Source organism: Chitinophagales bacterium, assembly GCA_041392475.1.
In the GTDB taxonomy this organism is placed as follows: domain Bacteria; phylum Bacteroidota; class Bacteroidia; order Chitinophagales; family UBA2359; genus JAUHXA01.
In genome coordinates this window covers 115343-173013 of record JAWKLZ010000003.1, presented here as the reverse complement: position 1 = coordinate 173013, position 57671 = coordinate 115343, and the positions used below count along the sequence as shown (strand labels likewise).

Here is a 57671-nt window from a genome sequence, read left to right as displayed (position 1 = left end):
GACAAAAAAATACTTATATTTGTAGCAAAAAAATAAATTTTAGTATGAAAAACATAAGTATTTTAGTTCCAGAAAATTCGGTCATGCAAGCCATAGCCGACCCGCAATATCTGTTTTCGACCGTAAATCAAATATTAACCTCCTTCCAAAAAAAACCTTTTTTCCAAGTTCAATTGGTAGGAGTCAAAAAAAACATTCAACTCAATGGAGGTATATTTTCAGTACATACAGATAAGCAGCTACATGAAGTTGAACAAACAGATTTGGTGATTATTCCAGCATTATTTGGTGATATGCAGACGGCAATCGAAAACAACCAAGGACTGATACCTTGGATTACTCAACAATATGAGAATGGAGCAGAAGTAGCATCTCTTTGTGTTGGAGCCTTTTTATTGGCTTCCACAGGCTTGTTGAATGGCAAAAAATGTTCGACACATTGGGGATTTCAGAATGAATTTAGAGCCATGTTTCCCGAAGTTGAGGTATTGGATGGGAGCATTGTTACAGAAGAAAATCGGATTTATTCAAGTGGAGGTGCCAATTCTTATTGGAATTTATTGTTGCATTTGGTTGAAAAATATACAGATAGACAAACTGCTATCCTCGCATCCAAATATTTTGCAGTAGATATAGATAGAGAGAGTCAAGCTACTTTTTCCATGTTCAAAGGACAAAAAAATCATCCTGATGAAGCTATTAAAAAGGCTCAAAAGTTCATTGAGAAAAACGTTCATGAAAAAATCTCGGTAGATGAATTGACTGCAATGGCGACTTTGGGTAGAAGAAGTTTTGAACGTAGATTTAAAAAAGCCACCAACAATACCGTCCAAGAATACATTCATCGAATCAAAATGGAAGCTGCCAAACGAAGTTTTGAAACCAGTCGAAAAAACATCAATGAGGTAATGTTTGAGGTGGGTTATACGGATACCAAATCCTTCAGAACCATCTTCAAAAAAATAACTGGACTTACACCTGTTGCCTATCGAAATAAATACAACAAAATGACTCTGCCCGAAAACTACTAACGCCAATCAAATAAATATTGATTGGCGTTAGAGTCTTTTTAGAACTTCAATTGTGGTTCTAAAACTATTTTGATTCACTAATCATTGATTACTTTCACCTCTACTGCAACAGGGCCTTTCGGTCCATTGGCAATTTCAAAGGTTACTTTGTCATTGGTTCCGATTTCACCTGTCACATTCTCAATGTGAACAAACAAACTATCTTGTGTATCTCGGTCTGTGATGAAACCATAACCTTTTTCATCGTTAAAGAATTTTACTATTCCAAATCTGATAATTTCCATTGGATCTTCTGCTTCCCTTTTTGGCGTACTTACTTCAATATCTTCAGCCCTTATCACCCTTCTTCTTGAAGGATCTGGTGGAGTTGAAGTTAAATTTCCAAATTCATCTACATACACATATTCTACCTCTTTGCTGCCTTCCTCTTTTCTCTGCTGCATTTTCTCTGCTTTTTCCTGTTTTCTCTTTCTTCTTTTTTTCTCTCTATCTTTCTTGTTATAACTATCTGCCATGTAATTCTATTTTTTGTTATATAAATATGGAACTTCTTTTCATTGCTAACTCAAAGAAATATAAACGTTAATCAAGCCAAAACTATTATCTAATCAATTAAAAATCGGCTGGTTATTGGCTGGTAGGCGTATGTTCAGTCGAATGAAACTGGATAAGTTGAAAGGATAATCTTTTATACATTCAGTGGGGTTGGTGTAAATATAGCACTAATATTATTATTCCAGAATTAATTTCCTGATTTAGCATTGGAGCAGACTATCGTTTTGGGATAGTCACAATAGCAAACAAGATACTTTAGTATGACCAAATGAGAATGTCATTCCTTTAGAATCTTGTTTGCAATGCCCCATCATTTTCAATATGCCGCAACTTTACTAAGCCACTAACTCTCTTTTAGACGACTTGAGTTGTCCATTAATTATTTTTGACCACTTCTCAATAAATTGAAGTTCCCCACTTAATTCCATTGTTTCTTCTGAATTATAAAACTCCAACACAAAAGGAGCTTTGTTTTTACTAATTGGTAAAAAACTCAACTCCAACCTTTCTATCACCCTGCTATTACCTCCAATATTATTAACAGACCTGCTGGTATTGACAACCGTACAGTTTTTAATTTCATCAAGGTCAATATGTTGCGCTGTCTGGTTACTCTTTCCTTCTTTGAAAAAGAGAAAAGTATGAGCGTTCTCATCCAAACCAACGGCAATCTTTCCGCAAAGTTCATGCTGAGTAATCTTACAATTTTGTTGTGCTGCAATATCTGAAAGTGATTGTAGCAATTGTTTTTCTATCTTTTTGCTATTTCTGCTCATCCATACAAATGGTATGAAGCATAGGGCTGTTAAAAAAGTCCCTAATAGGATGGTTGTTAAATCCATTTTTAAAGTTTTTTAAATTGATATGAAATAAGACAACAGGTCTTGTAGGAATGCAATACCTGCAAAAATTATTTTAAACATCTCTGAAACTTAGTAATGGTCAAAAATTAAGCTGCCGTTTAGAAACTTCAAAAAGCTTCTTTACCAAGCAGTTAATTACACTCATTACTTAAAATGGATTACCAAAAATAGTTGAAGGGAAAAATCAGGTCGGCTTTCCGAAACTTAATCAATAAGTTTCTCCAACTGAAAGTGTATTGAGAGAACTCATTAAAAAAAAGTGCTTCAGTAACCTTTACAAAAGCAGAAAATTCATCTGAGGTGTCCTTAACGGTAGTCGGTGAGGTGCTGTTAAAAAGAGTTTCCAAACTGCCTGCCTGAGAAGAGGCATGTAACAAATTTGGCGAAACAGCGGAGGCATGGCGTTCTTTATGGATAGTTAATTGAGGTACAGCCGTTAAGCTTATCTCATTGCAGTTCACTACGCCTACTGTAAAACAATAGAGCATGATAACCAACAAAGCACTCAATATGATAACGACTTTTTTCACTTTACAAAGATATCTGCTTTGCAGTAATAACGATGGCTTAATTTAAAAATTATTTTTAGGGATACAAAACGAAAATAGCCCTATTGATTTTTAAAAAACAATAGGGCTACATTTAATGAAAACCAAGTATAAACGGGTTTTTATACTTTTTTTAAAACACCATCAATTTCTTGGTAATCAACTGACTACCATCTTGAATCTGCACAAAATACATTCCCGCAGGCAATTTATCCAGCGAAATGGTATGTTGATTTCTACCACTTTGCACAGTTTTGTTTTGGCTGCTAATTGTACGACCCGTTTTGTCCATCAAATCAATTTGCAGGTTAGCAACATCTTTGGCTTCAAACTGCAATTGTACCAATTGACGGGCAGGATTTGGAAACATTTTTATATCGGCAGCAGCATTGATAACTGGATCAATATCTGTTGTTTCAGACAGTAAATCTACATTGTCAATGTATAGATTATTTCCAGAACCACGAGTTTGGCGGAATTTCATCTCAATGTGATTCGTCGTATTTATATAGCTCGACAAATCAATGGACGCATTTTGCCACTCTCCTTCTTTAGGGATATATGGACCTGCAACTGGTGGAGCAGTAATCAAGTTTTCACCATACAATTCTGCAACTGGTATAAAAGTATTGCCGCAATCATCCGAGATCATAATAGATAAAGTATCCGAAATATTACTTTCATCTGTGTAAGCATAGGCATAGTAGAAGTTTAACGAAATTTTACCCAAGTCACCCACAAAATCTAATGGTGGTAAAATCAACTCGTCTATTTCACCAACAGCATCATACGCAAAATTATCCATCAATGCTGCTTGCGTATCATCAAAACCTATTTCCAATGAAGCATCTTTAGTGCCTTTGAATCTCCAATGCGGGCTATTGTCACCATTGAAGATAGACCAACCAATAGGAGGAAAAACGATAAACTGAAAATCCTCATTGAAGTAAGGAAATATACCAGGATTAACCGATTTAAAATTGACAGACAAGGTGTTGTCAGTTTCATTGAATTCAGAGGTACTGCCATTTGGACGACTCACTACTACTTCAAGTGTATGGTTAATATCGTCATTGCTGAGGGTAACTTCTGGAAGCGTAAGGGTTAATTTTTTAGGCAAATCATTGTTCAAACTGTTCCATGGAGCAAGGTTTTCACCTGCGCTGATCCATTGATATTCATACGCTTCGCCATCAACTGTATAATCCACTTCAAAATACAGCATTTCGGAAGTACCAAAATTGACTACTTCAATCACAGGCTCAAAAGTCGAGCAACTTCTGCCTACACTCGTAGGGCTGAGAATCTTCGTAATCATCACATCGTCTTTGCCACGCTCACGCAAACCTGCTGAAGTAGTTATTTGAGAGCGGGTTGTATTCAAAATGGCTCTTGCTTTATCCTTTTGTCCGTGTGTGAATAGACCTTGACAACTCGAATTGGCATAGTCCATATAGTTTTCAATCATGTCTGGAAAATCTGGATTCTCCATGGTACATTGGTTTCGGTTAAAATTGCATCCAAAATTGGCATCCAAAGTATAAGGTGTGTCTGCAACTTCATCATCTTCTCCCAAGCAACTCGGCGTTTGGTCGCCAGAGTTAAAAGCCCCCCATATATGGTGCAAGCTCAGCCAATGCCCAACCTCGTGTGTACCTGTTCTACCAAAGTCGTTGGGATTAGCAGTCCCAGTTTGACCAAAATGATTGTGGACAATCACTACTCCGTCAATACGTGCATTGGAGGGAAAATTTCCACCAGGTTGAGCATATCCAGCAATAGCATTTTCAGTTAGTCGAGTGATGATCCAAATATTCAAGTAATCTCTTGAGGGCCAAGGGTCTTTTCCACCATTCATATCATACTTCATATCACTAGCATTGTCAATATTCCATGCCGTCACATCGGTTTCAGTGCGGGTAATACCTGTAGTCAAATTTCCATCAGGATCAAACTCGGCAAGTCTAAACTCAATTTCCATATCCGCAATCCTATCCTTAAAAATATCCCGAACAATGCTAAGGTCATTCTGGGCGCGAAAGTCACGGTTCAATGCCTCAATTTGAGAATAAATTTGCTCATCACTTACATTGGATTGAGGGGTGTCACTGGACCATACCACATGAAACACAACGGGAATGGTGATAACTTCAGCTTTCTTTTGCAGATTGTTTTTATTTGCTGCAATCCAATTCTGGATTTGCTCACGAGAGTATGCTTGTGCAGCTAAATATTCAGCTGGATTTTGTTCGTATAATTGCTGAGAATAAGCGTCTATACCACATGGGGCAACATGCTCATGGTTATCGTCTTGTGCATTGCTAATAGCATTAAAACAGAGGAAAATAAGAATAAAGGAGAACAGATTTTTCATTCGACTTGTGATATTTTACATCCCGACTATTCGGGACAAATTTTAAAATTTTCTTTTTGATTGATAAGTAATAGTCAAAAAATAACTCCCCGATTTAGACGAACTGTATTAAAAAGCAAGCAAAAATCGGATTATTTTTTAAATTGGTTATTTTATTCAATATGTTCTTTGAATTTATTGTGATAATCATCTTGAAATTTGACACCTGATTTAACGACGGCAAAAGTTTGCCTAAGCAGCTTGTTGATAACAGCAACTTTAGCTACCTTGTATGGCTTTCCTTTTGATCGGAGTCTATTGAAAAGTTCTTTACATTCTTTATTGAATCGTATAGCTGCTCTTGTAGCATTGAAAAGAACTGTCCTAATTTGAGCTGGACCAGCTTTTGAAATGCGTCCTTTTCGATACACAGAAGAACCCGATTGATGAGTCAAAGGCACGGTGCCTACAAACTTAACCAATTGTTTAGAATTTGTAAATAATTCAAAGCCATTAGTATATGTGTATAGTAATTGGGCTGATTTTTCGCCAATACCCTTAACAGAACAGGCAAGTTCTTTGAATTTATCGAAACCAATGTCAGTCAAGGCATCCAATTCTTGTTTGATTTTTCGAATATTGTCTTGTATCGTATTCAATACGTCTTGAAAAGCTTCTAAGACAACATCTGGTGTGTAAAGACACTGCATAAGGCTATGAATTTGATTTTTAGTCTGTCGTTCCTGCTTTTCAAAGGCATTAAGAGCCATTTGCATTTTTTTTCTCTTTTGAATATCCTCATTAGGCATTTGAAAATCAGGCAAATCAAGTGTCTTTCCAGCTATTGCTAAAGCTCTTGCTGCTTGCTTATCATCTTTTGCAGTAATGCCTAAGACTTTCATAAAAGCACTGCTTTTTTGTGGATTAATCAATTTAATAGAGCAGTTGGATTTGTCTAAAGAATGAAGCAACTTATCACTGTAAGTGCCAGTAGGTTCTAAAACAAAAGTAATATGTTGTTCATCAAAACCTTGTAAGAATACCTCTATGGATTTCATTGTATTTTCGATTTGATAATCAACCCAGTGGTTATCTTCTTGATAAGCAATGTCTAAAGTCTTGTTACTTACATCTATACCGATAATTAGAGAATTCATAAAGTAATAAATTGAATGTTAAACTAATAATGATGAAATATATCCTATGAAATCTGCGTCGTGACTCAGGCTTTATGCCTACTGAACTGTCCGATTTTTATGGGATATAAAGAACGAGGGGCTAACGTCTAATACGGTCTCTAAGGACTACTTTTGAATCAGTTTACCCTCGTTCTTAATTTTAATCAATATATTATTTTTTATTACAACTTTTGTACTTTTTCCTCTTGGGCCAATGTACGACTTTTGAAGTTTTGTTTTAAAGATTTTCGATTGTAATGAAAATCAAACTTTTTCAAAGAGTAAACTTCAAAAGTTTCTACTTCAAATATAGAATTTATTTTTTATATAAAAATTGATAGCCAATAGTTTTTTAAAACTAATCACCAGTTACTAATCACTGTACTAGTGCGCCACCACAATTTTGGTATGCGAACGCTGCTCTTGACTCTGCAAGCTAAGCACATACATTCCATTGCTGAGATTTTCTACAGGTATTTCTAAGGTTTTTTGGGTCGACAGCGAACGAATCGTTTGTTGATACACCACCTGACCTGCATTATTGCTAATGCTTAACTCAACGTTTTGGTTGGGGATTAAATGATTCAATTCAATAATTGTCTTTCCTCTTACAGGATTGGGATAAGCGTGTATCGAAACTTGGTTTTGCAGTGAATATCCTTCAATGGCAGTCAATCCACTCAATAAGTTGATGTCATCCACATATAGGTCATTACCCGTTCCACGAATTTGACGAATTTTGAGCTTCACGTTGCGGTAATCTTTGAAGGGCAAAAAATTCACCAAGCCTTCTTTCCATTGTCCTTCCATCGGCACAAAAGCCTCATCAACAGGGTCGCTTGTAATCAACTCTTCTCCAAAAAACTTGCGGACGGTGAAGTAACTACTGCCACAATCTACGGACAACAATATTTCCAAAGTATCAGAAATCGTTCCTTCGCCCATACCCGTGTAGGCATAGAAAAATTGCAGGTAAAGACTGTCGTAAACTCCTTCAAAATTGATGGCAGGACTGATGATTTCATCTATTGTGCCAATATAACTTGCATCTGCTTCAAAGTTAGGCATATATCCTGATTCTGTATCACTGTAACCTGTCAAATTGCTTTTTTTGAATCTAAAGTTGAAATCATTGTCACCATTGAAGATTCCCCATCCTATAGGAGGAAACGGAAAACCTGGAGGGGATTGAAAAGACTCTGAAAATGCAATAGTTTGAGTGGCAGGGGCAACAGACTGAAAACTCACTGCAATGTAGTTGTTTTCGATATTGAAGTCTTCTCTTCCATTTGGTGCTACAATCGAAATATTCAATACATGCTGAGTGGTATTGGCTGCAATTTGCAGCGCAGGTAGCGTAATGGTTCCGCTTTTAAGTGGTTCAATCAAGCCCATCCACTCATAACTATACGTCTCTCCATCCAAATCATAATTGACCGTAAAGGACTCAAGTGGTTCTGTACCAAAGTTTTCTACATTCAATTCTGGTTCAAAAACCGAACAAATCACCTCTGTATCATTGGGATAACTGACGAACACTACCCTTACATCGTCCATACCCTGTTCTACTGGCACACATCCCATTGAATTCAAAAGACTGTGCCTAAAACCTCCTTCATCTAATGTAGCCCTCATTCGTAGCTTTTGCCCTGTGGTGAACATGGTCAAACACGCATCATTGCCATAGTCCATATAGTTTTCAGTCATATCGGGCAAGTCAAGTTCCTCCTCTATACAAGAGTTGGCATGATTAGCAGCACATCCAAAGGTGGGACCATCAGTAAGAGGTGTATCTGCCACTAAGTCATCTTTGGTACAATTGGCATTGTCCTCCCCATTTCCCCATGTATGCAGCAAACTAAGCCAATGCCCTACTTCATGCACTGCTGTTCGCCCCTCATTGAAGGTAGGATTGACGGGTGCGGTTGTTCCAAAATAATTGTATTGAATCACTACTCCATCCGTTTCGGGTGTACTGAAGCTAGGAGGAACTGCATAACCCAAAATACCGCATCCACCAAAAGTGCTGCATATATTGTAGCATACCCAAATATTCAAATATTGATCGAAGGGCCAAGGGTCTTTTCCACCTGTTTCGGATGATTTTATTTCATCGGTTTCTACAAAAAAACGATCCAATGATGTGGCAGTTCGGGTAATACCCGTAGTAGGATAGCCATTTGGATCTCGTGTTGCCAAACAGAATTCTACTTCAATGTCTGCCATAAAAGGTTTGAAGTCCGCTAAAATGTTAGCGGTGTCAGCGTTCAAACGTCGAAAATCACGGTTTAGGGCTTCTAACTGCGAATAAATTTTTGCTTCACTAATGTTGCTTGCAGGTCGATTGGAAGTATAAACCACATGAAAAACTACAGGAATGGTAATCACTTCTGCAATTTTCTCAGATTGTTTTTGGTGTTTTTCAACATACTTTTTGGTATAGGCTTCCATCAGTTTCAAAGTTTCCAAACCTTGTGGATTTTTTTCGGATTGGTATTGCCAGTAATGGTCAAAACCACAAGTATTTGTATCTTGTGAGAACAGAGTAGTAGAAAAAAGTAATGTGAATAGAAACAGTAACCGATTGTTCATATTGATGGATTTTTTACAAAATTACAAAAAATCAATTGTGAGTATAATAGAATTGAAATGAATGTCAATTGGGAGACCGCTAGCATCATGATTGGTGGATAGTTATTTGTTTTTCAAAACTTCAAAATAAAATTTGAGAGGAGATGGATAAAGTCTTGGATTTCATATATGAACAAGAAACAGAGCAAAGAGAAATTCTCTTGTTTATTCACCAATTAATGCTTTCTTATCCTGCAATGATAGTCAAAATTCGCTATCAAATTCCGTTCTATTACCGTAAAAGTTGGATTTGTTATTTGAATCCTATAAAAAACAAAGCAGTAGATTTTTGTTTTGTAAGGGGAAATGAATTGTCCAATGAACAGGGTATTTTGGAAGCAAAAGATAGAAAACAAGTTCGTAGTTTGACTTTTTCCAGTGTCGACGAAATTCCTGTGGAAGCATTGCAGCAAATTATTCAAGAAGCTATATTGCTGGATGATACCGTAAAATATACTTCAAAACGCACAAAAACAAAGGAATAAACAAAAGATTTAATATGCAAAAAGTAACTTTAGGTAATAGCGATTTACAGATTTCTCGAATCGGATTTGGTTGTATGGGAATGTCTGAATTTTATGGCGATACAGGCACAGAGGCAAAAAACATTGCTTTGATTCACAAAGCCATTGAGTTGGGAGTCAATTTTTTGGATACCGCAGATATTTATGGGCCGTTTCACAACGAACGATTGGTCGGCAAGGCTATCAAAGATCGTCGGGAGGAATTGGTAATCGCTACCAAATTTGGAATTATGAGGAGCGAAGAAGGTGGCTTTTTGGGTATCAATGGTCGCCCTGAATATGTCCGCAAAGCTTGTGAAGATAGTTTGAAGAGATTGGATATTGAAGTGATTGACCTCTATTATCAACACCGAAAAGATCCACAAGTAGCTATTGAAGAAACGGTTGGGGCAATGGCGGATTTGGTAAAAGAAGGAAAGGTGCGGTATTTGGGGCTTTCAGAAATTGGAACAACAAACTTGCGAAAAGCGCACTTAGTTCACCCCATTTCAGCCGTACAATCGGAGTATTCTATTTGGAGTACTGACATTGAAGCAGAAGTAATTCCAGCTTGCGATGACTTAGGGATTACTTTGGTAGCGTACAGTCCTTTGGGTAGGGGATTTTTGACAGGACAAATCAAAAAAGTTGAGGATTTGGCTGCAGATGATTACCGCCGATACAGCCCTCGTTTTCTGGGTGAAAATTTTCAGAAAAACCTCGACTTAGTGGCAGAGGTAGAAGCCATTGCAGCCAATAAAGGTGTAAAAACAGCTCAAATTGCAATTGCCTGGGTCTTATCGAAAGGGGAAAACATTGTTCCTATTCCTGGTACAAAAAAAGAAAAATACTTGATAGACAATGTAAATTCGGTTAATGTGGTACTCAGTGAATCGGAATTGGAAAAATTAAACCAGTTGAGCAGAGAAGTGAAAGGTGGAAGATATGATGACCGTGGTATGGGCTTGATAAATGCTTCGTGACATATTGTATATACAACTATACAATACTTGCAAATAATCTCATTGTTGTTTGTTGAATAACCACAAAAAATAGTATTTTCGGCAGTTATCATACATTCTAAATAGGAGGACAAGATAAAGAAGGGAGGAATTAGACTTGAATATTTTGATTACAAGAATATTGAAACTTAATTTTTGTCTAAGTTAATCCTGTCCTATTACTTAGACCTCGGGCAACTAAACTATATTTGTTTTGATTTTTAACCTACATTTCGGTCATATTTCATAGAGTATTGAAAACCAATTTAATAATAATTAAAAATTTATCAATTTAAATAAAAATAATTTTTTATTTATTTGATTTTTATCTTCTTGTAAAAAAGTTACCGAAACGTAGGTTTTAAAGTTCCCTTATTCAATAGCCCAAATCATTATTGCATTTCACCATATCATGCTGACAAAAACACATTATCCCGAAAACTTACTGCCCAATCAACTCGATGAATACTTAGCCAAAGGGTGGTTTCGTATGGGACAGATGATTTTTACTTGCCATTTTTTGTGCTTACAAGGTGATGTGTATTCTCCTATTTGGATGCGTTTGTCACTTGCCCAACATACATTCAGCAAGCGAATGCGGAAGAGAATGCGTCAAATCGAAACTCGGTTTCGCATTGAAGTGAAACCTGCTGAAATCAATGAAACAAAAGAACAACTGTACCAACACCACCGAAGTCGCTTTGCTGGTTTTATTTCCGAAACGTTAGCAGAATCTTTGCTGGATTTTTCTACCAAAAATATTTATCAAACCCATGAAATCAATGTATTTGATGGAGAAAAACTCATAGCGGTAAGTTTTTTCGATATGGGACAAAAGAGTATTGCCAGCATTTTAGGAATGTTTCATCCTGATTATGCCCAATACAGTTTGGGATTTTATACCATGATGGCAGAGGTCAAATATGGGCAAGAACTGGGATTAGACTATTATTATCCAGGATATGTTGTACACAACTATCCTAAGTTTGACTACAAATTGCGGATTGGAGAAATGGAATATTTTGATTTTGACAGTCAAGATTGGTTACCATTTGCCGATATGGATAGCAACAGACTACCTGCCGTTGCGCTCAAAGCCCGACTACAAAAGATGCAAACCCTTTTGGATGCTTTCGATATTGACAACCATAGATTGATGTATCCCTTGTATGACAAAGTTACTGACCACGACCACCAAGAAGCATTTATGAACTACCCATTATTTGTGGCCTGTCACTACCATTACCTCAACGACCGAATAATTGCTATTGAATACGATTTGACGTTAGAGACCTACCGTTTGAGTGTTTATAGTCGCCTCGACAATCTATTTTACTTTTTCCCTTTTATGATAGATGAGAACTATGATATGGGCAATACATACTTTGACTATTTGATTCGAGATTATATCATTGTGGAAAGCGATTTGCCAGAAATGATTCTGTATGCATTGGAGAGTATTCACCATGAGAAGGTGAATCAAAAGGATACATAGAAGCACTTTAAAAATACAAAAATTTTATATTCTCTCTATAAAGAAATTGAAGAGGTTTATTCCTCATTATGCAACAAGTTGAACCCGTTGCACAATGAGTTTGACAGGTGTAGCAGAAGTCACCTTCAAGGAATGATTGGTATAAGTAGGGATTCCCAAAAAATCGCCTGCCTTCAATGGATGACTGGCTTTCCCTACTTGACAAACGCATGAACCTTCGAGTATCAAGAAACTTTCAGACTCCATTTCGTGCTGTTCATCAGGCACTCCCTTATCAATCCAAACTACAACCATTTGTACTTTTTCGTCTATGCGAATGGGGAAAACAGGAAAACCTTCTTGAATAGCAACAGGTTGTAAGTCTTGAACAGCCTTCAACCATTGCTGATGATTGGAATTCTGATGAATCAAAGGAGGGTTTTGCAGATTGATTTTTTCGTTTGGTTGTTTGATGGGCTGTTCTACAAAATCTAACTCATCAATCGCATACAAGATGTTATTTTTCAGTTGCGATTTTGGCAACATAGCATGGTTATTGGCATAATTTCCCAATGTCTGTTGAACCGAATCCAACTCCTTTTGAAGTTTTTTATGCTTCAAACACAGAGTTTGCAGCTCTTTGTTCTCCGCTTCCGAAGTCAAACCCAAGCAATATTGCTCCAAAATACCTGATAATATATATTCTTCAATGTTCACATTCACCCCATTTAGTAGTTCAGTATATACAAAGATAAAAAAACCGTCCAAAATTCTGTCTTAACAGACAAAACTATTTTCCTTCCTCCGAAGCCTTCAGAGCAATTACTATCTTCAAAAATCTATCCATATTTCTGAATGGACCAATGATACACTTTTATCTGCAAATAGAAAGCGGTAATGATGTCGTATTATATGCTTTTCAATCATAAATATTTTCAAAAGTGCATTGAATCTATTAAAAATCTTCAATGACCCCATATTTTGTTTTGATTGGCTACACTCAATTGCAGAATTAATCTTATATTGCTTTATCAAAACCAAACAATATGCAATCAAAACAACAACTAATCCTCACTTATATCTTCATTTCTACCCTCTTTTTTTCCTGCAATAGCGAAACGCAACAAAAAGAAAACTCATCTGCGGAAAACATTGAAGAAACAGAAAAAACCACCGATTCTACCCAAAAAACAGCAGACTTCAATGAGCAAAAAAACGCTTATTTTGGCGACTTACACGTTCATACAAGCTGGTCGTTTGATGCCTTTATCTACAATGTACGCACTACGCCCGACGATGCCTATCGCTTTGGTAAAGGTGATTCCATTGCCCATTTTACCGCAGGAAGCGTACAATTGCAGCGACCATTGGATTTCATGGCAGTATCAGACCACTCTGAATACATGGGCATTATGAAACAAATGATTGACCCAAATAGTCCTTTGGCAGCATTGGAGATTGCGAAAGAAATTCGCAGTGAAGACAAAGCGATTTCAATGGGAGCCTTTGCAAAAGTTGGTCAAAGCATTGCACGAAACCAACCCATGTCGGAACTCGTCGAAAAAGAAATCATCCAAAATACTTGGGAACGATTGGTAGAAGCCGCCAACAAACACAATGAGCCAGGCAAATTCACCACATTTCCCGCTTATGAGTGGACCTCCTCCCCTGTTGGTCCCAACTCCAATGAAAAAATGGTCTATGCTGCCAATATGCACCGTAATGTCATTTACAAAAGCGAAAAAGTATCAGAAGTACCTTTTTCTTCCTTCAATTCTCAAAATCCCGAAGACCTTTGGGCATGGATGGACAAAGAACGCTCAAAAGGCATTGAACTATTGGCCATTCCACACAATGGCAACATGAGCGATGGATTGATGTATGACCTTCAAACATCTGACAAAAAGCCATTTACCAAAGAATACGCCGAAACCCGCAGCCGAAACGAACCCGTCAATGAAGTTGTCCAAATTAAAGGTCAATCTATGGCCCATCCCGTTTTAGCCCCCAATGATGAGTTTGCCAATTTTGAAATATTTGCTTTCACCTTCTCTACCTCTGTTCCTCCTCCGAGCAAACCCGAAGGCAGCTATGTCCGAAATGCGCTGCAAAACGGTTTAGCATTGGAGAAAGAACTCGGTGCCAATCCCTTCAAATTTGGTTTGATAGGCAGTTCAGATGGACACAATTCGGCAGGAGCAACGGAAGAAAACAACTATTTCGGTAAATTTGGTTCATTGGACGGTGACCCCAAATCTCGAATTATAGGCGATGACAAAAAATTCCTTCGAGCCAAATTCATGAGCGCAGCAGGTTTGGCGGGTGTTTGGGCGGAAGAAAATACACGAGAAGCTATTTTTGAAGCATTGGAGCGAAAGGAAACCTTTGCTACTTCTGGCCCTCGTATCAAGGTGCGCTTTTTTGGAGGATGGGAATACGATGAAAATGCCCTTTCGGGTGACGATTGGGTAAAAAATGCCTATCAAAAAGGGGTAAGCATGGGTAGAGATTTACCCAAATCTGCTCAAACAGAAAGTCCCAACTTTTTGATATGGGCAGTAAAAGATGCCGAAGGTGCAAATCTTGACCGAATTCAAGTCGTAAAAGGTTGGGTTGATGCAGAAGGAAAAACACACGAAAAAATATTTGATGTCGTTTGGTCGGATAACCGTCAATTGGATGACAAGGGAAAATTGCCAGAAGTTGGCAATACCGTAAACATCAAGGAAGCCAGTTATACGAATGATATTGGAGCCGTCACACTGCAATCGGTTTGGAAAGACCCCGAATTTGATTCTACTCAATCTGCTGTGTATTACCTTCGGGTTTTAGAAATTCCCACACCTCGATGGAGTACCTTCGATGCCAAAACAATGGGTATTGCTCCTCCCAAAGATGTTGACAAAACTATTCAAGAACGTGCATGGTCGTCGCCTATTTGGTACACACCTAAGTAATATGCTATTCCACTCTTGTAAGAAATCTTACATTTCATTGCAACAAAAATAGGTATCTTTGTTGCCTTATTTGGTTTTTCTCTATCTTCTAAATACTCCAATGATGAAATCATATCCAACGCCTGTCCAATCATTTGTTGCCATTTTTTCTTTTGTTCTGCTTTTTTTCATGAGTGCTTGTGAGGAAATTCCACCACTCATTGATTTTAGTGAGCCAGCACCAATTGATTTAACCTGTGGTGACAAGTCAAAACTCGAACTTAGTGAGTATTCTCGAATCAATACCAGTTTTGTTTCCAGCGAATTGCCAGAAACTCAATGCAAAATGGTATTGATTGAAGAGTTTAGTGGTGTACGCTGTGTAAACTGTCCTGCTGGCCACCAAACAACTGCCGAAATTTTGCAAAGTCATCCAGATGAAGTTGCTGCTATTACAATACATGCAGGCTTCTTATCAACACCTTATAACGAAAATAAGGAAGATTATGTCATTCCAGAAGGCACAACACTCTATGATTTATTCCAAACCATTGCAGTTCCTGCGGCAGCTGTTGATCGAGTAAAATATGAAGGAGAAGACTTTGTATCCTTGATTAACCGAAATGTATGGGCGGGTAAGGTCAATGAGCGATTGCAGCTTGACCCACCAATGAACGTTTACACCAATTTTGAATACAATCCTTCCAATAGAAACCTTCAAGTTTTTGTGAGGGTGCATTACCTTCAAGCTTTTGACGCAGCATCTACCCACCTATTGAGTGTCAGCCTTTCGGAAAGTGACATAGTTGATTATCAGCTAACTCCAACTGATAATGGTTCAAGTATTGTACTACCAGATTATATTCACGATCATGTACTGAGAGCCATGCTTACACCTGCGTCAGGTCTTACATTGGGTGTAGATAAAATAGAAGGAACAGTTGTTGAGCGGGTCTTCAATATTACTTTACCCGATAACTGGAAAGTAGAAGATATGGAAATCATTGCTTTTGTCCACGATGGCACGACTAATAACGTACTTCAAGCTGCTAAAAAACATATTGAGTAACCTCTAAAATTCTGTTTCTCAAAGTATGAAATCACTAAACAAAGCTATCAATATTTGTGCTTACATCTTACTGTATGCCGTTTTATTCTTCACCACTTCTTGTGAAGAATTACCTCCATACATTGCCTTCAATGAACCCATACCCATTGATTTGACTTGTAAAGAGAAAGCAAATATTGACGAAAATGAATTCTCAAAAACCAATACCAGTTTTGTTTCTAGTGAATTGCCAGAGGCGCAATGCAAAATGGTATTGATTGAAGAATTTAGTGGCGTTAGATGTGTTAGATGCCCTGAAGGACATCAAAAAGTTGCGGATCTTCTTGAATCTCACCCCAATGAGGTCGCCGCAATCACCATGCACGCAGGTTATTTATCGGAGCCGTATCCTGAAAACAGGGAAAATTATGTGTTGGAAGAAGGCGTTTTTCTATACGAACTTTTTCAAGGTATTGCCCTTCCAGCTGCTGCAATTGACAGAACAAAATATAAGGAAGAAGAATATGTAGCGATTGTGAATAAAAATGCATGGGCGGGGAAAGTGAATGAACGGCTGCAAATTACTGCCCCAATGAACCTTTATACACACTATGAATACAATCCGCTAAATAGAGAACTTCAAATATTTGTGAGAGCGTATTACCTCGAAAATTTTGATGCTTCATCTACACATTTATTGAGTGTGAGCCTTTCGGAAAGCAATATCATTGATTACCAATTGGTTCCATTAGGTGAAACTTCCAGCAAAATCCAACCAGACTATCAGCACAACCATGTATTACGTACAATGCTTACACCACCTACAGGTATTACTTTGGATGTAGATAAGGTAAAGGGAATGGTTGTAGAGCGAATCTTCAATGCGATTTTACCCAATCACTGGAAAGTAGAAGATATGGAAATCATTGCTTTTGTCCATGATGGTACGACTAACAATGTACTTCAAACTGCAAAAAAACATATTGAGTAACGCCTAAGAAATTCTTTGAAGAATATTGATTTTCACTACAATAGCTTTGAGACAAAACTTAAAATCGGAAAATTATTTTTTTGGCGTTTCTTAGCTGTTTCAATTTAATGACCTTGAGCAGCTAATAACCAATTACAAGTTATTTCTCTAATTTCCTTTCGTTCGGCTACTTGGCGTTACACCACTTCGGCTATTAGACCTTTGTGGATTATTGTATCTATCACTTGCAGAAGAATTAGGCACTGACCGTGCAGGAACAGCATTTTCTTTATCCTTCCCTACAGAGATACTGCTAATTTTCTTGTATTTAGGTTTATTTGCAGGATCAATTTTTATCATTGCATTGTAGGCACCAGATTTTTCAGGCGGGCCAACTTCATCAGATGCAAAAATATCCAATATTTCATTCGACTTTGCTTGCACAAAAATATCGACTGCCATTGAATTCGGGGTATTTTGATTCACTTGTTGAATTAACTTCAATGCATTGTTGATTGCTGTCCGTGCATTTTTTTGGTTGGAAGACAACATATCTAAGCCATTGAGGTGATAGTCAAAATAAGCTTTTCGGAGATTTTTGAACTTGTTGCTCATCAAATTTTCTATCAACCAATACCGATTCTGATTGCCGTCAAAAGCTGTCCAACCTTTACTTTTATTCCTTGCATTTTGGGCATTGTTCACTATGGATTGAGCTCTCAAAAAATAAGGATTACCTCCTTCTGGTGAAAAACTATCATAATCCAGTCCTATAATAATGTAGGTATAATAGGCCAACACTGCGGTAAGTTCTGAAAGGTAGGCATTGTCGTTGTACTCCAATGGCTGAAACTCAGTGTATTCAAACGTCCAATTCTTATCTTGGTAATTCAACATCACCGTATTGTAACTCGAACTATACACAGGTCTATCGGATTGAACAATGATTTGGGCATTAAAACGATTAGCTGCCAACTCTTCTGAAATAGTAATCAAAAAGCTGCAATCAATTCGCTCTTGTGTTTGGTAACTATCATTTGTCCATTTTCGTGTATTTAAAAACTCTGCGATATCATTCTCCAAAGTTTTAAAGATTTTTGGATCAGCCAATTGCAGTTTGGGTGTTTGTACGACTACTTTTGCATTGAGTTCTTGTGCCACAATTTTTCCTGTAGTGAAGAGAATCAGTAAGAAAAATATGCCTATGTTACGTTTCATGTGTTACGATTTTTTGACAATAAATAAAAATTGCAATTGGGTCTTATATCGAGCTTTTCAATTCTAAGACTTTCTGAATAATGTCTTGTGCTGCCTCATGCTTTGATTTTAACTCAAATTTCTGCAGTCTATTGTATTTATCTAAGATAGTAATTTTATTGGTATTGTGCTTAAATCCTGCCCCTTTATCACGCAAAGAATTGAGAACTATGCCATCTAAATTCTTTTTTTGCAGTTTTTTTTGAGCATTTTCTAACTCATTGTCAGTTTCCAAGGCAAAACCAATCAATAATTGGTGAGCCTTTTTGTTTTCCCCCAAAGTAGCTAAAATATCTTTGGTACGTTTGAGCGAAAGGTGCATACCCGTATCTTCACCTTTCTTTTTTATTTTAGAATCGCTTACTTCAATTGGTGTAAAATCGGCAACTGCTGCTGATAAAATAGCAATATCAGTTTCTTCAAAACGTGAGGTTGTAGCGTCAAACATTTCTTGCGCCGTTTTCACTGCAATCACCTCAATACCTTGATAGCGAGGCAAAAAATTGGTTGGACCTAAAACCAAACAAACCGTTGCACCTTGCTCAAAAGCCGTTTCGGCTAAAGCAATCCCCATTTTACCGCTTGAATGATTCCCAATAAAACGGACGGGATCAATAGCTTCATAAGTAGGTCCTGCGGTAATCAATATTTTTTGCCCCTTCAATGGTTGTGGTGAACAACTTATCAGGTATTCTTCAATTTGTAAAACTATGTTTTCTGGTTCTGCCAAACGTCCCTTTCCGACCAAACCACTTGCTAACTCCCCATGTTCTACCGAAATGAGGTGATTACCATAACTGGTAAGCCTATCTATATTTGTTTGTATAGCTGGATGCAACCACATATCTAAGTCCATTGCAGGTGCAACAAAAACGGGGCATTTTGCAGATAAATAAGTAGCTAAAAGTACGTTGTCACAAATTCCATTTGCCATTTTTGCAAGCGTGTTGGCAGATGTTGGCGCAATAAGCATAAGGTCTGCCCAAAGTCCTAATTCGACATGATTGTTCCAAACTTGTTCTTGGCTGCTAAAAAACTGGGTGACAACAGGATGTTTAGAGAGGGTAGAAAAGGTAAGCGGTGAGATGAAATCGGTTGCGGCTTGGGTCATGATAACCCTTACTTCTGCCCCTTCTTTAATAAATAACCTAGTAAGTATTGCCGCTTTGTAGGCGGCAATACTTCCTGTTATTCCTAATAGAATTTTTTTTCCTTTTAAATGCACAATTTTAAAGAAAATTACTTTTTGTAGGAGGGTCTTTTTTCTTTGTCTGCTTTGCGGAAATAAACTTCATCGTTCATAAATTCTTCCATTGCCAACAATGTAGGATGCGGCATACGCTCATAGAATTTAGAAATTTCGATTTGCTCTTTGTTTTCGTGTATTTCCTCCAATGAATCTGTATTAGATGCAAATTCATTCAGTTTTCCGTGCAATTCTTCCTTTAGAGCTTGAGCGATTTGGCTAGACCTTCTTGCTATAATCACAATAGACTCATAGACATTACCTGTTTTTTTTGCCATTGCATCAATGTTCCGTGCCTGCGCATAAGGAGAAATAGCTTGTCCTTTTTTCTTTTTTGAGTTTGCCATATTATTTATTGTAAGGTTTTAACTTTTTTTAATGATGTTTCATACATGCGTTCCGCCTCTTGTAAATCATTACTTTCGGGAAAACGGTCGATAAAATGGAAGTAGGCATCTATTGCCGCTTCGTATCTCTCCTTTTGTTTGGTCTTAATACTATTCTCAGCTAAAAGGAAAAATGATTTTAATATTAGAAAACGCAAATTTTCCTGTCTTCGTGTGTCAGGAAAATCCTCCAAGATATTCTCGAAGGCTGTTGCCGCTGCTTTATAACTTTTTATTTTGAAATAAAGTTCTGCACTAAGAAAAGCTTTGGTTTCGAGCTTCAATCGAATCTGCTCCATAAGTTGATTGGCTCTCTTCACCTTATCACTATTTGGATACGCATTTGCAAACAACTGAAAATACTCAATGGCTTTCCCTGTATAGGTTTGTTCTAAAGAAGGTTTTGGTGACAGTTTGTAATAGCAATAAGCCGTCATAAACTGTGCATCTTCCGCATAAACGCTTCTTGGATAAGTATCTGCAAAGGTTTTGAAATAATGCGCTGCCAACAAATAATCATCCTGACCATAGTGACTATAGGCATAGAAATAGTAAATCTTTTCTACGTCTTGCGTACCCTTAAATACACTCATCAACTCTTCAAATAAAGGTATGGCTTTGTAATAAGCACCCTCATTGTAGTACTTTTTCGACATTTTCCTTTTGTATTCAAAGTCGGTGCTGCGAAGTACCTTCTGATAAGAATCGCAAGAAGTGTTAAAAATAAGCAGCATCAATACTGCTATTAAACCAAATGTGTGTTTTTTACCCATGACGTGCAAAGATACAGTTTTAGACTCAAAAGTAATTACCCAAACGCATCTTTTACTACTTTCGTTGTCTTGCTTAGTCACTTAACTTCCTTCAATACGATTTGTGCAACACGCTTTCCGCCGAGCATCATAACAGCGGCAGCTACTTCAATAGCGATTACTTTGCCATTGTATTTTACTACTCTAAATCGAGCCACTCCATCTGGGAAGTTATCATTGAAGCCTCTTTTCAGTTTATCTTTGGCAATGGCTTTGTCATTTTTGTGAATAAAGTCATAGCCTCTTCTATTATTCAATTGATTGAAGTCTTCTATTCCAAGTAGCAACATTGCAGCAGGATTGATATCAATAAAAATACTATCTTTATCTAATACTATAATGGGTGCAGGGCTTCGCTTAATCAGATTCTGATAGTACAACATACTTTTTTGAAGCAACTCCTCCCCTCTTTTTTGTTTGGTAATATCTCTTATCATACACAGCGCTTCAAAATTATTGATAGGAGAAAACCGCATTTCATAATACATCAAACCTTCCTCCAATTCCCATTCAAAAGAATATGCCCTTACCTTTGCAGTTTCCAAAGAAAGTTGCAATTCATTCGTCGCTGCCTGAGCATGTTCTTCGGGTAGAATATCCATCATGTTGTTTCCAATGAAAGCAGCTGCGGGTATTGAGTCTTCATCTTTTGCAGGAATATACTCTAAATAATCTCCTTCTTTATTTACCCGAAACATTGCATCAGGAACTGCTTCAAGTAAGGCCTTCTTAGTTTGTTCACTTTCCTTGAGTTTTATCATAGAAAGCGTCAAGTCGTTCATCGTTTTTATCCATTCCAATCCTTGTTTTTCGGCTTCTCTCAACAACATCTCCAAACGTTCATTCACTTTTTGTTGGTGCTGTTCTGTGTCTATTTCTTCTATTTCGGTTACTTCTGCCTGTTCTAAAAAATCCCATAATTCCTGCTTGCTTGTAGGTGATAGGGGCTGAATTAATCTTTTTTCTTTGAATAAATCCCCCATATCTCCTATCAAATTGCTATTGCTTTGCTGAATAGATAATAGAAGCGTCTTCTTATTGATTGAAGAAAGGGGTAAAAGTTTTGTAGTAATTGTCAAAAAAGTAAATGCATCATTTGTTTTGGCAAGTAACTTTTCAGCAGATGCATTTTTATTTGTCGCCAAGGATTGATGTACCAAACGACCTACGATTCTTGTGATATGACTCGAAACTTTGTCAAAAATATTGATAGTTATTTGCGGTGAGACTTTGGATAATATTTCAGAGTCAATAGCTTCTACTATCTGAAAATGCTCATCAATGTGTATGGAAACTTTCATCTTATAAAATATGTATGAAAATGATGGGCTGTATGATCCTGTTCCTTCAAAAAACCAAAAAACAGTATCTACCAAAATACATACCATTTTGACTTGTTTAGTACTATGGCATACAGAAAAGCCTCTGTTGATAACGGACAGAGGCTTTTAATTTTTTTTTGATATACTATTAGTCATGTCGCTTTACCACACCTGACTTGATGTTGGCAATATAATCTTCGATTTCCTTTTTGACCGTTTTTCTCATAATGAACAATCCAAATATGTTGGGAAAACACATCGCAAAAATCATCATATCAGAGAAATCTGTTACTGCTCCAAGGGTTGCAGCAGAACCTACTACTACAAATACGCAAAACAATACTTTGTAGGTAATATCTGCCGTTTGGCTTCTACCAAACAAATAAGTCCATGCTTGAAGTCCATAATAAGACCAGGTAATCATTGTAGAAAAAGCGAAAAGAATCACTGCAATGGACAAAACAAATGGAAACCAACTGATTACGCCCGCAAAGGCATTGGAGGTAAGGGCAACTCCGTCAGCAGCAGTTGAATCGTGATAGTTGTCGGTAATGATAATCACCAACGCTGTCATCGTACATACGACTACTGTATCAATAAACGGCTCTAATAATGCTACCAAACCTTCGCTTGCAGGATTATTGGTTTTCACCGCAGCGTGAGCAATTGAAGCAGAGCCTACACCAGCTTCATTGGAAAATGCTGCCCGTCTAAATCCTTGTATTAGAACACCTATAAATCCACCTGCAACAGCTTCATTAGAAAAAGCCAAAGTAAAGATTTTACCAATTGCACTTGGCAACTCTCCTATATGCATGCCAATAATTACTATGGCTGCTGCCATATAAATACCGACCATAAAGGGTACTATTTTTTCTGTTACATTCGCAATACTCTTGATACCTCCAATAATAACCACTGCTACTAACACTGCCATTAATAGACCAAACACCCAGCCAGAGCCTTCTAAAAGTCCAAATGTACTGGAAAACTGCTTGAATGCTTGATTGACTTGAAACATATTTCCACCTCCAAAGGAACCTCCAATGCACATAATGGCAAAAAATATAGATAATATTTTGCCCAAACCTCCCATACCTCTCTCCGCCAATCCTTGACTTAGATAATACATTGGTCCGCCATATACTTTGCCTTTAGCATCCATCTGTCGGTATTTGACACCCATAGTACATTCTACCATTTTGGTGGACATACCTAAGAGTCCTGCCACAATCATCCAAAAAGTAGCTCCTGGTCCTCCAACAGAAATTGCAATCGCCACACCTGCTATATTTCCTAATCCAACTGTTCCTGATAAGGCTGCTGTCAATGCCTGAAAATGCGACACTTCTCCTTTATCATCAGGATCTGTATATTTTCCTCTCACTATATCTATCGCCAATCTAAAGAATCTAATATTGGTGAACTTCATATAGACCGTAAAAAATATCGCTCCCGCAACCAACCATAGAAGCACCAAGGGTACATCCTGTCCACTAAGTTGAGCTATCGGAAAAAAGACGATTGCTACGACTACATCTGTAATCGGCTGAAAAATATCGTTTATCCTTTCGTCTATGGATTTGTCTTGCGCCCACATCAACTGAGGCAAGAGTAAAGTTGTAATTAAGTAAATGATTCTTCTCATAATAATAAAGGGATTTTTTTAAAAACCAAAATAACAAAAAAATATTCAATATCCGTAATTATATGGATATTGAATAGACACAAAAGAAAAAAAATAGCTTTTAGTGCAAGTTTTGCCTATCCGCTCATTTCAAAAGTTGTTATTTATTCAGTTCAATGGCCGCCAAAATGAATGGCCCTGTTGCCTTTGGATCATTGTCTTTTTTTCTTTCATTCACATAATATTCAAATGAGCCATCTCGATAAGGATCTCCGCCAAGACCGGCAACTGCACAAGCTTGTGTAATGGTAATTTCCCCTGCATCATTAACTTTTACCAAATCTCTTATCAAGCCATCAAACGCTTTATTTGCTACTTCTTTATATGTTGAAGGAAGGTAGCCTTTGTTTACTCCTTTTGCAAAAGCATAGGCAAACATAGATGTACCAGATGCCTCCAAATAGTTTCCACCTGTTGCACCTCTGTCAGTCACTTGATACCAAAGTCCTGAAGAATCTTGAAACTTCGTCAATGCCGTTGCCAATTGATTCAAGTATGTCATCAATTCTTTTTGTTTGGGGTGATTATCAGGGAAGTAATCCAATACATCTACCAATGCCATAGCATACCAACCCAATGAGCGTGACCAGAAATTGGGCGAAGTCCCTGTTTCTTTATTCGCCCACTCCATTTGTTTACTTTCGTCCCAACCGTGGTAAAGCAAGCCTGTGTTTTCATCCCGTGCATATTTTTGAATCAATTCAAATTGAAGTGCAATATCATCGAGTTTATCGCCATTCTCATAAGTAGTATTGTACCGAATATAAAATGGTTCTCCCATGTACAAACCATCTAGCCACATTTGGTTTGTATATCTTTTTTTATGCCAAAAACCTCCACTTTCTGTTCTAGGTTGCTCAGCTAATTGTCCTCTAAGAGATTGCATGGCTTTAAGGTATTTTTCTTCTTTTGATTTATCATATAGTTCAAAAAGAATTCGTCCAGCCGCAATCATGTCAATATTGTAACTATCAAAATCTAAGCTAGGAATTGCACCCGAATCCTCTATCGTCACATCTGCATATTCCTTTACATAGTTGTAATATTTTTCGTCCTTCGTATTATTGTATAATTCTAAGAATGAAGTCAAAACCAAGCCATGAACATAATCCCATTTAGGCTTCTCCTTATCATCAATTTGATAAGCCATAGGATGTTTTTTCATGAGTGTGAGTGCCATTCTTTCTGACCATTTTAGGTCATTAGGAATAACCACAGTAGTTATTTGCTTTTTTTCAGTATTCTCTTTACTGTCATTTTTGCAACTTGTAAATAAAATTATAAAAATGAGTATCATAAACATCGCAAAGGAGAATCTTCTTGGTGAGACCATATTGATTTATTTTCTTAATTTTATAGATTAATTAATAATTATGTGTCAAATAACATAAAGAATCATCATACTTTATATACATCCTTCAAGCCTATTGACTTAGCATTCAGATATTCAAAAATTTACCTTTAGGCTCAGCTTTAATTTGGTTTGAGCTTTAAACATAAGCATTTTCATCGGTTTTTTTAGTTTCACTGCAAAAGGTTATCATCAATATTTTTTTATATCTCCACACATAAGCCTCCAAATTTATTATTTGGAAGGGCTTGCACGATTACACTAATATTTGACAAATTCCGTGTAGGATGTAAAGTCTATGGTAGTCTGATTTCACAACAAAATAATTATCAGCAAAATAGCCATCTAATTTTCAAACGAATAGATTCTCGTAGTCTCAAAAATGCAAATTCAGATCCCCCATTGAAGACAAGTAAATTGAATCTCATGAATAACCATCAGATACTTTGGTTTTTTTTACCAAAAAGCCCTTCCAAATTTATTATTTGGAAGGGCTTTCATGACTACACCAATAAAATACATTTTCTAAGAAACATTTGAAGTTAGTCTTACCAGTTAATGGTAAATAACCACTTTTTCTTGCTGCATTTCATTATTGAAGGTAATCCTAATAAGGTAAACGCCTTGCTGTAAATCAGATGTATTCAGTTGATAGTTTTTCAGTTGTACTCCTTTAGTTTCAAATACTTGCTTTCCTGCAAGATCAAACAAAACAATGCTTGCCTCTCCTTCTCCAAGATATGTATTCACAATGTTCAGCACCTCAGTAGCTGGATTTGGATATATTTTCACCAAATTATCTACCAATTTGATATCATTAATTCCCACTTCTTCATCTGCAAGATCATACACCACAATATCATCTACACCCGCTTCAACAATACTCCCTCCATCAAATTGTAATCCAGCATTTAAAATCAAGGGATCGGATGCGACAAAACGGAGTTGTACCGTATTCTGAACATTCCCATAATCCTTCAATCGAATGGAAGAAAATCGCCAGCTAGCATCTGCAATATTTGCCTCTTCAATTTGCTGCCAACTACCTCCATCAACAGAAACATAGACTTCCCAAAAATCATTGCCAGGATTTGCCCCTTGATCATTGCTGTACCAACGATAGTAAGATACTGCAGTAGCAGTATAGCCTTTTACATTGTAAACAGGTGACAATAAGGTGGTTTTTCCATCATCAATGTCATTGCCTCCCACTCCATTACCGCCATTCGCATTGCCCGTAAAAGCACAACGATTGTCATTAGTAGGTGAGTTATCATTCGCCATTTGCACCTCTCTTCCTGCATCATTGAAGGTTGGATTCGGTGTACCAATTTCCCAAATTCCTGTGCTTGCATCATCATCAGCTTCACCAATTGTCCAGCCATGTTCCAACTCCGAAAAATCATCTCTTATTTTTTCTTCATAACCTACCAATATTTGATAAGTCAAATTTGGAAACTCCAAATTCGTCACCCCAATTGGATTAACCGCAGGAACTGCATCTATATTACTTTGTACTTCAATATAATAATCAATAATCGTTCCCTTAGACTTTGGTACAATCCAAGTAGTATAATTGTTATCATTATTGAAGTTGTAAGCATCAGCTACAGTATAGTGACTATCTCCACGCTCTTTATGCTTCACCACTGTCCCTTTCACAAAAGGTTCATAATTAAAATCAACATTGACCGTAAAATCTATCTGAACCACATTTTCAGCAGCCGCTAAAGGAATGTTCTCATGCTCTACCTCCGCTGCCAACTGCAATTTGATACCATGCAAAGCAAATGCTTCTATAATCGCCTCGCTATTAGGCGTGCCATCCGCCAAATTTCCATTGTCATCGTCTGCAATTAGTGCCTGAAACAACACATCACTGTACAGCAAACCTTCCTGCCCATCCCCCCTCATTGGAGTTCCATAATGTGAATTGATAAAAATTTCAAACATTTCGTTCATGCCAATCCTTTGTCCCAAATCCCACCAAGCACCTGCAATGATTTCACCATCATCGTGTACCTCACCCGTTAAATCTTCAGGATACACTTTCGGATCAATATCATACCTACGAATAAAAGAATTACCCGACCCCATTAAATATCCTCTTGAAAGAATCGGCTCATTGGTAATTGACAATCCCCAAACATCTGCATATCCTTCACCCAATGCACCATTGAAGAAGTTAGAACCCAAAAAGTCATAAAATGCCGAATTGATATTGTGTCCATATTCATGGTAAATCACATCTGCCATCAATGCCAATGTCCAACAGCCGCCTCCCTGTCTAAAAAAATTGATACTATATCCGTCAGCAAACGCATTGCATGTTCCATCGGTCAAATCTATGTGTGCAGGCATACTATAATCCAAACTCGTCATACCCGCTGGCAACCAAAATTTCATCCAATCATGCACTGTATTAACCGATTTGTAGGCAGATACCGCCACTAAGTCCGCATCATCTGGCAATAAAACCTGCTGAACATCATTAGAGATACCGACTTCATAACGTGGAATATTCGCACTGTTTCGATTCGGTCCCTCATAAACCGTACAATAATCTCCCTGAATATACACAGTAGCAGTAGTAGGTTCATCTAACTCTACTCCCAACCTTCCATCTTTATCCGTTTTATACTCTTCCCCATTTACCACTACACGCATATTCGGTAAGAATCCCAACTCAGCAGGATTGTTCGCATTTGTTGTAGCATTTCCCATAATCGTCCATTCTCCCTGAACAGGAGGCTCATACCTATGAATTTGATTTTGACGATAATAAACCGTACCATTATTCGCATCCACCAATGTATAAAGACGCTCAGGAGAACTATCTTCATCTATCAAACTAACCATACCTTCATAAACCAACCGATACGCATATCCATTTGCAGCAGGAATGGGCAAAATCTTCAATCCTTCAATAGTTACATTATCAATAGTTCCCTTTACAGAAGTTGACATAAAATTGCCAATCAAATCTTGGGCAATTAACGGATAAACCTCTATTTCTTCATGATTGTAAACATCCATCGTAAAACTCACTACTTCAAATTGCTTTGTCATCACCACTTGCACCGAAGCATTCCAAAAGTCGATATTTTGGTATTGCTGAACGAATTTGACATAGTAATACTTATCCGTTTCATTCGTTTGTTCAAACTTCAAATTTTGCAATGGAATATCAAAACCCTTCAATTCAGTAGCCATAAAAAATCTGGCTTTGTCTTCAAGTGTTCCTTCTATATCCACTTCAATCGGCGTTCCTGCGGCTCTCAATGGCAATTGATTGATGGTATTGAAAGAAACATACCAGTGTCCATTTCTCTTTTGGAATTGTTTCCAAGCAGACTGATTTCTAAGCGATTGTTGCTGCCCTACTTCTTCAATATTCACAGTTCTATGAAATACAGAATACTCATTTGAATGTTCATTGGCATAAATAATGCTGCTTGCCAAAAAACAAAAAATCAGTAGGAAAAATAAATTGTTAAAATGCTTCATTGTGATGGATTTAAAAGCGTAAAAAAATCAGCTAGGTTTAAAATTAGCTACGTGTAAAACACCAATATACTTATTTGAACAAAGATGCAATCATAGCACAAAAAAAAATGCTATTCAACGGACATTACACTTCATTTTGAGACTCACAGATATTTTTAGCGAAACCGTCAAATATTATTGAAGTTACTTTTGAAAGCATACTAATTTTCAAACATTCTATATCTTCAAAATTAAGCGTCAATAGTCTCATTCTACTAAAATTTTCGATAAACCTATTTTGATTTCTACAAAATAAAAAATCCCCAGCAGCCTAAGCCACTGGGGATTCTTATTATTTTATCCAGATATATACCACTATTACTTAGTGATGTATAATCTTTCGTGATATACTGCGCCCAAATCGGTTGTTAATTGAAGTAAATAAACACCAGATGGAAGGCTTTCACTATTGAATGGCAATTTGTAAACAACGCCACCTTCAGCTTGACCGTCATATACTTTTGCTACTTCACGGCTGTCTAATGTGTAGATAGTCGCTTCAACATAAGTACCCTCAAGTACACTGAACTCAATAGTTGTCTCATTTGTAAACGGATTAGGATAAACTTTCACCGTTTCTAACAATTGAGCATCCAAATCAGCTTTACCAGGTTTAGGACGGCAACCGCCTCTACGCCCGATTATTCCACTTCGGCCTACATAAATATCTTGAACAGTAGTAGTACCAGCACAATCTGTAACTGTTACTCCATAAGTACCAGATGCTAAGTCAGCCAAGATAAATGAGCTTGTTCCGTCTGCATCAACATCTGGAGCTGTGAATGTACCTGATTCAGAGAATCCATTTGTAGAAGCAGCATCATAACTGTATGTTCCACAGCTATCATCACCACCTGATACAAATACGGTAATTGCTCCGTCAAAGTCAGCAGGACAAGTTTCTGGATTCACCTCAGTACTCACAATTTGTGGTAGAGGTTCTGGATTTCCATCACTACTAAATACAACAGCAGCATCAGAACAACCATTAGAATCCGTGATAGTCAATGTCCACTCAGCTTCATCGGTATAAACTACTTGGTAGTTGATACATCCAGGAGTAGCAGAAGGATATGTATTTACAGTTGCAAATCCACCAGAAGAAGTGAAATCAATACTGTAAGGCATGATACCTCCACAAGCCTCAGCAATATAGACATTTTGACCAGTAGCATTGTCTTCTGAAGCTTGACCTGTACCTGCAAGAGGTTCAAATGGCTCAGGAACAGTAATAGATGCACAAACATAGTCGTAACATCCATCTTGTATGCTTCCTGTATCACCGATATTATCCAAACCTGCTCCAATTGGAGATGGGTTAGGATCACAGTCCGTACATTCGTTGTAAGCACATACTAGGTAATCACCAGGTTCTACATCTTCAAATGTACCTGTAGAAGAGCTAGCTTCTTGTTCCGCAACGAAGGTTGTGTTTCCTAAGTTATCTTCTGAGTACAAGAAGAAGTAGTTGCTATACGTTTCATCTTGGTTTTCACCAACAGTTGTAGCAATGATAGGCTCACCTGGACAGATAGCATCTGTATTAAGTGTCAATTCACCAGCAGCAGCCAAACAAGGAGTTGCACTTACCTCAGCAGTTGCAGTTCCTGAACAACCATCAGCAGTAGTAACAGTCACTGTATAAACACCTACTACTGTTGTAGCAATTGTTTGTGTCGTTTCACTGTTAGACCAAAGGTATGTGTTAGGCATTGTTGGATATCCACCTGCATCCAAGAACGCTTCTCTACCACGGCAGAACTCAAATGTTCCTGTGATGGTTGGAGCTGGAGTTGGGTAAAGTGTCAATGCAACGGTTGCAGTTGTTGTACAACCTGTATCGTTCGTTACAGTTACAGTGTAAACATCGCCATCTACGGCATCGGCACCAGCTACAGTTGCTTCTGATGTAGTTCCTGTTGCAGGGCTACTCCATGCATACGTTTCACCAACACCACCTTCTACTGTTGCAGTTAATGTAACGTCAGCACCATCACATACAGCTTCTGTTGCTGCTGTTGCAGTTGGAGATGGGTTCAATGTGATTGCTACGGTTGCAGTTGTAGAACAACCTGTATCATTCGTTACGGTTACAGTGTAAACATCGCCATCTACTGCATCAGCAGCAGCTACGGTTCCTACTGAAGTTGTACCTGTTGCTGGGCTGCTCCACGCATAAGTTGCATTGCTACCACCTTCTACTGTTGCTTCTAAAGTAACATCTTCACCTGAACATACAGCAGTACTTGCTGCAGTTGCACTTGGTAATGGATTTACAGTAATTGCTACGGTACCTGTTGAAGAACAACCTGTATCATTTGTAACAGTTACAGTGTAAACATCGCCATCTACTGCGTCAGCAGAAGCTACAGTGATTGCAGAATCTGTGCTTCCTGCATCATCACTCCATACATAGGTAAAGGTAGTTCCACCTGTTGCCATAACAGATACAGAAACATCTTCACCAGCACATACAGCAGTTGTCATTGCTGCGGCAGTTGGTAATGGATAGATAGTCAATGCTACAGTTGCGGTTGTAGAACAACCTGTATCATTCGTTACAGTCACAGTATAAACATCGCCATCTACTGCATCAGCAGAAGCTACGGTTGCTACTGAAGTTGTACCTGTTGCAGGACTACTCCATGCATAAGAAGTACCAGCACTTCCACCACTTACAGAGACTACATTTGCAGTCAATGTAGCGTCAACACCAGCACATACAGCAGTTGTTACAGCAGTTGCACTTGGAAGTGGATTAACAGTGATTGTTACTTCAGCAGTTGTAGAACAACCTGTATCATTCGTTACAGTTACAGTGTAAACATCACCATCTACTGCATCGGCACCAGCTACAGTTGCTACTGATGTAGTTCCTGTTGCAGGGCTGCTCCATGCATACGTTGGATTGCTACCACCATCTACAGTTGCTTCTAAGCTAACATCTTCACCAGCACATACAGCAGTTGTTGCAGCCGTTGCAGTTGGTAATGAATTGACAGTAATGGTTACTTCTGCAGTTGAACTACATCCTGTGTCGTTGGTAATGGTTACAGTATAAACGTCGCCATCTACTGCATCAGCAGAAGCTACAGTTGCTACTGAAGTCATACCTGTTGCAGGGCTACTCCATGCATAGGTTGCATTGCTAACGTCCATTCCACTTACAGACAAGCTAACATCTTCACCAACACATGCAGCAGTACTCATTGCGATTGCTGTTGGTAATGGATTGATGATCACTTCTACTGTAGCAGTTGCAGAACATCCTGTAGCATTGGTAGCGGTTACGGTATAAACACCTGCGCCTTGATCAGCATTGGTAAGGAAACCATCTAAACCTACTCCGCTATGACCATTTGACCATACGAAAGTATCGGTTAAGATATTTTCTGTTACCACAGCTAAGGCTGCAGTAGGACCACCCTCACAAGTTGCAGTTGGCTCTACTGTGGCAGTAGGCATTGGTGAAGCATTTATAGTAACGGCTACTGTTGCAGTTGTGCTACAAGTTGTAGCATTTGTAACAGTTACAGTGTAAACATCGCCATCTACGGCATCAGCAGCTGCAATTGTAGCTTCAGAAGTAGTTCCTGTTGCTGGGCTGCTCCATGTGTAGGTTGCATCATCGCCACCATCTACTGTTGCAGTTAAAGTAATATCATTACCAGCACATGCTTCCTCTGTTGTTGCCGTTGCAGTTGGAAGAGGATTGATGGTTGCAGCAACTGTTCCTGTGTTAACACATCCTGTCACGGCATCTGTAACAGTGACAGTATATACATTGGCATCTACTGCTTCTGCAATTGGATTGCCAGCAGCAGCAGTTCCGCCAGAAACAGAACCTGATGATACTGATCCCTCACCCCATGTATAAGCAGACCCATCAACAGCGTTTGTTGTAAAGTCAAACACAAGTGTGTTGTTATCGTCACCATCGCAAATTGGGCCTGTAACATTGGCAGTGATAGTTGGCAATTCATTCACTGTGATTGCCACAGTTGAAGTTGTTGAACAACCTGTTTCATTGGTTACAGTTACAGTATAAACATCACCATCTACTGCATCAGCAGAAGCTACGGTTGCTACTGAAGTCGTACCTGTTGCAGGACTACTCCATGCATAAGTAGAACCAGCTGTTCCACCACTTACTGTTGTAGCCAATGCCACATCTCCACCAACACATGCTGCTGTTGTCAATGCAGTTGCAGTTGGAGAAGTATTAATTGTAACAGCTACGGTAGCGGTTCCAATACATCCTGTAGCGTTGGTAACAGTCACAGTAAATACATCACCATCACTGGCAGTTCCTGCAGGTATAGTTGCAGTAGCCATAGTTCCTGTTGAACCAATAGATCCACTCCATGTGTAGGTTGTTTCATCGCCACCCATTACCATTGCAGTTAAAGTGACATCATCACTGCTACAAGCTTCTTCGCTTGACGCACTTGCAGTTGGAACTGGGTTGATGGTTGCTTCAACGGTTGCTGTATTGATACATCCTGTTACAACGTCTGTAACAGTCACGGTGTAAATTTCACCATCTACTGCACCAAACAATGGGTTTGGAGTTGCAGAGACAGACCCTCCAAAAGGGCCAGGACCAGCTGTAGAGGTTGTACTTGATGCTACTAATCCACCACTCCATGTGTATGGTGAACCAGGATCAGCACTTGTGAAGAAGCCTACAGTAACTGTATTCGAAGGATCATCACCATCACAGATAGGACCTGTAATGTTTACTGTTTGAATACTTGGAAGAGCATTTACTGTAATTATTACTTCATCGGTTGAAGAACAACCTGTCTCATTGGTAACTGTTACAGTGTACACATCGCCATCTACTGCATCAGCAGCAGCAACAGTTGCTACTGAGGTAGTTCCTGTTGCAGGACTACTCCATGCATATGTAGTACCAGCTGTGCCACCACTTACGGTTGTGGCCAAAGCAACATCTCCACCAACACATACAGCTGTTGTCATTGCTGTTGCGGTTGGTGTAGTGTTAATGGAAATCGCTACGGTAGCGGTTCCAACACAGCCAGATGCACTTGTTACGGTTACGGTGTAGATATCACCCTCATTTGCATCTGCTGGGGCAATGGTAATAGAAGAGGTAGTACTCATGCTTGCATCACTCCATGCATACATCGCACCTGCATCACCTGCTGCGACCAAAGTAATATCTTGGCTACTGCATCCATCCGCACCGTCAATGCTAGGAGCAGTACCGTCACTCACGACAAATGTTTGATTGATGGTGTTACCAATTTGACAGCCACCACCAAGGCTACCCAAGGCAATGAAACTAATGGTGTGAGAACCTGGTCCCGCCACATAGGGATCGAAGGTAGCTACTTGATCGGTTGGACTGGCATCTACAACACCGTCTCCAGTAAATACACCAGTAGTGCTACCTGCGCCACTGACGGTAATAGTTATTGGACCACTCCCAGGACAGAAGGGGCCCTCGGGGGTAATCGTTACCGTTGCGCTTGTACACGCAGCGGTAATTGTTGAAGACGGCAATAAACATAGGAATGCCGCCAAAATAAGTGATAAACAAATAAATCTTTTTATCATAATAAGAGCACTTTAAGTGAAAAAAAATTATACCCTACAAAGGTAAAAAATTATTTGATGCTAAGGAACACCTTTTTAATAGTTTTTGCGAATAATTGGATATTTTTTTTGAAGGTCGTAAGAATCTAAAACATAATTTCTAATTTTGACATTTTGAAGTACATAGTATGTTGTACTTCAACAGACATTTTTTACTACTTACATTTACTTACATTGTTCAATACTGTAATAGACATGAAAAAACAAATTGCACTGTTTTGTATTTCTTTTTTATCTACTCTTTTCCTCTTTGCTCAGGATTTCACTTACTTCAATAAAAAAATTCAAATAGGCAATACTCCCTACCCTTCTTCTGTAGTTTATCCATTAGAAGATGGATACATGACTATCAGCACTTTCGAAATAGCAGGTATCAAAGCACTTATGTGGGCAAAGCTTGGCTCTGACGGAGAGATATTGGAAACTCGTTTTATAGATCAAGATGACCGCATCTTAGAGGATATAGCTACAGGTGATTTATTGCTTCAACATCCTAATGGAAATTATTATCTTTCTTATGCGAAACGCAAAACTGATAATGAAGATGATGTAGATATTGCCTTGTTGTCCTTCAATGCAGAAGAAGATGCCTTGATTAAGAAAGAATATGGAACGGATAAAAAAGAAATTCCTACTTTTTTGGTCGCTACTCCTGATAAAGGTTTTCTGTTGGGTGGTATTCAAGACCCAGATGGAAATGCCAAATACTACGTAGTCAAAATAGATGCTAAAGGGGAGATTATTTGGGAAAAAACATATGGTACGAATGTCGTAGGGAATGCTTCAATGGTGGTTAGAGACGAAACTTATTTTTTGTTTGGAACTACAGAAACAAGAAAAAATGGGCGAGATATGTTGTTGACATCTATCAGTAGCATAGGCATCACTAACTGGACTAAAACGTATGGTGAAAAAACAGACGATACGGGTTTAAAAATAGGACTTTTGCCCAAAACAGGATATATGATTGCAGGTAGGATAGAAGAAAAGGGTGAACAAAAACAATATTATGCTATTGTAGATGAAAAAGGGGAAGTGGTCGCTAAGAACACTTATTTTGTGGAAGGCATTGGAAATTTAGAAACACAGTTGCTACCCGTTTTAGATGGAAAGGGATTTATTGGTGTGAGTAGTTTCACAAATAAAGATGGATACAAACAGCCTTTAATCATGCGAATAGACGATGAGGCAAAGGTACTGTGGTCTATTTCTTCACTTACACCTACTGCAAAGGCGGATGTGTATGTGAAGGATATTGAAGTGGGAAAAAATAAAAAAGGGTATGTATTGACAGGCTACAATCCCGATGCTAAGTTGCCCTATGGCTGGGTTGCTTCTTTTGACTATACAGGTGTTCACTGTTCTACTTTTGCTTGTGATAGTACGAATGTGGTAACGGAGATAAAGGATATAAATGTTAAACCGACTGTTGAAGTAGTAACAAATCCTGTCAATGCGGTTTACCACATTAATTACAATTTTCCTAAGCTAGAGAAAATTGCTCCTTCCTTTTATTTGTATAACTTGGCTGGCGAACAGGTGGTAAGTACCAATTTGGATGTGACTAAACAGACCATGAGCATGAGTACTTCGGATTTGCCATCAGGAATGTACATTTACATTACTACGTATAGAGGAATAAAAGTAGCAAGTGGTAAATTAATAGTAAAATAATACTGGCATAGATAGCGGTAGATAAAAGTTGGGCAAAACCATTTCAGTTTTACTGATTGAAATTGACATATTGGTTCGACTTTTAATGAAAATTCGCTAAATTTGCCACAAAAGAACCCATTACAATTATTTATATGGATAAACTCAAAGCAAAATTTGCAGAAAAGGCTTTGCCTTTGGCAAGTGAATTCAAGGCATTTATAAAAGAGAACGCAAACTTGGTGGTTGGAGAGGTTACTTTGGCACAAGTTTTTGGTGGCATGCGTGGTGTAAAAAGCTTGGTGACAGAAACTTCGGAATTGGATGCAAATGAAGGCATTCGATTTAGAGGGTATTCTATTCCCGAATTGAAAAAAAGGTTGCCGAAGTTGGAAGGGGATACAGAGCCGCTTCCTGAAGGTATTTTTTATTTGATGTTGACGGGAGATATTCCAACTTATGAAGAGGTGATGGAACTCAGTAGGAATTTGTCGGAGCGTGCGAGTGTTCCTCAGTATGTGTTCAATGTATTGGATACTTTTCCAACGGACACGCATCCAATGACTCAGTTTAGTGTAGCTATTTTGAGTATGCAACCCGAATCTATTTTTGAGCAGCGGTATGCGGAAGGCATCAATAAGAAGGATTATTGGGATCCGATGTATGAAGATTCTTTGAATTTGATTGCAAAACTGCCTCAGATTGCAGCTTACATTTACCGTCGTAGTTTTCACAATGGTGACCATATTGCCCCCAACAAAGATTTGGATTGGGCAGGTAATTTTGCTCACATGCTGGGTGTAAGCGATAGCAACGAGTTCAAGTCCTTGATGCGTTTGTATCTAACTATTCATGCAGACCATGAAGGTGGTAATGCTTCGGCTCATAGTACACACTTGACGGGTTCGACCCTTAGTGACGCATATTACTCTTTTTCGAGTGGTATCAATGCTTTGGCTGGTCCACTACATGGGTTGGCGAATCAAGAGGTAATCAAGTGGATTTTGGAACTTCGTGAGGATATTGGAACTTCAAAACCCAGTAAGGAACAGATTGAAGAATATGTTAGAAAAACTTTGGCAGAAGGTAAGGTAATCCCTGGATATGGTCATGCTGTTTTGCGGGTGCCTGACCCTCGATTTACTGCTCAGATGAACTTTGCCAAAATGTATTTCCCTGATGACGAGTTGGTCAATGTGGTATGGGACATTTTTGAAGTGGCTCCTAAGGTTTTGGGTGAAATGCCTAAAATCAAAAGCCCATGGCCAAATGTGGATGCCCACTCTGGGGCAACATTGATGCACTACGGAATGACGGAGTTTCGCTTTTACACTGTTCTATTCGGAGTTTCTAGGGCTTTGGGCGTATTGGCTTCTTTGTGCTGGGACAGAGCATTAGGGCTTTCTATTGAAAGACCTAAATCTGTGAGTACAAATTGGTTGAAGCAGTTTGCAGAGAAATCAAAGGCGACTTCTTAGGAACAAAGAATAAATAACCTTACAACCTTTTTGAATTTTGGACGAAAGAAGTAGGAAGCAAGATATGAGATATAAAGAATTGATAATCTTAATCCATTGATACAATTATTTGTGTCTAATTGCATCTTTACTCCTTCGTCCAAAGTCTAAAACCTTCATGCTTCTTTTTGGGAGGAGTTGAAGTAGATTCAAAAAAAATTAAAGTTATTTTTTCACCATTGTTCCATTGTTTGACACTTTGTAATCAGTTATTTAATCTTTTCTCATTGTCAAAATAGCCATGAATACAGCCAATCCAGTTGTTGAATTGGTAGATGCAAATATTTATCAAAAAGATAATCTAATATTAGAATCGGTTAGCCAAACCCTCTATGCAGGAGAGTTTGCTTATATAGTGGGCAGAACTGGTACAGGAAAAACCAGTTTATTGAAAACATTATATGGTGATTTACCCTTAAAGCATGGATGGGGCAAAGTAGCTGGTTTTGACCTCACACAATTAAATTGGCGACTTACTCCTTACCTTCGCAGAAAATTAGGTATTGTTTTTCAAGACTTTCATTTGTTGATGGATAGGAATGTGGAAGAAAATCTGCGATTTGCATTGGAGGCAACGGAATGGCGAGATGAAAATGAAATCAACAAACGCATTACCAATGTATTGGCAAATGTGGATACGAGTCACAAACGTTTTTCGATGCCTTATGAGCTTTCTGGAGGTGAGCAACAAAGAATCGTAATTGCAAGAGCATTACTGAATGACCCAGTATTGATACTTGCTGATGAACCGACAGGAAATTTAGACCCTAAGACTTCAGAAGATATTATTGGTTTACTACAACTTATTAGCCGTGAGACGGATACAACGGTTTTGGTAGGAACACATGATTTTTACACCATCGAAAAGTTTCCTGCCAAGATGCTTACTTGTATTGAAGGTAAAGTGATTGAAGGTTATAAAATGTAATCCTATGCAACCCTGAATGATTAAAAGGGTCTTTTTGTTGTCGACTTTTTTGAATATTAGAAGAACAAATTTGACTTTTTGTGCTTTTCTGTAAAGGTGGTATATTTGCAACGTTGATCATTCAAAATTTATTAAGATAAATCCATGAGTAAAACACACAACCTACACCAAGAACCAGCTAAAATATTTTCCAATCCTATATTGGAGCGGTTAACCCACACACACGTAGGGTTTCCTATTGGAATTTTTATTTTATATGCTATGGGATTGGTTTATTGGGCTGCTGCTTATACGGATATTAGCATTCCAGCCATTCCGTTATTGTTTTTAGCAGGTTTTCTATTTTTTACTTTTATTGAGTATTGGGCGCATAGAAAACTTTATCATATTGAACCAAATACTCCTAAAAGAAAACGACTTCAGTACATTATGCACGGTGTTCACCACGATCACCCCAAAGATAAAACCCGCTTGGCAATGCCGCCACTGGCAAGTATTCTATTGGCAACTTTGTTTCACGGCATTTTTTATCTGGTACTCAACAGGTTTGCTTTCTCTTTTTCAGGTGGTTTTTTGATAGGTTATGCTTTCTACCTGCTGGTTCATTATTCGGTTCATGCGTACCGCCCTCCAAAAAGCAAATTAAATATTTTTTGGAGACACCATGCATTGCATCATTACAAGTACCCTGAGTTGGCATTTGGCGTATCTTCTCCTCTTTGGGATGTAGTTTTCAATACGATGCCTCCTACTGATAAATAATCCTATTTCAAATAATTTGACAAAACAGCCTTTTGAATCCATTTTCAGAAGGCTGTTTTGTTATATTGACACTTCAATGACCTCTCTAATAATAGAAGACTATCTTTATTTTGTATTTTTGCATTCATATAGATTACCATACTTTATTAAGGTTCTAATCAAATGAACAAATTCAGTAACTGCTTTACAACTCCACTCCTACTTTCCTTATTGGTTTGCCTATTTTTGTTGCAATGCAAACCGAAAACGATTGAAATAGAAGTCAATGATTATCTTGCATTTGCACAAATGTTGGCAGATAGTCTGGATAGCAGCAATGCCAGTTTTTTCAACAAACACTTTGATGTAGATAGCATCACTACTGGCATTTTGAACAACATTCATGGGCCAAAAATCACCAAGGATGGATTCAAAAAAGGTGTGACAGACCATTTGGATGTGGGCATGAACATTGTCAGTGCAATGGGGATGGACGGTCATTGTAAACTACTTAAACTCTCCAATGATTCTATTCCAAAGGCACTTTATAGAATGGTGTCACAAGGAGGAGTCAATTATTTTGAAATTTTTCTGCAAAAAGATCTGCAAGATTCTATCAAAATCATTGATTATTACCCATATGCAGTAGGGCAGCAGTTCAGCAATACCCTCCGTAGAATTTACTTATCCTCATTGTCAGACCTCAAAGATTCCATAAAAATGGACAGTCTTTCACAAGCTGATAGTATTTATGTTGCCAATATTCCTACATTGGATAAAATCGGAAGCCTTTTTGAAAAAAGTCAGTTCAATGAAGCCCTTGCGCTCATTGATAGTTTTCCATCCAGTATTCGGGAGGATAAAATGATTCAAATTACCAAACTGAACATTGCCTTCAATGAAGGAGGGGAAACTTACCTGCAAACCGTTGAAGAATTCAAACAAAAATATCCCAAAGATCCTATTGTGGAAGTGATGTTATTGGATTTTGCTTTTGCTCAACAAGAACATACACAAGCATTGGCAATTATAGACAGTTTGGATAAAAAGATAGGTGGTGATGCTTATTTGAAGGTAATGAAAGCTACTATATATGAAGATTTGAAAAAAAATGAGTCAGCTATTTCTTTATTAATGGAGGCAATTGCTACAGAATCTACAATGGAAGAAGCCTACTGGAAAATAATTCCCCTGTATATGGAGCAAAAAAACTACGATGCTGTTGTAGGACTTTTTCCGCAAATGCAGGAATTATTTGACATCAACGCAGCCGAATTTTTGGTGTATGATGGTTATGAAGAATTTTGGAAATCAGCTGCTTTTGAAAGATGGTCTTCTACAAATCCAATTGATAGTGTGAAGTTAAATTTATAACGTGCGTCAAATTTATTTTCTATCTTTTTAGATTTCAAGTGTAACCTTTGCAAAAAACCTCCGTATCAAAAAATATAATTGTCATTTAATTGTAAAAAATGACAATCTAAAAATAAGCCCCCCTTTTCATTTCCCTTTATCTACAAGCTCATTCTAAATTACAAATAAATATCTTTGATATTTATTTTTTTGTATTACCACATAAAATATTTTCCAATAGTTTGATTTTAAATTAAGCTACGTATTTTTATGTGCGCTATTTTATCACCCGAAATTTTTTTTAGCCATGATTAATTACTATCTAACCCAAACCCTATGTTGGCTATGTTGTTGTAGCCTAATGTTAATCTTGTCATATCAAATTGTTCCCGCCATTAACCACGGCGACTGTGATACCCAAGATTCTGCTATCAGCCATTCACAATTATACATAAAAGTAACGAATGGCTTTGATTTTGAAATTGATGACAATGTTGTGAATTACATTGCCGTACAAAAAATGCTATTTGAATTGCATAAATTGGTGAAAGATTCAGATATTATTTCTGTGAAAAAACCTTCAATTCAATTGACATCTGAGGCAAATGGCATCTATGTTTTTGAGTTTGAAAATGTTAATGACATCAATATTTTGATGCAACAAGTTCAAAACTTGCACTTTATAGACTATGTACGGAAAGTTCCCATAAAATAGTTACTTTTTCAATAGGACAATTTCAATCCTTCTATTCTTGGTTTTTGCTGATTGTGTATTTTTATCTTCTTCAGGTTTGAATTCCCCATGTGTTGTAGCAGATAAATATTTAGGATCAATACCTTTGGAAATAAAATACCGCACAACAGCCAAAGCCCTTGCTGCACCCAATTCCCAGTTGGTCTCAAATTGACGGTTCTTTTTTCCTACGGGGTCTGTATCTGTATGTCCTTCAACTTGGACAAGGTTGTATTTACCACTGACCAGCGAATCTTTGATCATTTTTACATATTCATCTAAAGTAGATTGAAATTTACCTTCAATTCTGTCTTGTCCAGATTGGAAAAACACTTTGCCACGTAACTCATTCGGTATAATGATTTTTGTGATTTTTCGCTTCTCCAATTCTTGAATCAGTTCTATATTGGAGGATTGAAGTGAATCTATCAATAAATAATTGGCAGAATTGAGTGAATCGGTCTGCTCTTTCATTTTCATGTATTCAAGCTCCATATTGTTGAGATAAATGATTCGCCGTTCTTCTGCTGTTTGCAAAGAATCTTTTTGCTGCGACAAAACGCTGATGTCATAATCTTGGTCACGTAAATCAATCAAGAATATAGCTGCTATCAAAATGAATATCAATGCTAAAGTTGCCATTATATCTAAGAGCCCAATAGGACCTATACCATCATCATTTTCAAAATCTATCATGAGTCAACTGTTTAAAAGTAAAAGAGAAGGTTTATGATTGAGCGGTTTTTGCCAAATCGTGTATCAATTTGTTCAAACTAATGTTGATTTGTACAAATAACTCTTCAAACATTTTTTCTCGTGCGCCAATGTAATTGGCTAAATTTTGCTGCGACATATTTACCTGCTGGCCAATACGCTGCATCACTTCGCCATTTTTAGTATAGTCTTCCGATAGCCCCAAATAGGTACGCTGTTGTTGCTGAAGATGTCCATTCAATTGAAGTACCGTTTCTTTGATGTTTTGCAGTTCCTTTGTGAAGGTATCGACTCGATGCTCAAAACCAGCAGAATTGTTGTCCAAACTCTGTACGGCAGATTGTAGGTTGGTAATCAAATTTAATACGTTTCCTTGACTGCTATACAGGCGTTCTGTTGAATCTTTCAACAATTGGGCAGCCTCCTGCAATTTTGAAGTAGCTTGTCGCATCGTTTCAGGGAGGATTTTTTCAATGCTATCTACCATTGCTTCGTGCATCGAAAAACTTTGTTCCTTGCGGTAGAAAGGTAAAATTCGGAGCATCGAAACTTCTTCTAACCGAGTGACAAGGTGGTGCTGAAAGTTTTTGACCGACAATAGCATGAAACCTAATATCAAAGAAGCAATCACGCCCACAATACTCGTTCCCAATGCTTTATCCAAACCTCCAATAATAGCCGAAATGTCATTGTAAGAAGCCGAAGGCCCTCCTGTTGGACTACCTTTCAGTGCGCTCTCAAAACCTTGTGCGGATTGTATGATACCCAGAAATGTTCCCAAAAGTCCTACAAATATCATGGCGTTAGCAATAAATCGAATCATATTACCCGATATTCGGTACCGTTCTTCCACAATTTTTGACATCTGTTGCTCTTTGATTTCCGCATGAAGCATAGACAAAGATGCCACCTTGCTAATCCTATCTTTCACCCAACTTTCGGGCAGCGAATTTTTCACTTCCTCCAAGTTTTCTTTAGAAACAATCACAGAGGTTTCCACCTTGTCTAAAGCATTGGATTCTCGCCCCAATTGCGAAATCAAAGCTATCAGCATGATGGTAGCAACCACAAATAAAGTAGAAATCAATACACTAATATGAAGATTGTTAGGCGAATATATAAAACCAGCAAGATACAATATAACCGAACTGGCAATATACATCAATATGCCGAGCAGCAGGATGGACTGTGCAGATAGCTTTGAATTCATGTTTTTAGTGTTTTTAGTTAAACTAATGTTGGGTGAAATAAACCTATTGAAGTAGCAAAATGTTTTGGGAGGAAAATGACCTACTTCTGCTGTACAAGCAAAACCTTGTTCCAAAATAATCACTTTACAAGCAATTTTCTTTTAACTTGTTTTTTGAAGTATTTTGTGGATGCGAATATAAACGAAATTAGCAATGAATGGAAATCAAAACGAAAAAACACTGTGATTCTCAAACTATTTGGAAAATGAAATCGAAAATTTACTCTTTGTGTGTTACTTACAACTGCAATGACACAAAATTTGAAAAATCTAACATTCCTTCAACGCCTTCTCATCTATAAAAAGTTTCTCCTCGAATAGCCAATTCTTCAATGATGAACGCAGGCGTAAAACGCACACCAAATTTTTCCTGCAATTTATTCAAACGTTTCAAGGCTTTTTCAGCTCCAAGACTATCCAAATAACGAAATGGCCCTCCTGTGAAAGCAGGAAATCCTAAACCTAAGATAGCTCCCAAGTCGCCATCTTGCGGCGAAAAAATAGTGTCTTCTTGTAAACAATACGCTGCTTCATTAACCACTGTCATCATCAAACGTTGTCGAATTTGTTTGGTTTTAAACAGCAACCGTTCTTTTGCAGCACCTCCAAAAAAATCATATACATCCTCATCTACCCTACCTACTCGCCGTTTGCCCGTTTTAGAATGGTAACTATAAAAGCCATTCAAGTTTTTTCGTCCTCGATAACCTGCATTGTACAAGTCTAACAAACCCATACTAATATGTCTATTTTCATGCCTTTTACGAAAAAACTGCAGTAAAGTACCGCTCATAATGTGTGCCCCTACGTCAATACCCATTTCATCTATCAACTCAAATACTCCCTTTGAAAAACCCAATTGTTTTGCCGCCTCATCCACCTGCAAAATATCTCCACCTTCCTCCAATAACAACAATGCTTCATTTAGCAAAACTGCCAAAATACGAGTGGTATAGAAACCAGGTGTATCTTTCACCACAATCGGCGTTTTGCCTTGTCGGATCCCAACATCTATTGCAGTAGCAATGACCCATTTAGCAGTCAGTTTGGTCACAACTATTTCTAAAAGAGAGCTTTTCAATATCGGTGAAAAATAGCGCATCCCAATCACTTGTGATGGATTTTCAGCATATTGAGCCACATCCGAAATAGTGATTGCAGAAGTATTGATAGCATAAATACAATGGGTTGACAATGCGCTTACAGACTCTGCCAAGACTTGCTGCTTCAAATCCAAATTTTCAAAAACCGCCTGCACTACCAAATCTACTCCTACCAAAATTGGGTAGTCGGTAGTTGTTTGTAAACGGGTCATCAACATTGCTTGTTTATTAGGTGTGAGCAAACGTTTTTTTGCCATCTTAGCTATGAGTCTCCAAATGCGGGCTTGCGATTGTGATAAAGTCTGTTCACTTAAATCATTCAATACCACTTCAAAGCCTTTTAACAAACTCTCTCTCGCAATCATCTCCCCCATTTCCCCCGCCCCAACAATACCCAGCTTTCTAACGCTTCTTACATCCTTCGCTAAGGGGTTTTCCCTTTTGGCTTTCACTGCAAAATAAGTATTGATTAGTTGTTTGGTAATCGGATGTGTCACAACCTCATCCATCGATTTTAACTCCAATTCATAACCCAACTTAACATCATACATATATCCTACCTCCACACATTCAATAATTTTGAGCAGTGCCGGGTAATTTCCATACGTATAGCGGTGTAATTTTTGACGAGCTTCATCCAACATCATGGATCTTCCCAAAGCTGTGTTTTCCATCCATCTATCCCATCGTGATAACTTTGGCTTCCTCACAATGCTCTTCCCTATCAATCCCAGTGCCTGCTGCTGCGCTACCAATTCTAGCTGATGTGGATGTACCAATTGATCCACCAAGCCTATTGCTTTCGCTTCATAAACATTGACTTCTTTGCTGTCCACTAACATCTCTAATGCTGCTCGAATCCCTATCAAACGAGGCAGTCGCTGTGTTGCTCCTCCAAATGGCAACAAACCTAACTTCGCCCCAGAAAAAAGCAAAAAACAATCCACATTAGAAACCGTCAGCCGATAATGGCAAGTCAATGCCAACTCAAATCCAATACCCTTACAATCACCATTGATGGCTGCGATAACAGGTTTCGAACAAACCTCTATTTTTTGTAGTAGTTTGTGTATCCGTCGTCCGTAAGGTTTCCATACCCCCAATTCATTGATGTCGAACAAAAAACCCAAATCGGTTTCTACCATAAAATTTTTCTGACGGCTACTCAATATGACCGCTTCTATAGCATCATTTTTTTCTACAATAGACCATACCTTCTCCCATTCCTTTAGCAGTTCAGGTAATACTTTGTGCCTATTAGCATCCGATTGTCCCAACCAAATCCAACCACACCGACCTCGAATTTGCAATTCAAAATATTTCATGGTTATTTTTTTAAAAAAATTACTATTATTTACCGTTTAGTAAAAGCGAAAAAATAACTTTACATTTTTTGCTTTTCTTCTCTATTTTACCCTCCAAATTTTCGGAGTAGACTCTCCAAAAAGTATAAGGGGTGTAAAATCATTTCTCTTTCTATTCTCTTATGAAAATCAGCGTAATCATACCAACATTAAACGAAGTAGACAATATTCGTCAACTTGTTCCACATTTACTTCAATATGGCGATAAATACATTGCAGAAGTACTCGTTGTAGATGGAGACAGCACAGACCAAACCTTAGAAGTAGCTCGGCAATTGGGAGCAATCCCCCTAAAAAGCCCTCAAAGAGGTCGAGCCAAACAAATGAACTTTGGAGCAACACATGCCACGGGTGACATTCTCTATTTTGTCCATGCAGATACCCGCCCACCGACTTCTTTTGCAGAAGATATTTGTAAGGCTATTGAAGAAAATTATCCTATTGGGAGTTTTCGCTTCAAATTTAATTTCAATAAAGGACTACTAAAAATCAACGCCTTTTTTACTCGTTTTGACAGACTTATATCGAGAGGCGGCGACCAATCTCTCTTTGTTTCAAAATCTGCTTTTGAAAACTTGAATGGTTTTGATGAACAATACCGCATCATGGAAGATTATGAGTTCATTATCCGTGCTCGAAAAACATTGCCTTTCAAAATCATTCCCAAAGCAGTCATTGTTTCGGCCCGTAAATATGAGCAAAATAACTATTTTCGTGTGAATATTGCGAATGGGATAGTTTATGGAATGTTTTTGATGGGCGCATCTCAAGATAGTATGATCAATATGTACAATCGACTGCTAAATATTAGCCGCTATGGGAAATAGATTTGCCAGCGATATGTAAAACTTCAAATTCAAAGCAGAAATAGAAACGCGTCCATTCAGCCATCAAACAATTTTAGACTTTGGGCGAAAGATTAAAGACATAAGACAAAAAGCTTTAAATCATTGACAGCGAAGGAATTAAGTGAAATTGCATTGAAAATGTAATTCGCTCATAATCAATTATTTGCTTCTTTTTTCTTTCTACTTATGTCTTTTGTCCAAAGTCCAAAACAATTCAACCATAAAACAATTCAACTACAATGCAAAATCTCAAATACAACAAGCTCAAAGAATTGGTTCAAATTGACTCTCCAAGTGGATTTACCCACAAAGCCTGTAAATATATCTTTGACTTACTGCAAAGTTATGGCTACAACCCCAAATTCACCAACAAAGGAGCTGTCACCTGCGATTTGGGCGATGCTCCCACTCTTGCTTTTGCAGCTCATGTCGATACTTTGGGGGCAATCGTTACTAAAGTGAAAGGAGATGGCACTTTGTCTTTCTCCAAAATTGGAGGCCCAATACTTACGAGCTTTGAAGCAGAATATTGCAGAATTTACACACTAAATGACCAAGTATATACAGGTACATTACTACTCAATAATCCTTCGGTCCATACCAATCGAGAGGCGGAAAGCACCAAGCGTGAATTGAAGAACATGCACATTCGCATTGACGAAGAAGTTCACAATCAAGAACATGTTGAGAAGTTGGGTATTCGGGTAGGTGATTTCATCTGTTTTGATACCAAATATCAAGAACTGGACAATGGTTTTATCAAGTCCCGTTTTATGGACAACAAAATTAGCTGCTATGTGCTGTTTGAAGTAGCCCGCCGATTGAAGGAGAAAAAACAGAGTGCCCCTGTCCAATTGTTTTTCTCCAATTATGAGGAAGTTGGTCATGGCGGTACTTGTGGTTATGCGCCAACGATTCAGGAACTGGTGGTTTTGGATATGGGAGTAGTTGGTGGAGACACTGCTGGTAGTGAATACCACTGTTCCATTTGTGCCAAAGATTCAACTGGCCCCTACGATTATTTGATGCGTAAACGGCTGGTGAACATTGCAGAAAGTAAAGACATTCCCTTCAAACTGGATATTTATCCTTACTATGGTTCAGATGGTTCGGCAGCTTTGGCAGCAGGAAATGATTTTCGGGTAGCCTTGATTGGCCCTGGGGTAGCAGCTTCTCACGGCATGGAGCGCACCCATAAAAAGGGCGTGGAAGCAACTATTGACTTGTGCTTGGCATACATAGAAGAATATCAATAGAAAAAAATAATCCATCATAAATTTCAGTTAATACATAAACATATCGCACTTCACATTCAATAAAAAAATATTTATTGCTCTATATTTATTAATTCAATAAAATATACTCAATCAATTACAGAACACTTTTATATCTTGCCTAACCCCATTCAAGTTTCATTCAAACTGGGCAAGGTTTCCCTCTTTAGCTAAAATAAAGTGGTAAATTTGTTACGAATGATATGCTATCCCAGACAGACACCTTGACTTAACCACTTTCTGAACCATTTACTAACATCAAAACCACATTAAAAACCGTGAGACTTCACAGAAATTTAGTAGAGGCTGTTACACAAGCCGTTGAAGATATTTTTGCACACCATCAGTATGCGGATCAAGTAATTGAGCGCACCTTGAAGTCCAATAAAAAATGGGGTAAACGTGACCGACATTTTATTGCACAGCATACCTACGAAATGGTGCGTTGGTGGCGACTCGTGATTGAGACTGCCAACTATGATATCGAGCCTAAAACAAATGACTTTTGGCATTTATTTGGTGTGTGGCTCACCCTAAAGGGAGAAGATTTGCCTGGATGGAAGGAGTTTCAAAATATCAACCCTTCTATTTTGCGCCACAACTACGAGGCCATCAAAAATGTGCGCCATATCAGAGAGTCTATTCCCGATTGGATAGATGTGTTGGGTGAGCATGAACTTGGGGAGGAACAATGGGAACTTGAGTTGGCTGCAATGAATCAACCTGCCCATACGGTTATCCGTGCCAACCGATTGAAAACTTCAAAAACAGAACTTTACGATTGGTTGTCAAATGAGGGCTATGCTTTTATGATGTTGCCGTGGTGTAAAGATGCATTTGTGGTGAAACAAGAAAAAAGTCTACAAAAAAGTGAAGCCTACAAAAATGGTTGGTTTGAACTACAGGATGCTGGCTCACAGCTAATTGCTCCTTTTCTGGGTGTGAAGCCTGGTATGAAAGTGATTGACGCGTGTGCAGGAGCAGGCGGCAAAACGCTTCACCTCGCTGCTTTGATGGAGAATAAGGGTGAGATTTTGGCGATGGATATCCATGCCAATAAACTCGAAATTTTGAGACAAAGGGCTAAAAGGGCAGGAGCGAACAATATCCGCACACAAGAAATTCCGAAAAATATGCACTCCTTGTACAACTCTGCTGATAGGATTTTGCTGGATGTTCCTTGTTCTGGTTTAGGAGTATTGAAGCGAAAGCCTGATACCAAATGGAAACTTACTCCCGATAACCTTCGTGAAGTCCGAAAATTGCAGGCCAATATTTTGCAGGAATACAGCAAAATGCTGAAGGTTGGCGGTAAATTGGTTTATGCTACTTGCAGTATCTTGACTTCTGAAAACCAAATTCAAATTGACCATTTTTTAGACCAACAAGACGGCAAATTTGAGTTGATGAGTGATTTGGCATTGTCGCCTTACAAGTATGGCTTTGATGGTTTTTATATGGCTTGTTTGGAGCGAATAAGCTGAAAAAGTTTGACTGTTATTTGTTTTGATGCTGCAAAGTGATTTTCTATTTTTGGGTAAACCTATGACATGAACTACCAGAAAATCATTGAAGAAATCTACATCAAAGTCAAAAATGGCGAAAATATTGGTCAGGTTGCCACTTATATTCCCGAACTCAGCACTGTGAATCCCGATAGGTTTGGGATTCACTTGACTACGATTCAACACGAACATTCCTACGTTGGCGATAGCAATGTAAAATTTTCTATTCAAAGCATTTCCAAGGTTTTAACACTCGCCCTTGCCTACAAAATGGAAGATGCAAAATTATGGGAACGGGTAGGTGTAGAGCCTTCAGGAAGTTCGTTCAATTCTTTGGTACAGTTGGAGTACGACTTTGGTATTCCCCGCAATCCATTTATCAATGCAGGGGCAATAGTGATTTGCGACATCTTGGTGAGTCTTTTGGACAACCCAAAACAGACGTTACTCACCTTCATCCAAGAAATATCCAACAACTCCAATATTGACTACTCCCAAACCATCATAGATTCCGAAAAATCAACGGGTTTTCGCAATGCTGCTTTGGTTAACTTCCTCAAATCGTTTGGTAATATACACAACGATATTGAAGTAGTACTGGACTTTTACTACAGTATGTGTTCCATCGAAATGACCTGCAAAGAACTTTCCCGAACCTTTCTTTTTTTGGCGAATAACGGAAAAAATTCTTTTTCGAAAGAATCCATTCTCACCACAAGTCAAACCAAGCGCATCAATGCCATCATGCAAACCTGCGGTTTTTATGACGAAGCAGGTGAATTCTCCTATCGAGTAGGTTTGCCTGGCAAAAGTGGTGTTGGAGGAGGAATTATAGCTGTGTATCCCAATGAATATGCTATTGCTGTTTGGAGTCCAAAATTGAACAAAAAAGGCAATTCCTATAGAGGAATGAAGTTTCTCGAGCTGTTTACTTCAAAAACGGAGTCTTCTATTTTTTGAAAAAACTTTATTTTCAACTAATGAAACGTTTTTGAAGCATTCCAAGTTATAGTGGAATCAATCATCTGCTATTGCAGGTATTTAAACAACTCTTTTTCAGAAAAATAAAAACCCATAAAAATAAAATGTTTCTTCAAATAGTATTGATAATCATAGGTTTTGCTTTACTAATCAAAGGTGCAGATTGGATGGTATATGGTTCTTCGGCTCTCGCCAAAAAGAACAACATTTCTGACCTTGCTATAGGATTAACCATTGTAGCATTTGGAACTTCGGCTCCCGAATTGGTCGTCAATTCGATTGCAGCCTACCAAAACTATTCGGACATTGTATTCGGCAATGTGATTGGTAGCAATAATTTTAATTTATTTATTATTCTCGGCATTGTGGGACTCATCTCTCCCATTGTCGTTCAGTCGAGTACGGTTTGGCGAGAAATTCCGTTTTCGTTTGTCGCCATCATCGTTTTGTTTTTGTCTGCCAATAGCTATCTAAGTTCAGCCCCTCCTTCGCTTACCCGCATAGATGGTTTTGTATTGATGATATTTTTTTTACTTTTCTTATTCTACGTTTACAAACAACTTCAAAACGACCCCGTAGTACTCGAACCTTCAACAGCAGACCTTTCCAATCCAAAGATATGGGGTTTTATTGCGATGGGTTTGGTAGGCTTGATAGCAGGCGGTCAATTTGTTGTGACCAATGCCATCAAAATTGCAGAAACGATGGGCGTGAGCGAAAAAATCATTGGATTGACCATTGTTGCTGCGGGTACATCGCTTCCCGAATTGGTGACATCTGTTGTGGCTGCTACCAAAAAGAACAGCGATATCGCCATTGGAAACATCATTGGTTCTAACATCTTCAATATCTTCCTTATTTTGTCTATTAGCGGATTCATTCGACCTTTGCCCTACAATACGGTCTTCAATACAGATATTTTCATTTTGGCTGGCGGAACACTTTTTTTGTTTGTTGCCATGTTTACGGGTGTTCGGCAAAAGTTGGACAGGTGGGAAGCGGGGGTTCTTTTGGGGAGTTATATTGCCTATACGGTTTATTTGATTGGGAAGGAAATGTGACATTACCCCAACACCGCCACCGCCCCAATAATGCTCGCTGCAATGGCGACATTGAGCGACTCCGCTTTGCCTCTTTTCGGAATCGTAATCGGATGAGTGATATAAGATTGAAGGTCATCACCAATACCTTGCCCTTCATTTCCCATCAAGATAAACCCTTGCCCCTCAAACTTAGTCGAAAACAAATTGTTCCCTTCTAACAAAGCACCATATACAGGCACGTCTTTAAAACGTTTGAATAAGGTAGGAAGATCAGTATAGACCAATTGCAGCCTGAAGAGTGATCCCATGCTTGCTTGCACCACTTTTGGACTGTAAGCATCTGTGGAAGTAGAGGAACAAAATAGATGAGTCATTCCGAGCCAATCTGCGGTGCGTATAATTGTACCCAAGTTGCCGGGGTTTTGAATATCGTCTAAAACAAAAGCAAATTGATTTATTGTGGAGGGATATACTTCAAAAGGAGGTACTGCAGCCAGAGCCAAAACCTGATTGGGTGTATCCAAATTGGAGATACTTTTCAAGTCCTTCTCATTGACTTCAATAACTTTGTCCGCTACCGATTGTAGTAAAGATCGGTGCTTTTGTGTCCACGATTCTAAGGCATAAATACCTTGAATCGGAATATTAGATTGCAGCAACTCCAATACCATTTTGTCTCCTTCAACGACAAAAGCGGCATTCATCTGCCGATATTTCTTAATTTTGAGTGACCTTATATATTTAACTCGGTTTTTAGTAAGCATTGTGAAAAATAATCAACGTTTAATAAAATTGCTGTTTTTGTGCTGCTTGTTTTCTGCAATGAGTTGTACGCATACCCGTCATTTGCCCGAAGGTAAAACCCTGCACAAAACTACGCTTATCGACTTCAAATCAGATATCGCTATCAAGGATAAATCCGATTTGAAGGAACAATTATACAATTTATCACGCCCGAAACCTAATGCCAAATTTCTGGGCATTGGGAAGGTGAAGCTTTGGATATACAACCGCACTCGAAATGCTAAAAAGGGCTTGGGGGAATGGCTTAGGCGAAATTTGGGACAACCACCTGTACTCATAGACAGCACTTTATTGGATCGTTCACAACAAGTGATGGCATTGAAGCTGCAAAAAAAAGGTTATTTTCAGCAAAATGTGAGCTATGAAACTGTTACCAAAAATCGGTCTACTTCTGTTACCTACAAAGTATCGGTAGAAAAACCCTATCGAATTGACAGCATTTTTCTACCTACTGATACGGCAACAAATCCGATTGCGAAGGTGATTCAAGAAATAAAATGGGGTAGCTATTTGCAGACCAATGACCAATTTGATGCCGATGTATTGCAGCAAGAAAGAATCCGTATTACCCAATATTTGCGAAACAATGGTTACTATAATTTTAGTAGCAACTTTATACATTATGATTTAGACAGTTCCAAAATCAACCGCTCTATCAAAGTTTACTTGAAGGTCAAGCAAGCTTCAAATGGTTCGCATACGCCTTATCGGATTGGTAAGGTATTCGTTTATACCCAACATAATCCAAAAGATACACTATTTAACTATCCTGATACGACTTTTGTGAATGGCTATTACTTCATCACACCTGCGGCCAGAAAATTCAAACCTCAAGCCATTGTAGATCATTTGCTCCTCAAACAAGGAAAACTGTACTCCCAAAATGATTATCAAAATACCATCAATCGTTTGTTTAGTTTGGGGGTTTTTAAGTTTGTCACCATAGGTTTCACTAAAGATACTATTGCTGAAAATCAACTCAATACTTTCATCCGTTTGGTTCCAAGTGTTCGACAAGGTGTATCTACCAATATGGAAGTAAACAACCAAACGGCTAGTGCATTTGCTTCTAGCGGCACAGGAGGGCTTTTGGGTATTGCAGTAGGCGGAACGTATCGAAATAAAAACACTTTTAAAGGAGCAGAAGCACTGAACCTCAACCTGTATTATGGTCAAACCGTCAATATTGGTAACAATACAAACTCTGATAATCCAAGAAACAATATCAATGAATTCAGTGGTGAAGCCGTATTAAGTTTACCCAAATTCCTTGCCCCCAAACGTTTTCACCCAAAAGTATCGAATCAAAACCGTCCAACTACAAATATACGAATAGGTTTTGGTCGGGTCGAAAGTGCCAATCAATTTACAATTACTTCTTACAATTTGGCGTATGGCTATACTTGGCGAGAACAGCAAGAGTTGAGCCGCAACCAGCATTTACACACTTTCAGTCCTCTGTCTATTAGCTCGGTAAATGTTACCAATACAACTCCATCGTTTGATGAATATTTGCAGCAAAACCCCCGTCAAAGATTGACCTTTCAGCCTCGAATCATTGTTGGCCCTATTTATTCCTACTCTTTTACAAATCAAGACCTTAACCAACGAAGGGATTTTGATGTATTCAGAGGTACTATTGAAGTTGCAGGGGCAGGACTTTCCAATATCGAACAACTGCTACGGGCTAATAACATCACGGATAGTCTCAAAATTTTTGGTATTGACTATGCACAGTTTGCTCGTGTGGAAGCAGATTTTAGGAAATACAAAATGGTGACAGCCAAAAGCGAATTGGTTTCGAGGATTGCTACGGGTTTGGTGATTCCTTATGGCAATTCAGATGCGGTGCCTTTTGTGAAGCGGTTTTCTATTGGAGGACCCAACAGTTTGCGGGCTTTTCAGTTGGGGCGTTTGGGACCTGGTACGACCAATTTGAACCTCGATACGACCAATGTGAAGGCATTTCGTCGGGGTGATATTCGCATTGAAGCCAATGTCGAATACCGTTTTCCGATTTGGAAATACCTCAAAGGAGCATTGTTCGTAGATGCTGGAAATGTGTGGACTTTGCGTGAAGAAAACGAAACGACAGGCGGTTTGCTTTCCTTCAAAGATTTTTGGGGAAGTTTGGGATTGGGAACGGGCGTGGGTACACGGCTCGATTTTGGATATTTTGTGCTTCGTTTGGATTTTGGCTACCGCCTTCGAGACCCTCGACAGCCTGCGGGTGAACGCTGGGTGGCGGATAGAAATATTGTGACTTGGCAGTTTGGGATTGGGTATCCGTTTTAGGGAATTTTGAAGGAAAGTCTTACCACAAAGCGCGGGGATTGAGATCTGACCAAGTAACAGAAAATCCTCTACCATTGAAGTAAATGATAGAGGATTTTTTGTTAGTGTATTTAAAATGATTCAATGTGAGTGTCAATTCGTCACAAAAAACCGTGTGCTTACCTGCGATTTTTCATCCAAGATGTTCAATTCTTTTGCAGCACTAGAAGTCAGGCGAATCAATACACCTTCATTGGCAGTATTGTCGGGTAGTTTTTGAATCACTTTCACATAAATCGAACGGTTGTTGAGTGGATTGGTGACACGCACTATCGAAAAAAGTGGCGCATCTTTGTGAAGCGCATACATATTATCACCACGAGAAGGTTCGGTTTCATCAAACCATGTTGCGATACCTGTCTGTGCTTTTTGTTTGTATTTACCAGTCGAATCTTCCACCATATTGAAGTATTTCCGCTCAAAAACAGTCATGGGTTTCATAGGTTTAGGAGGAACAGCAAGTGCTTTTGCACCTTCGGGAACCAACCATCCTACAATCAGCCCTTGTCCATTCTTAATAGCTCCTGCCGAAAGGTCGTTCCAATTTTGAAGTGCTTTGAGGCTTTGATTGTACATTTTTGATAAGCCATAGAGAGTTTCGCCAGTAGAAACAATGTGGCGTACAGGTTTGATGTCACCCAAATCCACCATATCTTTTGGGCTGATTTTTTCTAAATCATCAATCAAAGTTTTCGGTTTTTTATCAACTGCAATTGGCGTTTCTCCTGTTGAAGGATTTGCAGTGATTTTTACATCAGGTTTTTGGGTTGGCGGTGATGCTAAGATAATTTTGCCGTCTGGAATCGGTCCCGCCAAAGGGTTTTCCACAATGGTTTTTTTATACTGAGCGGCCGTTTCTGCAGTTAGTTTATCCGCACTCATATCAACGCCAGGTACATCACCCAATTTTACTTCAATTCCATTATCTATACCTGCTGTTGCACTCATATTGACCAAACTACTCCCTCCAACAGGTATCTTCACGATGTCTCCAATGTTGATATTATCACCAACGATATTGGGGTTTACAGCTTTAATATCAGGAATACTGAGTTTGTACATAACCGAAAGACGGTAAAGTGTTTCTCCTTTTTTTACAATATGGTTGGTTGTATTATTTTGTGCAACAACTGCACATAGCGTTAGACTTATTAAAAATGCAGTTAAAATAAACTTTTTCATAACTTATTATTGCGGTTTAAAATATAATATTTAAGCGAATTTACAAAAAATCGAGAATTGGTCGTATATTTTGTAGTAGATTTGTTATTATTTTTGGGAATGAGGAGTGCAAATTATTGGAAAAATCAACATTACCAAAGCATTAAAATCATAATGACACTTGGTTTTTAAATCCTTACACAATATAAACTTTTAGTTATTTTTTGGTCGCTTCTTAAATTACAAATTGATATGCGAACTATCTTATTTTTTTTCGTTCCTTTTTTGCTTTGCAGCACAATGCTTGCACAATCCCCTGCTATTGACACCATAAATGTTGATACGTTAAAAGCAACGAATACAGAACCTTTAAATAAAAATAACCCCACTAATGCCACTAAAATTGTTCCAAAAAATAAAATTTATGTATTCGAGCTAAACGAAGCCATTTTTCCTGCCGCTTGGCGAAGGGTCAAAAGAGCCGTTGAAGAAGCGGAGGCGGCAAATATGGATTACATCATCGTGCATCTCAATACCTATGGTGGCGCAGTAGATATGGCGGATTCTATTCGCACCAAACTACTGAAAGCCAAGCCTACTACAATTGCTTTTATTGACAACAATGCAGCCTCGGCTGGTGCTTTGATTTCTTTGGCTTGCGATAGTATTTACATGGTCGAAGGCGCACAAATTGGTGCTGCAACGGTGGTCAATCAAACGGGTGAACAAATGCCCGACAAATACCAATCTTATATGAGGGCAACTATGCGCTCTACCGCCGAAGCACAGGGCAGAGATCCACGCATTGCAGAAGCGATGGTGGATGATCGAATTACTATCCCTGGCATCATTGACTCCGCCAAAACCCTGACTTTCACTACTTCTGAGGCTTTGAAGTATGGCTTTTGTGAAGCAAAATTCAACAATATTGAGGCAGTCATTGACCATTTGGTTCCCAACAATCAAGCAGTGGTGACAGAATATGAGCCTACTTGGCTGGATACACTCATCGGGATTTTGTCCAATCCAATGCTCAGTGGTTTTTTGATGGTGGTGATGTTTATGGGAATTTATGCAGAAATTCAAACTCCTGGGGTAGGTTTTCCGATTTTGGCTGCAATTACCGCTTCAATTTTGTACTTTGCGCCCAATTACATCGAAGGACTGGCACAAAACTGGGAAATATTGCTTTTTGTGATTGGGGTCATACTGCTTGCCGTCGAAATATTTGTTCTGCCAGGTATGGGCATTGCAGGCATCAGTGGGATTATTCTCATTTTTGCAGGACTTTCGCTGAGTTTGGTACAAAATGATTATTTTGATTTCACCTTCACGACCTCAGATGATATTACCAATGCTTTTACAAGGGTGTTGTTTTCGATTATTGGCTCTGTCATTTTAGCAGTATTGCTGGGCGGCAAATTTGTCAAATCCAAAGCTTTTGACCGATTGGTGTTGGCAGAAACTCAGGAATCTTCTAAAGGTTTTACCATCAAAGCCAATGAATACGAAGCTCTTATCGGCAAAGAGGGTGTTGCTTTAACTGACCTCAAAATTTCGGGTAAAATTGAAGTAGAGGACGAACGATATGATGCCATTACAACGGGTGATTTCATTGAAGCTGGAACGAAGGTCGTGGTGAAGAAGTATCAAGGGAATTACCTTGTGGTAAGAAAAGTTTGATGGTTTGATGGTTTGATGGTTTGATGGTTTGATGGTTTGATGGTTTTATGGTTTTATGGTTTTATGGTTTCATGGTTTTATGGTTTTATGGTTTTATGGTTTTATGGTTTTAGCTATTAACCATTCTTCAATCACACAATCTTATAGTTCAAAAACAAAGCAATTTAACAATTCAACAACATGGATTTATTAGCATACATTACTTGGAATGTCAATCCCGACATTTTTCACATCGGTCCCCGCCCTATCAGATGGTATGGTTTGCTGTTTGCAATGGGCTTTTTGTTGGGTTATTTTTTGGTGCGAAAAATGTTTTTGCGGGAAGATGCTCCAGAAGAATGGTTGGATTCTTGTTTGATTTAC

The 57671-nt window shown here is 38.3% G+C and carries 42 protein-coding genes (1 of these 42 cut by a window edge); 21 read left to right on the top strand and 21 right to left on the bottom strand.

The window, feature by feature from the left end; translation table 11 throughout:
- Nucleotides 1–44 precede the first annotated feature (44 nt).
- Nucleotides 45–1031 (top strand): helix-turn-helix domain-containing protein, encoded by a 987-nt coding sequence (locus R3E32_23630; protein ID MEZ4887746.1) that lies wholly within the window; start codon nucleotides 45–47, stop codon nucleotides 1029–1031.
- A gap of 77 nt (nucleotides 1032–1108) precedes the next feature.
- Here R3E32_23630 and R3E32_23625 read toward each other — a convergent pair whose 3' ends face one another.
- The 6 genes from R3E32_23625 to R3E32_23600 all read right to left on the bottom strand — a co-directional run bounded on the left by R3E32_23625 (nucleotide 1109) and on the right by R3E32_23600 (nucleotide 9120).
- Nucleotides 1109–1546 (bottom strand): cold shock domain-containing protein, encoded by a 438-nt coding sequence (locus tag R3E32_23625; protein ID MEZ4887745.1) that lies wholly within the window; start codon nucleotides 1544–1546, stop codon nucleotides 1109–1111.
- A 375-nt stretch (nucleotides 1547–1921) separates the two neighbouring features.
- The gene (locus R3E32_23620) at nucleotides 1922–2428 is read right to left on the bottom strand and encodes a hypothetical protein (protein MEZ4887744.1); all 507 of its coding nucleotides are present in this window, start codon (nucleotides 2426–2428) and stop codon (nucleotides 1922–1924) included.
- Nucleotides 2429–2607: 179 nt separating this feature from the next.
- On the bottom strand, nucleotides 2608–2979 hold the full coding sequence (locus R3E32_23615; protein MEZ4887743.1) for a hypothetical protein: 372 nt from the start codon (nucleotides 2977–2979) through the stop codon (nucleotides 2608–2610).
- Nucleotides 2980–3130: 151 nt separating this feature from the next.
- Nucleotides 3131–5371, bottom strand: a complete 2241-nt coding sequence (locus R3E32_23610) for a T9SS type A sorting domain-containing protein (protein ID MEZ4887742.1) — start codon at nucleotides 5369–5371, stop codon at nucleotides 3131–3133.
- Between the two features lie 152 nt (nucleotides 5372–5523).
- The gene (locus R3E32_23605) at nucleotides 5524–6507 is read right to left on the bottom strand and encodes an IS110 family transposase (protein ID MEZ4887741.1); all 984 of its coding nucleotides are present in this window, start codon (nucleotides 6505–6507) and stop codon (nucleotides 5524–5526) included.
- A 405-nt stretch (nucleotides 6508–6912) separates the two neighbouring features.
- Nucleotides 6913–9120, bottom strand: a complete 2208-nt coding sequence (locus R3E32_23600) for a M43 family zinc metalloprotease (protein ID MEZ4887740.1) — start codon at nucleotides 9118–9120, stop codon at nucleotides 6913–6915.
- Nucleotides 9121–9263: 143 nt separating this feature from the next.
- Between R3E32_23600 and R3E32_23595 the strand changes: the two genes are divergently transcribed.
- From R3E32_23595 to R3E32_23585, 3 genes are all read left to right on the top strand, one after another.
- Nucleotides 9264–9644 carry a DUF1801 domain-containing protein gene (locus R3E32_23595; protein MEZ4887739.1) on the top strand — a complete coding sequence of 127 codons (381 nt, stop codon included), beginning with the start codon at nucleotides 9264–9266 and terminating at the stop codon, nucleotides 9642–9644.
- A 14-nt stretch (nucleotides 9645–9658) separates the two neighbouring features.
- Nucleotides 9659–10645 carry an aldo/keto reductase gene (locus tag R3E32_23590; protein ID MEZ4887738.1) on the top strand — a complete coding sequence of 329 codons (987 nt, stop codon included), beginning with the start codon at nucleotides 9659–9661 and terminating at the stop codon, nucleotides 10643–10645.
- A gap of 430 nt (nucleotides 10646–11075) precedes the next feature.
- The gene (locus R3E32_23585; protein MEZ4887737.1) at nucleotides 11076–12158 is read left to right on the top strand and encodes a hypothetical protein; all 1083 of its coding nucleotides are present in this window, start codon (nucleotides 11076–11078) and stop codon (nucleotides 12156–12158) included.
- Nucleotides 12159–12224: 66 nt separating this feature from the next.
- Here R3E32_23585 and R3E32_23580 read toward each other — a convergent pair whose 3' ends face one another.
- Complete coding sequence (locus R3E32_23580) at nucleotides 12225–12854, bottom strand: cupin domain-containing protein (protein MEZ4887736.1); 630 nt, start codon at nucleotides 12852–12854, stop codon at nucleotides 12225–12227.
- A gap of 329 nt (nucleotides 12855–13183) precedes the next feature.
- Between R3E32_23580 and R3E32_23575 the strand changes: the two genes are divergently transcribed.
- The 3 genes from R3E32_23575 (at nucleotide 13184) to R3E32_23565 (ending at nucleotide 17112) form a co-directional block, all read left to right on the top strand.
- The gene (locus tag R3E32_23575; GenBank protein ID MEZ4887735.1) at nucleotides 13184–15094 is read left to right on the top strand and encodes a DUF3604 domain-containing protein; all 1911 of its coding nucleotides are present in this window, start codon (nucleotides 13184–13186) and stop codon (nucleotides 15092–15094) included.
- 103 nt (nucleotides 15095–15197) lie between these two features.
- Entirely contained in the window at nucleotides 15198–16142 is a 945-nt protein-coding gene (locus R3E32_23570) for an Omp28-related outer membrane protein (protein ID MEZ4887734.1), read from the top strand.
- A 25-nt stretch (nucleotides 16143–16167) separates the two neighbouring features.
- Complete coding sequence (locus tag R3E32_23565) at nucleotides 16168–17112, top strand: Omp28-related outer membrane protein (protein ID MEZ4887733.1); 945 nt, start codon at nucleotides 16168–16170, stop codon at nucleotides 17110–17112.
- Between the two features lie 147 nt (nucleotides 17113–17259).
- Here the strand turns inward: R3E32_23565 and R3E32_23560 are convergent, their stop codons facing one another.
- The 9 genes from R3E32_23560 to R3E32_23520 all read right to left on the bottom strand — a co-directional run bounded on the left by R3E32_23560 (nucleotide 17260) and on the right by R3E32_23520 (nucleotide 34281).
- Nucleotides 17260–18309, bottom strand: coding sequence for a DUF4835 family protein (locus R3E32_23560; protein ID MEZ4887732.1), 1050 nt, complete (start codon nucleotides 18307–18309; stop codon nucleotides 17260–17262).
- Nucleotides 18310–18352: 43 nt separating this feature from the next.
- Nucleotides 18353–19573: a bifunctional phosphopantothenoylcysteine decarboxylase/phosphopantothenate--cysteine ligase CoaBC gene (gene coaBC, locus R3E32_23555; protein ID MEZ4887731.1), complete on the bottom strand. Its 1221-nt coding sequence runs from the start codon at nucleotides 19571–19573 to the stop codon at nucleotides 18353–18355.
- 14 nt (nucleotides 19574–19587) lie between these two features.
- On the bottom strand, nucleotides 19588–19941 hold the full coding sequence (locus R3E32_23550) for a DNA-directed RNA polymerase subunit omega (protein MEZ4887730.1): 354 nt from the start codon (nucleotides 19939–19941) through the stop codon (nucleotides 19588–19590).
- 5 nt (nucleotides 19942–19946) lie between these two features.
- The gene (gene bamD, locus R3E32_23545) at nucleotides 19947–20753 is read right to left on the bottom strand and encodes an outer membrane protein assembly factor BamD (protein ID MEZ4887729.1); all 807 of its coding nucleotides are present in this window, start codon (nucleotides 20751–20753) and stop codon (nucleotides 19947–19949) included.
- A 77-nt stretch (nucleotides 20754–20830) separates the two neighbouring features.
- Nucleotides 20831–22093, bottom strand: a complete 1263-nt coding sequence (locus R3E32_23540) for a PAS domain S-box protein (GenBank protein MEZ4887728.1) — start codon at nucleotides 22091–22093, stop codon at nucleotides 20831–20833.
- Nucleotides 22094–22262: 169 nt separating this feature from the next.
- A complete protein-coding gene (locus R3E32_23535; protein MEZ4887727.1) occupies nucleotides 22263–23762 on the bottom strand; it encodes an alanine/glycine:cation symporter family protein in 1500 nt (499 codons plus the stop codon).
- Between the two features lie 139 nt (nucleotides 23763–23901).
- The gene (locus R3E32_23530) at nucleotides 23902–24981 is read right to left on the bottom strand and encodes a glycoside hydrolase family 88 protein (protein MEZ4887726.1); all 1080 of its coding nucleotides are present in this window, start codon (nucleotides 24979–24981) and stop codon (nucleotides 23902–23904) included.
- A gap of 726 nt (nucleotides 24982–25707) precedes the next feature.
- A complete protein-coding gene (locus R3E32_23525) occupies nucleotides 25708–28659 on the bottom strand; it encodes a T9SS type A sorting domain-containing protein (protein MEZ4887725.1) in 2952 nt (983 codons plus the stop codon).
- A gap of 357 nt (nucleotides 28660–29016) precedes the next feature.
- The gene (locus R3E32_23520; protein MEZ4887724.1) at nucleotides 29017–34281 is read right to left on the bottom strand and encodes a T9SS type A sorting domain-containing protein; all 5265 of its coding nucleotides are present in this window, start codon (nucleotides 34279–34281) and stop codon (nucleotides 29017–29019) included.
- 234 nt (nucleotides 34282–34515) lie between these two features.
- Here R3E32_23520 and R3E32_23515 point away from each other — a divergent pair, with 234 nt between their 5' ends.
- The 6 genes from R3E32_23515 to R3E32_23490 all read left to right on the top strand — a co-directional run bounded on the left by R3E32_23515 (nucleotide 34516) and on the right by R3E32_23490 (nucleotide 41227).
- Nucleotides 34516–35994, top strand: a complete 1479-nt coding sequence (locus tag R3E32_23515; protein ID MEZ4887723.1) for a T9SS type A sorting domain-containing protein — start codon at nucleotides 34516–34518, stop codon at nucleotides 35992–35994.
- A 134-nt stretch (nucleotides 35995–36128) separates the two neighbouring features.
- Complete coding sequence (locus tag R3E32_23510) at nucleotides 36129–37451, top strand: citrate (Si)-synthase (GenBank protein MEZ4887722.1); 1323 nt, start codon at nucleotides 36129–36131, stop codon at nucleotides 37449–37451.
- Between the two features lie 280 nt (nucleotides 37452–37731).
- Nucleotides 37732–38418, top strand: a complete 687-nt coding sequence (locus R3E32_23505) for an ATP-binding cassette domain-containing protein (protein MEZ4887721.1) — start codon at nucleotides 37732–37734, stop codon at nucleotides 38416–38418.
- A gap of 144 nt (nucleotides 38419–38562) precedes the next feature.
- Nucleotides 38563–39180 (top strand): sterol desaturase family protein, encoded by a 618-nt coding sequence (locus R3E32_23500; protein MEZ4887720.1) that lies wholly within the window; start codon nucleotides 38563–38565, stop codon nucleotides 39178–39180.
- 162 nt (nucleotides 39181–39342) lie between these two features.
- Entirely contained in the window at nucleotides 39343–40533 is a 1191-nt protein-coding gene (locus R3E32_23495; GenBank protein MEZ4887719.1) for a hypothetical protein, read from the top strand.
- A 349-nt stretch (nucleotides 40534–40882) separates the two neighbouring features.
- Entirely contained in the window at nucleotides 40883–41227 is a 345-nt protein-coding gene (locus tag R3E32_23490; protein ID MEZ4887718.1) for a hypothetical protein, read from the top strand.
- On the opposite strand, the gene R3E32_23485 is transcribed toward R3E32_23490, so the two are convergent.
- The 3 genes from R3E32_23485 to R3E32_23475 all read right to left on the bottom strand — a co-directional run bounded on the left by R3E32_23485 (nucleotide 41228) and on the right by R3E32_23475 (nucleotide 45636).
- On the bottom strand, nucleotides 41228–41941 hold the full coding sequence (locus R3E32_23485; GenBank protein ID MEZ4887717.1) for an OmpA family protein: 714 nt from the start codon (nucleotides 41939–41941) through the stop codon (nucleotides 41228–41230).
- Nucleotides 41942–41972: 31 nt separating this feature from the next.
- Complete coding sequence (locus R3E32_23480) at nucleotides 41973–43169, bottom strand: MotA/TolQ/ExbB proton channel family protein (GenBank protein ID MEZ4887716.1); 1197 nt, start codon at nucleotides 43167–43169, stop codon at nucleotides 41973–41975.
- Nucleotides 43170–43500: 331 nt separating this feature from the next.
- Nucleotides 43501–45636, bottom strand: a complete 2136-nt coding sequence (locus R3E32_23475; GenBank protein MEZ4887715.1) for a 3-hydroxyacyl-CoA dehydrogenase NAD-binding domain-containing protein — start codon at nucleotides 45634–45636, stop codon at nucleotides 43501–43503.
- Between the two features lie 161 nt (nucleotides 45637–45797).
- Between R3E32_23475 and R3E32_23470 the strand changes: the two genes are divergently transcribed.
- From R3E32_23470 to R3E32_23450, 5 genes are all read left to right on the top strand, one after another.
- Nucleotides 45798–46502 carry a TIGR04283 family arsenosugar biosynthesis glycosyltransferase gene (locus tag R3E32_23470; protein MEZ4887714.1) on the top strand — a complete coding sequence of 235 codons (705 nt, stop codon included), beginning with the start codon at nucleotides 45798–45800 and terminating at the stop codon, nucleotides 46500–46502.
- Between the two features lie 260 nt (nucleotides 46503–46762).
- On the top strand, nucleotides 46763–47779 hold the full coding sequence (locus tag R3E32_23465) for a M42 family metallopeptidase (GenBank protein ID MEZ4887713.1): 1017 nt from the start codon (nucleotides 46763–46765) through the stop codon (nucleotides 47777–47779).
- Between the two features lie 296 nt (nucleotides 47780–48075).
- Entirely contained in the window at nucleotides 48076–49281 is a 1206-nt protein-coding gene (locus R3E32_23460; GenBank protein ID MEZ4887712.1) for a methyltransferase domain-containing protein, read from the top strand.
- 66 nt (nucleotides 49282–49347) lie between these two features.
- Nucleotides 49348–50262 carry a glutaminase gene (locus tag R3E32_23455; GenBank protein ID MEZ4887711.1) on the top strand — a complete coding sequence of 305 codons (915 nt, stop codon included), beginning with the start codon at nucleotides 49348–49350 and terminating at the stop codon, nucleotides 50260–50262.
- Between the two features lie 125 nt (nucleotides 50263–50387).
- Nucleotides 50388–51344, top strand: coding sequence for a calcium/sodium antiporter (locus R3E32_23450; protein MEZ4887710.1), 957 nt, complete (start codon nucleotides 50388–50390; stop codon nucleotides 51342–51344).
- 2 nt (nucleotides 51345–51346) lie between these two features.
- On the opposite strand, the gene R3E32_23445 is transcribed toward R3E32_23450, so the two are convergent.
- A complete protein-coding gene (locus tag R3E32_23445; protein MEZ4887709.1) occupies nucleotides 51347–52030 on the bottom strand; it encodes an RNA methyltransferase in 684 nt (227 codons plus the stop codon).
- 97 nt (nucleotides 52031–52127) lie between these two features.
- On the opposite strand from R3E32_23445, the gene R3E32_23440 reads away from it, so the two are divergent.
- Nucleotides 52128–54425 (top strand): BamA/TamA family outer membrane protein, encoded by a 2298-nt coding sequence (locus R3E32_23440; protein MEZ4887708.1) that lies wholly within the window; start codon nucleotides 52128–52130, stop codon nucleotides 54423–54425.
- Between the two features lie 132 nt (nucleotides 54426–54557).
- Here the strand turns inward: R3E32_23440 and R3E32_23435 are convergent, their stop codons facing one another.
- Nucleotides 54558–55646 carry a LysM peptidoglycan-binding domain-containing protein gene (locus R3E32_23435; GenBank protein ID MEZ4887707.1) on the bottom strand — a complete coding sequence of 363 codons (1089 nt, stop codon included), beginning with the start codon at nucleotides 55644–55646 and terminating at the stop codon, nucleotides 54558–54560.
- A 231-nt stretch (nucleotides 55647–55877) separates the two neighbouring features.
- Here R3E32_23435 and R3E32_23430 point away from each other — a divergent pair, with 231 nt between their 5' ends.
- Together R3E32_23430 and lgt are read left to right on the top strand one after the other, a co-directional pair.
- Complete coding sequence (locus R3E32_23430; GenBank protein MEZ4887706.1) at nucleotides 55878–57308, top strand: NfeD family protein; 1431 nt, start codon at nucleotides 55878–55880, stop codon at nucleotides 57306–57308.
- A gap of 180 nt (nucleotides 57309–57488) precedes the next feature.
- Nucleotides 57489–57671: the start of a prolipoprotein diacylglyceryl transferase gene (lgt, locus tag R3E32_23425; GenBank protein MEZ4887705.1), read on the top strand. It continues 627 nt past the right edge of the window; the window shows 183 of its 810 coding nt (coding positions 1–183); its start codon is at nucleotides 57489–57491; its stop codon lies off the right edge, out of view.

Coding starts and splice junctions, on each gene's coding strand:
- R3E32_23630 (MEZ4887746.1), top strand. CDS start 45: ATGAAAAACATAAGTATTTTAGTTCCAGAAAATTCGGTCATGCAAGCC.
- R3E32_23625 (MEZ4887745.1), bottom strand. CDS start 1,546: ATGGCAGATAGTTATAACAAGAAAGATAGAGAGAAAAAAAGAAGAAAG.
- R3E32_23620 (MEZ4887744.1), bottom strand. CDS start 2,428: ATGGATTTAACAACCATCCTATTAGGGACTTTTTTAACAGCCCTATGC.
- R3E32_23610 (MEZ4887742.1), bottom strand. CDS start 5,371: ATGAAAAATCTGTTCTCCTTTATTCTTATTTTCCTCTGTTTTAATGCT.
- R3E32_23605 (MEZ4887741.1), bottom strand. CDS start 6,507: ATGAATTCTCTAATTATCGGTATAGATGTAAGTAACAAGACTTTAGAC.
- R3E32_23600 (MEZ4887740.1), bottom strand. CDS start 9,120: ATGAACAATCGGTTACTGTTTCTATTCACATTACTTTTTTCTACTACT.
- R3E32_23595 (MEZ4887739.1), top strand. CDS start 9,264: ATGGATAAAGTCTTGGATTTCATATATGAACAAGAAACAGAGCAAAGA.
- R3E32_23590 (MEZ4887738.1), top strand. CDS start 9,659: ATGCAAAAAGTAACTTTAGGTAATAGCGATTTACAGATTTCTCGAATC.
- R3E32_23585 (MEZ4887737.1), top strand. CDS start 11,076: ATGCTGACAAAAACACATTATCCCGAAAACTTACTGCCCAATCAACTC.
- R3E32_23575 (MEZ4887735.1), top strand. CDS start 13,184: ATGCAATCAAAACAACAACTAATCCTCACTTATATCTTCATTTCTACC.
- R3E32_23570 (MEZ4887734.1), top strand. CDS start 15,198: ATGAAATCATATCCAACGCCTGTCCAATCATTTGTTGCCATTTTTTCT.
- R3E32_23565 (MEZ4887733.1), top strand. CDS start 16,168: ATGAAATCACTAAACAAAGCTATCAATATTTGTGCTTACATCTTACTG.
- R3E32_23560 (MEZ4887732.1), bottom strand. CDS start 18,309: ATGAAACGTAACATAGGCATATTTTTCTTACTGATTCTCTTCACTACA.
- R3E32_23550 (MEZ4887730.1), bottom strand. CDS start 19,941: ATGGCAAACTCAAAAAAGAAAAAAGGACAAGCTATTTCTCCTTATGCG.
- bamD (MEZ4887729.1), bottom strand. CDS start 20,753: ATGGGTAAAAAACACACATTTGGTTTAATAGCAGTATTGATGCTGCTT.
- R3E32_23540 (MEZ4887728.1), bottom strand. CDS start 22,093: ATGAAAGTTTCCATACACATTGATGAGCATTTTCAGATAGTAGAAGCT.
- R3E32_23535 (MEZ4887727.1), bottom strand. CDS start 23,762: ATGAGAAGAATCATTTACTTAATTACAACTTTACTCTTGCCTCAGTTG.
- R3E32_23530 (MEZ4887726.1), bottom strand. CDS start 24,981: ATGGCACTCACACTCATGAAAAAACATCCTATGGCTTATCAAATTGAT.
- R3E32_23525 (MEZ4887725.1), bottom strand. CDS start 28,659: ATGAAGCATTTTAACAATTTATTTTTCCTACTGATTTTTTGTTTTTTG.
- R3E32_23520 (MEZ4887724.1), bottom strand. CDS start 34,281: ATGATAAAAAGATTTATTTGTTTATCACTTATTTTGGCGGCATTCCTA.
- R3E32_23515 (MEZ4887723.1), top strand. CDS start 34,516: ATGAAAAAACAAATTGCACTGTTTTGTATTTCTTTTTTATCTACTCTT.
- R3E32_23510 (MEZ4887722.1), top strand. CDS start 36,129: ATGGATAAACTCAAAGCAAAATTTGCAGAAAAGGCTTTGCCTTTGGCA.
- R3E32_23505 (MEZ4887721.1), top strand. CDS start 37,732: ATGAATACAGCCAATCCAGTTGTTGAATTGGTAGATGCAAATATTTAT.
- R3E32_23500 (MEZ4887720.1), top strand. CDS start 38,563: ATGAGTAAAACACACAACCTACACCAAGAACCAGCTAAAATATTTTCC.
- R3E32_23495 (MEZ4887719.1), top strand. CDS start 39,343: ATGAACAAATTCAGTAACTGCTTTACAACTCCACTCCTACTTTCCTTA.
- R3E32_23485 (MEZ4887717.1), bottom strand. CDS start 41,941: ATGATAGATTTTGAAAATGATGATGGTATAGGTCCTATTGGGCTCTTA.
- R3E32_23480 (MEZ4887716.1), bottom strand. CDS start 43,169: ATGAATTCAAAGCTATCTGCACAGTCCATCCTGCTGCTCGGCATATTG.
- R3E32_23475 (MEZ4887715.1), bottom strand. CDS start 45,636: ATGAAATATTTTGAATTGCAAATTCGAGGTCGGTGTGGTTGGATTTGG.
- R3E32_23470 (MEZ4887714.1), top strand. CDS start 45,798: ATGAAAATCAGCGTAATCATACCAACATTAAACGAAGTAGACAATATT.
- R3E32_23465 (MEZ4887713.1), top strand. CDS start 46,763: ATGCAAAATCTCAAATACAACAAGCTCAAAGAATTGGTTCAAATTGAC.
- R3E32_23455 (MEZ4887711.1), top strand. CDS start 49,348: ATGAACTACCAGAAAATCATTGAAGAAATCTACATCAAAGTCAAAAAT.
- R3E32_23450 (MEZ4887710.1), top strand. CDS start 50,388: ATGTTTCTTCAAATAGTATTGATAATCATAGGTTTTGCTTTACTAATC.
- R3E32_23445 (MEZ4887709.1), bottom strand. CDS start 52,030: ATGAATGCCGCTTTTGTCGTTGAAGGAGACAAAATGGTATTGGAGTTG.
- R3E32_23435 (MEZ4887707.1), bottom strand. CDS start 55,646: ATGAAAAAGTTTATTTTAACTGCATTTTTAATAAGTCTAACGCTATGT.
- R3E32_23430 (MEZ4887706.1), top strand. CDS start 55,878: ATGCGAACTATCTTATTTTTTTTCGTTCCTTTTTTGCTTTGCAGCACA.